The 57,671-nt window shown below is 72.0% G+C and carries 46 protein-coding genes and 1 pseudogene (1 of these 47 running past the window's edge); 19 read left to right on the top strand and 28 right to left on the bottom strand.

The window, feature by feature from the left end:
• Positions 1-104: 104 nt before the first annotated feature.
• Together ACSURM_RS27775 and ACSURM_RS27770 are read right to left on the bottom strand one after the other, a co-directional pair.
• The gene (locus tag ACSURM_RS27775) at positions 105-425 is read right to left on the bottom strand and encodes a hypothetical protein (protein ID WP_436958524.1); all 321 of its coding nucleotides are present in this window, start codon (positions 423-425) and stop codon (positions 105-107) included.
• 69 nt (positions 426-494) lie between these two features.
• The gene (locus ACSURM_RS27770; protein ID WP_436961197.1) at positions 495-1,484 is read right to left on the bottom strand and encodes a heme o synthase; all 990 of its coding nucleotides are present in this window, start codon (positions 1,482-1,484) and stop codon (positions 495-497) included.
• Positions 1,485-1,923: 439 nt separating this feature from the next.
• Here ACSURM_RS27770 and tkt point away from each other — a divergent pair, with 439 nt between their 5' ends.
• From tkt to ACSURM_RS27725, 9 genes are all read left to right on the top strand, one after another.
• The gene (gene tkt / locus ACSURM_RS27765) at positions 1,924-4,011 is read left to right on the top strand and encodes a transketolase (protein ID WP_436958523.1); all 2,088 of its coding nucleotides are present in this window, start codon (positions 1,924-1,926) and stop codon (positions 4,009-4,011) included.
• 33 nt (positions 4,012-4,044) lie between these two features.
• Positions 4,045-5,163, top strand: coding sequence for a transaldolase (tal, locus tag ACSURM_RS27760; protein ID WP_436958522.1), 1,119 nt, complete (start codon positions 4,045-4,047; stop codon positions 5,161-5,163).
• Position 5,164: 1 nt separating this feature from the next.
• A complete protein-coding gene (gene zwf, locus ACSURM_RS27755; RefSeq protein ID WP_189752313.1) occupies positions 5,165-6,703 on the top strand; it encodes a glucose-6-phosphate dehydrogenase in 1,539 nt (512 codons plus the stop codon).
• The gene (gene opcA / locus ACSURM_RS27750; RefSeq protein WP_436958521.1) at positions 6,700-7,815 is read left to right on the top strand and encodes a glucose-6-phosphate dehydrogenase assembly protein OpcA; all 1,116 of its coding nucleotides are present in this window, start codon (positions 6,700-6,702) and stop codon (positions 7,813-7,815) included. The genes zwf and opcA overlap by 4 nt, the downstream gene beginning before the upstream one ends.
• A complete protein-coding gene (gene pgl, locus ACSURM_RS27745) occupies positions 7,812-8,594 on the top strand; it encodes a 6-phosphogluconolactonase (RefSeq protein WP_436958520.1) in 783 nt (260 codons plus the stop codon). Before opcA ends, pgl begins: the two co-directional genes overlap by 4 nt.
• 227 nt (positions 8,595-8,821) lie before the next feature.
• Positions 8,822-9,487, top strand: a complete 666-nt coding sequence (locus ACSURM_RS27740) for an SDR family NAD(P)-dependent oxidoreductase (protein ID WP_436958519.1) — start codon at positions 8,822-8,824, stop codon at positions 9,485-9,487.
• 390 nt (positions 9,488-9,877) lie between these two features.
• On the top strand, positions 9,878-10,870 hold the full coding sequence (locus ACSURM_RS27735; RefSeq protein ID WP_436958517.1) for a helix-turn-helix domain-containing protein: 993 nt from the start codon (positions 9,878-9,880) through the stop codon (positions 10,868-10,870).
• Between the two features lie 270 nt (positions 10,871-11,140).
• On the top strand, positions 11,141-12,676 hold the full coding sequence (locus ACSURM_RS27730) for an FAD/NAD(P)-binding protein (protein ID WP_436958516.1): 1,536 nt from the start codon (positions 11,141-11,143) through the stop codon (positions 12,674-12,676).
• An 86-nt stretch (positions 12,677-12,762) separates the two neighbouring features.
• The gene (locus tag ACSURM_RS27725) at positions 12,763-13,575 is read left to right on the top strand and encodes a class II aldolase/adducin family protein (RefSeq protein WP_436958514.1); all 813 of its coding nucleotides are present in this window, start codon (positions 12,763-12,765) and stop codon (positions 13,573-13,575) included.
• Positions 13,576-13,684: 109 nt separating this feature from the next.
• Here the strand turns inward: ACSURM_RS27725 and ACSURM_RS27720 are convergent, their stop codons facing one another.
• A complete protein-coding gene (locus tag ACSURM_RS27720) occupies positions 13,685-15,214 on the bottom strand; it encodes an MFS transporter (protein ID WP_436958513.1) in 1,530 nt (509 codons plus the stop codon).
• A 204-nt stretch (positions 15,215-15,418) separates the two neighbouring features.
• Between ACSURM_RS27720 and ACSURM_RS27715 the strand changes: the two genes are divergently transcribed.
• Positions 15,419-16,048, top strand: coding sequence for a TetR/AcrR family transcriptional regulator (locus ACSURM_RS27715; RefSeq protein WP_436958512.1), 630 nt, complete (start codon positions 15,419-15,421; stop codon positions 16,046-16,048).
• Between the two features lie 11 nt (positions 16,049-16,059).
• Here the strand turns inward: ACSURM_RS27715 and ACSURM_RS27710 are convergent, their stop codons facing one another.
• From ACSURM_RS27710 to ACSURM_RS27680, 7 genes are all read right to left on the bottom strand, one after another.
• A complete protein-coding gene (locus ACSURM_RS27710; RefSeq protein ID WP_436958511.1) occupies positions 16,060-17,283 on the bottom strand; it encodes a styrene monooxygenase/indole monooxygenase family protein in 1,224 nt (407 codons plus the stop codon).
• A 64-nt stretch (positions 17,284-17,347) separates the two neighbouring features.
• Positions 17,348-18,331, bottom strand: a complete 984-nt coding sequence (locus ACSURM_RS27705; RefSeq protein ID WP_436958510.1) for an LLM class flavin-dependent oxidoreductase — start codon at positions 18,329-18,331, stop codon at positions 17,348-17,350.
• A 48-nt stretch (positions 18,332-18,379) separates the two neighbouring features.
• On the bottom strand, positions 18,380-18,871 hold the full coding sequence (locus ACSURM_RS27700; RefSeq protein WP_359052239.1) for a flavin reductase family protein: 492 nt from the start codon (positions 18,869-18,871) through the stop codon (positions 18,380-18,382).
• 1 nt (position 18,872) lies between these two features.
• Positions 18,873-20,534 carry an AMP-binding protein gene (locus ACSURM_RS27695; RefSeq protein ID WP_436958509.1) on the bottom strand — a complete coding sequence of 554 codons (1,662 nt, stop codon included), beginning with the start codon at positions 20,532-20,534 and terminating at the stop codon, positions 18,873-18,875.
• A complete protein-coding gene (locus ACSURM_RS27690) occupies positions 20,531-21,742 on the bottom strand; it encodes an acyl-CoA dehydrogenase family protein (RefSeq protein WP_436958508.1) in 1,212 nt (403 codons plus the stop codon). Before ACSURM_RS27690 ends, ACSURM_RS27695 begins: the two co-directional genes overlap by 4 nt.
• Positions 21,743-21,786: 44 nt before the next feature.
• Positions 21,787-23,304, bottom strand: coding sequence for an FAD-binding oxidoreductase (locus ACSURM_RS27685; protein WP_436958507.1), 1,518 nt, complete (start codon positions 23,302-23,304; stop codon positions 21,787-21,789).
• A 46-nt stretch (positions 23,305-23,350) separates the two neighbouring features.
• The gene (locus tag ACSURM_RS27680; RefSeq protein ID WP_436958506.1) at positions 23,351-23,851 is read right to left on the bottom strand and encodes a flavin reductase family protein; all 501 of its coding nucleotides are present in this window, start codon (positions 23,849-23,851) and stop codon (positions 23,351-23,353) included.
• A 316-nt stretch (positions 23,852-24,167) separates the two neighbouring features.
• Here ACSURM_RS27680 and ACSURM_RS27675 point away from each other — a divergent pair, with 316 nt between their 5' ends.
• Complete coding sequence (locus tag ACSURM_RS27675) at positions 24,168-25,274, top strand: prephenate dehydrogenase (protein WP_436958505.1); 1,107 nt, start codon at positions 24,168-24,170, stop codon at positions 25,272-25,274.
• Positions 25,275-25,609: 335 nt separating this feature from the next.
• On the opposite strand, the gene ACSURM_RS27670 is transcribed toward ACSURM_RS27675, so the two are convergent.
• The 13 genes and pseudogenes from ACSURM_RS27670 to uvrC form a co-directional block, all read right to left on the bottom strand.
• On the bottom strand, positions 25,610-26,701 hold the full coding sequence (locus ACSURM_RS27670) for an LLM class flavin-dependent oxidoreductase (RefSeq protein WP_436958504.1): 1,092 nt from the start codon (positions 26,699-26,701) through the stop codon (positions 25,610-25,612).
• Positions 26,702-26,976: 275 nt separating this feature from the next.
• Positions 26,977-28,628, bottom strand: a pseudogene (gene pgi / locus ACSURM_RS27665) (glucose-6-phosphate isomerase).
• Positions 28,629-28,678: 50 nt separating this feature from the next.
• Complete coding sequence (locus tag ACSURM_RS27660; RefSeq protein ID WP_436958503.1) at positions 28,679-29,938, bottom strand: MFS transporter; 1,260 nt, start codon at positions 29,936-29,938, stop codon at positions 28,679-28,681.
• A 130-nt stretch (positions 29,939-30,068) separates the two neighbouring features.
• Entirely contained in the window at positions 30,069-30,404 is a 336-nt protein-coding gene (locus tag ACSURM_RS27655) for an RNA polymerase-binding protein RbpA (protein WP_078637775.1), read from the bottom strand.
• A 234-nt stretch (positions 30,405-30,638) separates the two neighbouring features.
• Positions 30,639-30,875: a preprotein translocase subunit SecG gene (secG, locus tag ACSURM_RS27650; protein ID WP_078637776.1), complete on the bottom strand. Its 237-nt coding sequence runs from the start codon at positions 30,873-30,875 to the stop codon at positions 30,639-30,641.
• Between the two features lie 109 nt (positions 30,876-30,984).
• On the bottom strand, positions 30,985-31,761 hold the full coding sequence (gene tpiA / locus ACSURM_RS27645; RefSeq protein ID WP_436958501.1) for a triose-phosphate isomerase: 777 nt from the start codon (positions 31,759-31,761) through the stop codon (positions 30,985-30,987).
• 5 nt (positions 31,762-31,766) lie between these two features.
• Positions 31,767-32,978 (bottom strand): phosphoglycerate kinase, encoded by a 1,212-nt coding sequence (locus tag ACSURM_RS27640; RefSeq protein WP_436958500.1) that lies wholly within the window; start codon positions 32,976-32,978, stop codon positions 31,767-31,769.
• Positions 32,979-33,112: 134 nt separating this feature from the next.
• Positions 33,113-34,120 carry a type I glyceraldehyde-3-phosphate dehydrogenase gene (gene gap, locus ACSURM_RS27635; RefSeq protein WP_359042401.1) on the bottom strand — a complete coding sequence of 336 codons (1,008 nt, stop codon included), beginning with the start codon at positions 34,118-34,120 and terminating at the stop codon, positions 33,113-33,115.
• 298 nt (positions 34,121-34,418) lie between these two features.
• Positions 34,419-37,364 (bottom strand): M14 family zinc carboxypeptidase, encoded by a 2,946-nt coding sequence (locus ACSURM_RS27630; protein WP_436958499.1) that lies wholly within the window; start codon positions 37,362-37,364, stop codon positions 34,419-34,421.
• A gap of 158 nt (positions 37,365-37,522) precedes the next feature.
• Positions 37,523-38,512 carry a DNA-binding protein WhiA gene (gene whiA / locus ACSURM_RS27625; protein WP_030605113.1) on the bottom strand — a complete coding sequence of 330 codons (990 nt, stop codon included), beginning with the start codon at positions 38,510-38,512 and terminating at the stop codon, positions 37,523-37,525.
• Complete coding sequence (locus ACSURM_RS27620; protein ID WP_436958498.1) at positions 38,503-39,570, bottom strand: gluconeogenesis factor YvcK family protein; 1,068 nt, start codon at positions 39,568-39,570, stop codon at positions 38,503-38,505. Before ACSURM_RS27620 ends, whiA begins: the two co-directional genes overlap by 10 nt.
• Positions 39,567-40,610: an RNase adapter RapZ gene (gene rapZ, locus ACSURM_RS27615; RefSeq protein ID WP_436958497.1), complete on the bottom strand. Its 1,044-nt coding sequence runs from the start codon at positions 40,608-40,610 to the stop codon at positions 39,567-39,569. The genes ACSURM_RS27620 and rapZ overlap by 4 nt, the downstream gene beginning before the upstream one ends.
• Positions 40,607-42,739: an excinuclease ABC subunit UvrC gene (gene uvrC, locus ACSURM_RS27610; protein ID WP_436958496.1), complete on the bottom strand. Its 2,133-nt coding sequence runs from the start codon at positions 42,737-42,739 to the stop codon at positions 40,607-40,609. The genes rapZ and uvrC overlap by 4 nt, the downstream gene beginning before the upstream one ends.
• Before the next feature lie 574 nt (positions 42,740-43,313).
• On the opposite strand from uvrC, the gene ACSURM_RS27605 reads away from it, so the two are divergent.
• Positions 43,314-44,261 (top strand): hypothetical protein, encoded by a 948-nt coding sequence (locus ACSURM_RS27605; protein WP_436958495.1) that lies wholly within the window; start codon positions 43,314-43,316, stop codon positions 44,259-44,261.
• 49 nt (positions 44,262-44,310) lie between these two features.
• Here the strand turns inward: ACSURM_RS27605 and ACSURM_RS27600 are convergent, their stop codons facing one another.
• Positions 44,311-44,736: a Rieske (2Fe-2S) protein gene (locus ACSURM_RS27600; protein ID WP_289965486.1), complete on the bottom strand. Its 426-nt coding sequence runs from the start codon at positions 44,734-44,736 to the stop codon at positions 44,311-44,313.
• A 298-nt stretch (positions 44,737-45,034) separates the two neighbouring features.
• Between ACSURM_RS27600 and ACSURM_RS27595 the strand changes: the two genes are divergently transcribed.
• Positions 45,035-45,955 (top strand): carbohydrate kinase family protein, encoded by a 921-nt coding sequence (locus tag ACSURM_RS27595; RefSeq protein ID WP_436958494.1) that lies wholly within the window; start codon positions 45,035-45,037, stop codon positions 45,953-45,955.
• 210 nt (positions 45,956-46,165) lie between these two features.
• Here ACSURM_RS27595 and uvrA read toward each other — a convergent pair whose 3' ends face one another.
• Positions 46,166-49,219 (bottom strand): excinuclease ABC subunit UvrA, encoded by a 3,054-nt coding sequence (uvrA, locus tag ACSURM_RS27590; RefSeq protein WP_436958493.1) that lies wholly within the window; start codon positions 49,217-49,219, stop codon positions 46,166-46,168.
• Positions 49,220-49,443: 224 nt separating this feature from the next.
• Between uvrA and ACSURM_RS27585 the strand changes: the two genes are divergently transcribed.
• On the top strand, positions 49,444-50,130 hold the full coding sequence (locus tag ACSURM_RS27585) for a maleylpyruvate isomerase family mycothiol-dependent enzyme (RefSeq protein ID WP_436958492.1): 687 nt from the start codon (positions 49,444-49,446) through the stop codon (positions 50,128-50,130).
• A gap of 361 nt (positions 50,131-50,491) precedes the next feature.
• Here the strand turns inward: ACSURM_RS27585 and ACSURM_RS27580 are convergent, their stop codons facing one another.
• A complete protein-coding gene (locus tag ACSURM_RS27580; protein WP_436953732.1) occupies positions 50,492-51,727 on the bottom strand; it encodes an IS701 family transposase in 1,236 nt (411 codons plus the stop codon).
• A gap of 137 nt (positions 51,728-51,864) precedes the next feature.
• Between ACSURM_RS27580 and ACSURM_RS27575 the strand changes: the two genes are divergently transcribed.
• The 4 genes from ACSURM_RS27575 to ACSURM_RS27560 all read left to right on the top strand — a co-directional run bounded on the left by ACSURM_RS27575 (position 51,865) and on the right by ACSURM_RS27560 (position 55,600).
• Positions 51,865-52,521, top strand: coding sequence for an MBL fold metallo-hydrolase (locus ACSURM_RS27575; RefSeq protein ID WP_436958491.1), 657 nt, complete (start codon positions 51,865-51,867; stop codon positions 52,519-52,521).
• Between the two features lie 475 nt (positions 52,522-52,996).
• On the top strand, positions 52,997-53,881 hold the full coding sequence (locus tag ACSURM_RS27570; RefSeq protein WP_436958489.1) for an ABC transporter substrate-binding protein: 885 nt from the start codon (positions 52,997-52,999) through the stop codon (positions 53,879-53,881).
• A complete protein-coding gene (locus ACSURM_RS27565) occupies positions 53,878-54,804 on the top strand; it encodes an amino acid ABC transporter permease (protein WP_436958488.1) in 927 nt (308 codons plus the stop codon). Before ACSURM_RS27570 ends, ACSURM_RS27565 begins: the two co-directional genes overlap by 4 nt.
• Positions 54,805-54,871: 67 nt before the next feature.
• On the top strand, positions 54,872-55,600 hold the full coding sequence (locus ACSURM_RS27560) for an amino acid ABC transporter ATP-binding protein (RefSeq protein ID WP_436961196.1): 729 nt from the start codon (positions 54,872-54,874) through the stop codon (positions 55,598-55,600).
• A 14-nt stretch (positions 55,601-55,614) separates the two neighbouring features.
• On the opposite strand, the gene aroQ is transcribed toward ACSURM_RS27560, so the two are convergent.
• A complete protein-coding gene (aroQ, locus tag ACSURM_RS27555; RefSeq protein WP_436958486.1) occupies positions 55,615-56,088 on the bottom strand; it encodes a type II 3-dehydroquinate dehydratase in 474 nt (157 codons plus the stop codon).
• A gap of 184 nt (positions 56,089-56,272) precedes the next feature.
• On the opposite strand from aroQ, the gene ACSURM_RS27550 reads away from it, so the two are divergent.
• The gene (locus ACSURM_RS27550; protein ID WP_436958485.1) at positions 56,273-57,583 is read left to right on the top strand and encodes an MFS transporter; all 1,311 of its coding nucleotides are present in this window, start codon (positions 56,273-56,275) and stop codon (positions 57,581-57,583) included.
• Between the two features lie 28 nt (positions 57,584-57,611).
• On the opposite strand, the gene ACSURM_RS27545 is transcribed toward ACSURM_RS27550, so the two are convergent.
• A protein-coding gene (locus tag ACSURM_RS27545) for a calcium:proton antiporter (RefSeq protein WP_436958483.1) crosses the window boundary here: on the bottom strand, positions 57,612-57,671 show its final stretch. Its footprint extends 1,041 nt past the window's final position; 60 of the gene's 1,101 nt are visible here — the last part of the coding sequence; its start codon lies beyond the right edge, outside the window — the gene reads right to left on this strand; the stop codon is at positions 57,612-57,614.

The raw sequence follows: 57,671 nt of genomic DNA, 5'->3' as shown, positions 1-57,671 counted from the left end.
GGCGCCGAGGACGTGCGGCTCGGGCAGGTCCTGGGCGCCGGTGGCAGAAGAGTCTCTTACCGAAGCGCGCCCCGCGGCGGAGCCGCGGGGCGTCGGGGTGGGGGTCAGCCGCCGATCTGGATGCCGGCCATCCGCTTCCACTCGTACGGCCCCGTGGTCACCTTGGCGGCGAACTCGCCGTCGAAGGACTCGTGGACCGTGATGCCGGACTTGGTCACCGCCTGCTCGGCGAGGGCGTACGTAGGGGCCACCAGGTCGCCCCAGGCGCCGTCCTCGCCGACGAGGACGATGCGGGCGCCGCGTTCGCCGAGGTGCGCCACCTGGCCCTCCGCGCCGCCGTGCGCCTTGGCGAAGGCGCCGATCCGGTGGGCGAGCCGGGACACCGTGCGCTCGGCCCTCGCGTCAACCTGCTGCGTGTCTGCCATGCCCAGGATGCTACTCACCGGTAGATCGACTGGCGAGGGCAGGGCGCTGTGACGTACGCCCGGTGCGGCTCAGCGCAGGAACGGGTCCACCGCGACCGCCACGAACAGCAGCGACACATAGGTGATCGACCAGTGGAAGAGCCGCATCTCCTTCAGCTTCGTACCCGTCGCCTCGGCCTTGGCCCGGTTCTGCAGCGCGTGCGCCTCCCACAGCCACCAGCCGCCCGCGGCGAGGGCGACGGCCGTGTAGAACCAGCCGGTGTAGCCGAGGGGGGTCAGCAGCAGGGAGACGACGACCATCACCCAGCTGTAGATGACGATCTGCTTGGCGACCACCTTGTTGGAGGCGATGACCGGCAGCATCGGCACGCCCACGCGCGCGTAGTCCTCCTTGACCTTCATGGACAGCGGCCAGTAGTGCGGCGGCGTCCAGAAGAACATGACGAGGAAGAGGATGACCGGCGCCCACGACAGCGAGTTCGTCACGGAGGACCAGCCGATGAGCACCGGCATGCAGCCCGCGATGCCGCCCCACACGATGTTCTGCGACGTGCGCCGCTTGAGGATCATCGTGTAGACGACGACGTAGAAGAGGAGCGCCCCGAGTGACAGCCAGGCGCTCAGCCAGTTGACGGTGAACCCGAACAGCAGCGTCGAGACGACCGCCAGGCTGATGCCGAACGCCATGCACTCGCGCGGACTGACCATCCCGGTCACCAGCGGACGCTGGGAGGTGCGGTCCATCAGGGCGTCGATGTCCCGGTCGATGTACATGTTGAGCGCGTTGGCGCCGCCCGCCGACAGATAGCCGCCGAGACAGGTGAGCAGGACCAGCTTCAGGTCGGGCACACCCTGCTGCGCCAGGAACATCACCGGAACGGTGGTGATGAGCAGCAGCTCGATGATCCGTGGCTTGGTCAGCGCCACGAACGCCTTGACACGGGCCCCCAACGGCCGGTGAACCGGGCCCTGGCTCGCACCACCGAGCTCACCCTCCCCCAGGGCCTTGAGGGCCTGGGAGGGACCCACAGGACGGGATTCGACGGCCGTCACGCACACCCCTGACAGAGACATCCCAGCGAGCCTCCCCGCCGGACACACCGGGTGACGGCTCGCGCGTACCACGCCACTTTAGACGTTGCCCATACCCCGGCCTTCGCGGGGGTGGGTTCGTGTTGGCGGGGCCCTCCGTACACACGTGCGCGCCCTCGCTCGGATGCGTCGTAAAAGGGGTGATCCAAAGGGTGATCCTCCGTGCGCGGGAAAGCTCTCCTGAGCGGTCAGATGAGCGGGTCCGTATTCATGTGCCGAATGCCGTTCCGCCCAGTCGGGAGGCGGATCCCGATGACTCCCGGCAGTCTTGAAACACTCGAAAAAACGCACGTCCTCACGGGGGTAGGCTCGACAGCGACCGGCGGGCGACAAGCCCCTCGGCGGCCGGTTCTGGCATATGCCCGACGACCGGCGACCGACATGTGGAGAGGAGCCCTGACCCAGGGTGAGCACCAAGCCGACCACCACAGACCTTGAGTGGACCGAGCTGGACCAGCGGGCCGTGGACACCGCCCGTGTCCTGGCCGCAGACGCCGTACAGAAGGTCGGCAACGGCCATCCCGGTACGGCGATGAGCCTGGCCCCCGCCGCCTACACCCTCTTCCAGAAGGTGATGCGGCACGACCCGGCCGACCCGGAGTGGGTCGGACGCGACCGCTTCGTGCTGTCCGCCGGCCACTCGTCCCTGACCCTCTACACCCAGCTCTACCTGGCCGGCTTCGGCCTGGAGCTGGACGACCTGAAGTCCTTCCGGACGTGGGGTTCCAAGACCCCGGGTCACCCGGAGTACGGGCACACCAAGGGCGTGGAGACCACCACCGGCCCGCTGGGCCAGGGTGTGGCCAACGCGGTGGGCATGGCGATGGCCGCCCGCTACGAGCGCGGCCTGTTCGACCCGGAGGCGCCGGCCGGCGAGTCCCCCTTCGACCACTTCGTCTACTGCATCGCCGGTGACGGCTGCCTCCAGGAGGGCATCGCCGCCGAGGCGTCCTCGATGGCCGGCCACCAGAAGCTGGGCAACCTGGTCCTGCTGTGGGACGACAACCACATCTCGATCGAGGGCGACACCGAGACGGCCGTCTCCGAGGACACCGTCAAGCGGTACGAGGCCTACGGCTGGCACGTGCAGCGGGTCGAGGCCCAGGAGAACGGCGACCTGGACCCGGCGGCGATCCACGCCGCGATCCAGGAGGCCAAGCGGGTCACCGACCGGCCCTCCTTCATCGCGATGCGCTCGATCATCGCCTGGCCGGCCCCGAACGCGCAGAACACCGAGGCCGCGCACGGCTCGGCGCTGGGCGACGAGGAGGTCGCGGCCACCAAGCGCGTCCTCGGCTTCGACCCGGAGCAGTCGTTCGAGGTCGCCGACGAGGTCATCGCCCACACCCGCAAGGCGCTGGAGCGCGGCGCCCAGGCGAAGGCCGAGTGGGAGAAGTCCCTCCAGAAGTGGCGCGAGGCCAACCCGGAGCGGGCCGCCGAGTTCGACCGGATCGCGGCCGGCGAGCTGCCCACCGGCTGGGAGGAGAAGCTCCCGGTCTTCGAGCCCGGCAAGGCCGTGGCCACCCGTGCCGCGTCCGGCAAGGTGCTCCAGGCGCTCGGCGCGGTGATCCCCGAGCTGTGGGGCGGCTCCGCCGACCTGGCCGGCTCGAACAACACCACCATCGACAAGGACAGCTCGTTCCTGCCCGCGGGCAACCCGCTGCCCGAGGCCAACCCGTACGGCCGCACGATCCACTTCGGCATCCGCGAGCACTCCATGGGCGCCGAGATGAACGGCATCGCCCTGCACGGCAACACCCGGATCTACGGCGGCACGTTCCTCGTCTTCTCCGACTACATGCGCAACGCCGTGCGCCTGTCGGCCCTGATGCACCTGCCGGTGACGTACGTGTGGACGCACGACTCCATCGGCCTCGGCGAGGACGGCCCCACCCACCAGCCGGTCGAGCACCTGGCCTCGCTGCGCGCCATCCCGGGCCTGAACATCGTCCGCCCGGCCGACGCCAACGAGACCGCGATCGCCTGGCGGGAGATCCTCAAGCGCTGGACCAAGGAGTTCGGCAAGGGCCAGCCGCACGGCCTCGCGCTCACCCGCCAGGGCGTGCCGACGTACGAGCCCAACGACGACGCGGCCAAGGGCGGCTACGTCCTGTTCGAGGCCGAGGGCGGCGAGGCGCAGGTCATCCTGATCGCCACCGGTTCCGAGGTGCACGTGGCCGTCGAGGCGCGCGAGCGGCTCCAGGCCGAGGGCGTGCCCACCCGCGTGGTGTCGATGCCGTCCGTGGAGTGGTTCGAGCAGCAGGACCAGGGGTACCGGGACTCCGTGCTGCCGCCGTCCGTCAAGGCCCGCGTCGCCGTGGAGGCGGGCATCGGCCTGACCTGGCACAAGTACGTGGGGGACGCCGGCCGCATCGTTTCCCTGGAGCACTTCGGCGCTTCCGCCGACGGCAAGCTGCTCTTCCGCGAATTCGGCTTCACCGCGGAGAACGTGGCCGCCAAGGCGCGGGAATCCCTCGCCGACGCCCAGCGCTGACGCCCATATACGACACGTAGGAGATGTAATTCCATGACAGACGCACTCAAGCGCCTCTCCGAAGAAGGCGTCGCGATCTGGCTGGACGACCTGTCGCGCAAGCGGATCACGTCCGGCAACCTCGCGGAGCTGATCGACCAGCAGCACGTCGTGGGCGTCACCACCAACCCGACGATCTTCCAGAAGGCGATCTCCCAGGGCGACGGCTACGACCAGCAGCTGTCGGACCTGGCCGCCCGCAAGGTCACCGTCGAAGAGGCCATCCGCATGATCACGACGGCGGACGTCCGCGACGCCGCCGACATCCTGCGCCCGGTCTTCGACGCCACCGGCGGCCAGGACGGCCGGGTCTCCATCGAGGTCGACCCGCGCCTGGCCCACCACACCAAGGCGACCGTCGCCGAGGCCAAGCAGCTCGCCTGGCTCGTCGACCGCCCCAACACCCTGATCAAGATCCCGGCCACCCAGGCGGGTCTGCCGGCGATCGCCGAGGTGATCGGCCTCGGCATCAGCGTCAACGTCACGCTGATCTTCTCGCTGGAGCGCTACCGGGCCGTCATGGACGCGTACCTGACCGGTCTGGAGAAGGCCAAGGAGCGGGGCCTGGACCTGTCCGGGATCCACTCCGTGGCGTCCTTCTTCGTCTCCCGTGTGGACACGGAGATCGACAAGCGCCTGTCGGACATCGGCACCGACGAGGCCGCGGCGCTGCGCGGCAAGGCCGCCCTCGCCAACGCCCGTCTCGCCTACCAGGCGTACGAGGAGGTCTTCTCCTCCGACCGCTGGGCGGCCCTCGAGAAGGCGGGCGCCAACAAGCAGCGTCCGCTGTGGGCGTCGACCGGTGTGAAGGACCCGGCGTACCCGGACACCCTGTACGTCACCGAGCTGGTCGCGCCGAACACGGTCAACACCATGCCGGAGGCCACCCTGGAGGCCACCGACGACCACGGCGAGATCACCGGCGACACCATCTCCGGCACCTACGAGCAGGCGCGCGCCGACCTCGACGCGCTGGAGCGGCTCGGCATCTCGTACGACGACGTCGTGCAGGTGCTGGAGGACGAGGGCGTCGACAAGTTCGAGGCGTCCTGGAACGACCTGCTGAAGTCGACCCAGGCGGAGCTCGAGCGCCTTGCCCCCTCGGAGGGCTGAGTTGTCACCCGTTTCCGGTTCCGGAGCGAACCCGCTTCGTGACCCGGCCGACCGACGGCTCCCGCGCATCGCGGGGCCGTCGGGCCTGGTCATCTTCGGCGTCACGGGCGACCTGTCCCGCAAGAAGCTGATGCCCGCGGTGTACGACCTCGCCAACCGGGGTCTGCTGCCGCCGGGCTTCTCCCTGGTGGGCTTCGCCCGCCGCGACTGGGAGCACGAGGACTTCGCGCAGGTCGTCCACGACGCCGTCAAGGAGCACTCGCGCACCCCGTTCCGCGAGGAGGTCTGGCAGCAGCTCCTCCAGGGGATGCGCTTCGTCCAGGGCACCTTCGACGACGACGATGCCTTCGAGCGGCTGCGCGCCACCATCGACGAGCTGGACAAGGCCCAGGGCACGGGCGGCAACTTCGCCTTCTACCTGTCGGTGCCCCCGCGCTCCTTCCCGGTGGTCATCCAGCAGCTGAAGAAGCACGGCCTGGCCGATCAGAGCGGCGGTTCCTGGCGGCGCGCGGTCATCGAGAAGCCGTTCGGCCACGACCTGGCGTCGGCCGAGGAGCTCAACAAGGTCGTGCACGAGGTGTTCGAGCCGGACCAGGTGTTCCGGATCGACCACTACCTCGGCAAGGAGACCGTCCAGAACATCCTGGCGCTGCGCTTCGCCAACCAGATGTTCGAACCGATCTGGAACCGGTCCTTCGTGGACCACGTGCAGATCACCATGGCCGAGGACATCGGCATCGGCGGCCGGGCCGGCTACTACGACGGCATCGGCGCCGCCCGCGACGTCATCCAGAACCACCTGCTCCAGCTGATGGCGCTCACCGCGATGGAGGAGCCTGCCTCCTTCGGCGCGGACGCGCTGGCCGCGGAGAAGGAGAAGGTGCTCGGCGCGGTCCGGCTGCCGAAGGACCTGGGCGCGGACACCGTGCGCGGTCAGTACGCGGCGGGCTGGCAGGGCGGCGAGAAGGTCATCGGCTACCTCGAAGAGGAGGGCATCGACCCGAAGTCGAAGACCGACACCTACGCCGCGATCAAGCTGGAGATAGACAACCGCCGCTGGGCGGGCGTCCCCTTCTACCTGCGCACCGGCAAGCGGCTGGGCCGCCGGGTCACCGAGATCGCGGTGGTCTTCCAGCGGGCCCCGCACTCCCCGTTCGACACCACGGCGACGGAGGAGCTGGGCCAGAACGCGATCGTCATCCGCGTCCAGCCCGACGAGGGCGTCACGGTCCGCTTCGGCTCCAAGGTGCCGGGCACCTCGATGGAGATCCGGGACGTGTCCATGGACTTCGCCTACGGCGAGTCGTTCACGGAGTCCAGCCCGGAGGCGTACGAGCGGCTGATCCTGGACGTGCTGCTCGGCGACGCCAACCTCTTCCCGCGCACGGAGGAGGTCGAGCTGTCCTGGAAGATCCTCGACCCGATCGAGGAGTACTGGGACACGCACGGCAGGCCCGCGCAGTACAAGTCGGGCACCTGGGGTCCGGTGGAAGCGGACGAGATGCTCGCACGAGACGGACGGAGCTGGCGCCGGCCATGAAGATAGATCTGACCGACACCACCGCCGGAGAGATCAACAAGGCGCTCGTGCGGGGCCGCCGCGCCATCGGCACCCCCGCCGTCGGCATGGTCCTGACCCTCGTCATCGTCACCGACGAGGAGAACGCCTACGACGCCCTGAAGGCCGCCAACGACGCCTCGCGCGAGCACCCCTCGCGCACGCTCGTCGTCATCAAGCGGGTATCGCGCGGCCCGCGCGACCGCACCGCCTCGCGGCTGGACGCCGAGGTGCGGGTGGGCGCGGACGCGGGCACCGGCGAGACGGTGGTCCTGCGGCTGTACGGCGAGGTCGTCGAGCACGCCGACTCGGTGGTCCTGCCGCTGCTGCTGCCGGACGCCCCGGTCGTCGTGTGGTGGCCGGTGAACGCGCCGCTCGACCCGGCTAAGGACCCGCTGGGCGCGCTCGCCCAGCGCCGGGTCACCGACAGCTACACCGCCGAGCAGCCGGTGCGCGAGCTGGCCGCCCGCGCCGTGGCCTACACCCCCGGCGACACCGACCTGTCCTGGACCCGGATCACGCCGTGGCGTTCAATGCTGGCGGCGGCCCTGGACCAGGTCGCGTGCGAGGTGCGGGCCGTGGAGGTGGAGGGCGAGGAGTTCAACCCGAGCTGTGAGCTGCTGGCGATGTGGCTCGCGGACCGGCTGGACGTGCCCGTCCGGCGCTCCCCGTCCGCCGGCCCGGGGCTCACCGCCGTCCGGCTGGACACCAGCCGGGGGCCGATCACCCTGGACCGCGCGGACGGCTCGCTGGCCACGCTCGCCATCGAGGGCCAGCCGGCCCGCGCGGTGGCGCTGAAGCGGCGGGACACCGCCGAGCTGATCGCGGAGGAGCTGCGCCGGCTGGACCCGGACGACACCTACGCGTCGGCGCTGCGCTACGGCGTGGAGCGGCTGGACACGGTGCCGAAGCAGTCCGCCGAGGCCCCGGCCGGACCGGCCGCCGAGCCGGTCACCACGGCGGAGGCCGCCGAACCGGCCGCCGAGCCGACCGCCGAGCCGGAGCCGGTGGAGGAGGCGGCCAAGGCCCCCGCGAAGAAGGCGGCGGCCAAGAGCGCCAAGAAGGCACCGGCGAGGAAGGCGGCGGCGAAGTGAACACACCCCAGCTGGTCGTCCACCACGACAAGGAGCTGATGGCGCAGGCCGCCGCGGCCCGCCTGATCACGAAGATCGTGGACGCGCAGGCCTCCCGGGGCACCGCGTCCGTGGTCCTCACCGGCGGCCGCAACGGCAACGGGCTGCTGGCCGCGCTGGCGGCGGCGCCCGCCCGGGACGCCATCGACTGGGGCAGGCTCGACCTGTGGTGGGGTGACGAGCGCTACCTCCCCGAGGGCGACCCCGAGCGCAATGTCACGCAGGCCCGCGAGGCGCTGCTGGACTCCGTCCCGCTGGACCCGGAGCGGGTGCACGCCATGCCCGCCTCCGACGGCCCGTACGGCTCGGACGTCGAGGCGGCGGCCGAGGCGTACGCGGCGGAGCTGGCCAAGGCGGCCGGACCGGAGAACCACGGCCCGGTGCCCGCCTTCGACGTGCTCATGCTGGGCGTCGGCCCGGACACCCATGTGGCCTCGCTCTTCCCGGAGCTGCCGGCCGTACGGGAGACCGAGCGCACGGTGGTCGGCGTGCACGGCGCGCCCAAGCCCCCGCCCACCCGGGTCACCCTCACCCTCCCGGCGATCCGGGCGGCCCGCGAGGTCTGGCTCCTCGCGGCCGGCGAGGACAAGGCGGAGGCCGCGGCCATCGCCCTGTCGGGCGCGGGCGAGATCCAGGCCCCGGCGGCGGGCGCGTACGGCACCCGGCGCACCCTGTGGCTGCTGGACTCCGCCGCGGCCTCGCAGCTGCCGCGGTCGCTGTATCCGCCGGCATCGCCGTGAGGCAGTGACGCGGCGACGGGGCGGCAGGTGTCCACCTGCCGCCCCGTCGCCGTTCCGGCCCCCGCGCGCGCCGCACGCCCTCCGGCCTCCGGACGGGGTCCGGTCCACCGTGACGCTGTGTCACCGGGGTCGGCTCCCGTGGCAGATCCGGGCACGAAGCGGAATGTGCCGCACCGCTCCCGGGACGTACGCTCCGCTCGTAATCGTCCCCACATACAAGGGAGTTGATGGTGTCCACAGCAGTCGTGGTCGGTGCGGGACCCGGAATCGGCAAGGCCGTCGCCGCCCGGTTCGCACGGGAGGGCCTCTCCGTCGCCGTGATCGCGCGGCGGTCGGAGACCGTGGCGCGGGTGGCCGAGGAGATCGGGCGGAGCGGCCGGAAGGTGCTGCCCCTCACCGCCGACAGCACGGACGAGGCCGCGCTGCACGCCGCGCTGGACCGGGCCGCCGAGGAGCTCGGGCCGATCGAGGCGGCCGTGTACAACGCGGCCCTGATCCGCCAGGACTCCCCGGGCGAACTCGACGCGCGGGGGCAGTTGGACGCCTGGGCGGTCAACGTGGTCGGCGCGCTCAGCACCGCCGTCCGCGTGGCTCCGGGCATGGCGGCGCGGGGACGGGGGTCCATCCTGTTCACCGGCGGTATGCCGCGTCCCGACCGCCGGTACGTGAGTTTGGGACTGGGCAAATACGGTATCCGGACCCTGGTCAGCCTGCTCGATGCGGAGTACGGTCCGGCGGGTGTCCACGTGGCCTCGGTGACCGTGCCGGGCGCGGTCTCCCCCGGTGGCGCCTACGACCCCGACGACATCGCCGAGCGGTACTGGCGTCTGCACACCCAGCCCCGTGAGGCATGGGAGCACGAGGTCGTGCACGGCCCGGTGCCGGGCGCGTAGCGGCCGGACCCTACGAACACCCGCGACGTCAAGGGGCCTTTCCGGCCGTCCTGGCACAGCGTGCCACCACCGTCTCGGATCAGCCACCGGGAGGGGTCGGGATTCCGGGCGCCCGCACGGGCCGACCGGTCGTCCCGTTTCTCGTCGCAAACTTTTCGTTAACTACCCTGCGTGCAGGTCGACACCCCCTCTCACCAGGGAGGGACACGGAGCGTCGACAGTCGCGGCGACAGCCAATGGCGTGAACCTTACTGCCAGGCCGGCGGGGCCCTGGCACAGAATGTCACGCGGAACTGACCTCGGCTTTTATCAGGAAAACGGGAAAGGAGTTTTGATGCCCCGCCTACGACGAGGCATAGGCATACCCGGAACGACCTCAGAGCATCGGTCATGAAGACCGAGCAGGTCGACGCGCGGAGACCGGTGCAGGTGCTGCGCACGGAGGAGTCGCGCCTGCGACACAGCTTTCATACCTGGGGGGAAATGGTGGCCGACACGTGCGGCCCATTGCATGTCTACCGGACCGAGCCTGGTGACTTTCGCGGAGCCATTGCCTCCGGCACCTTCGGTACCGTACAGCTCGCCGCGGTCAAGGCCGGGCCGCACTCCGTCGAGCGCACCGAACGACTGGCCGGCAAGGCCGCCTTCGCGCCGCTCTACCTGACCTTCGTCCTCGACGGCGAGGTACAGGTCAGCCAGGGCGAGCGCACGGCGGTCGCCCGGACCGGCAACCTCTTCTCACACGACAGCTCCCGCCCGTTCCGCATGTCGATGCGGCGCCCCATCCACATGGTGAGCGTGAAGTTCGACCACCGTCTGGTCGATCTCAGGGCCGGACTGGAACACCCGCTGGGCGCGGCCACCTGGTGTGGCGCCAAGGGAGCGAGCGCGCTGCTCGCGGGCCTGCTGCGCAGCGCGGCCCCGCGCATGACCGAGTTCGACACGTCGGTCGCGGACCAGTTGGGCAACAGCGTCGCCAGCCTGGTCACGGCCGTGTGCGCGGAGAAGCTGGGCGCGATGGGCAGTGATCCCACCGCGGCCCGCCTGGCACTGCTGCACCGCATCAAGACGTTCGCGCGTGCCCGTCTGAACCGCGCCGAACTGAGCCCCGGCCTGCTGGCCCGCAGCCACAACATCTCGCTGCGGTATCTCCAGTTGCTCTTCCAGGAGGAGAACACCAGCCCCGCCCTGTGGATCCGCAACGAGCGGCTGGGGCGCTGCCGGGACGACCTGGCCGATCCGCGTGCCGCCCATCTGACGGTCGCCAACATCGCCGAGCGCTGGGGACTGGACAGCGCGTCCCACTTCAGCAAGCTCTTCCGGGAGCGCTACGGCCTGACGCCCCGCGAGTGGCGCAGGCAGGCCCTGTCCGCCCGCGGGTAGCTCCCCCGGGCCTTTCCCACCGCTCCGCCCCGGACATCGGGCGCGGCAAGCCGACGTGGCCGCCGCGCCCGTTCGTGCGCGAATCCGTTATCCCGTATGCGCGCATGCACCAGGGGCGGTGTCCGGAAGACAGAAGAATGATTCCGTACTTCCGCGCGGTTTTCATTCCGGTTCTGCACGCAGTGCGGCCATTTCCACCCGGCCGATTCCATCGACTACTGCCGGAAGAAGGGCAGAAGTCGCCCGCATCATGGAACGGGGGTTTCACATATGCCAATTCCCACGAGAATTGGGATAATCGGAGGAGGTGCCTCCGCGGTATGCCTGCTCGACGCACTGAGCCGGCATGACGAGGTCCCGCGGTCGGTGACCGTATTCGATCCCTCTCCACACCTGTGGCGGGGCCGCGCCTACCAGCCCGACGCGACGGTCCTGCGGGTGAACGCCCCGCCCGAGGACATGACCGTGCGCGCCGGCGATCCGGCCCACTTCACCCGCTGGCTCCGGACGCGCACGAAGATGCTCGGGGTGCGGACGGACCACGTGGACGTCAGGTCGGGCATCTCCTTCCCGCCACGCGCCGTCTACGGCGACTATCTCGAGCAGTGCGCCCGCAGCTCGCTCAGCCGGCTCGCCGCGCTGGGCGGCCGGATCCGGCTGGTGCGGGAGGCCGTCACCGACCTGGTCCGGGAGGACGGCGCCCTGGTGGCCCGCACCGCCGGCCGGGACGCCTTCGCGCTGGACCATGTCGTCCTGTGCGTCGGCACCGGGACGCCGGCCGACCCGCACGGCCTGTCCGGTGCGCCGGGCTTCGTCGCGGATCCCTACCCGGTGGTCCGACAGCTGGCCGGTATCGGTGAGCGGGACCGGGTGGTCGTGCTGGGCAGCGGGCTGACCGCCGTGGACGTCGTCCTGTCGCTCACCGCGGCCGGGCACACCGGGGAGGTCGTGCTGGCCTCCCGGCGCGGTGTGCTGCCCGGTGTCCGGCAGCGGCCGGTCGAGCACGAGCCGCGGCACTTCACCGCGGAACGCTTCCGGGCCATGGCCGCCCGGGGCGAGCGGCTGCCCCTGGACGACGCCGTCGCCCTCATGCGGACCGAGCTGTCCGCCGCCGGCTCCCGCTTCGACGCGGTCGTGCGGGAGATCGGCGGAAGCGGCACCGAGGAACCCCTGGCCCGTCTGCGCCGGCAGCTGGACCTGGTGAACGACCCCGATCCGGGGCTGCGCATCCTGCAACGCGCCGTTCCGGACACCGGTCCCGATGTGTGGCCGCTGCTGCCCGAGCAGGACAAGTCCCGGCTGCTGCGCGACCACTACCGGACGATCATGAGCCTGTGCTGCCCCATGCCGCCGGCCAGCGCCGCGACGCTGCTGGAGCAGGCCGACAGCGGCCGGCTCGGTGTGCTGCGCGGGGTGGAGCGGATCAGCCCCGACCCCGCCGGTGGTTTCCGGGTGCACGGCACCGACGGCGTCCGGCACGCCGATGTCGTCGTGAACGCGGTGAGCCCGCCCGCACACCGCGTCCCGCCGGCCGCCGCGGCACTGGTCGACGCGCTCACCGGACGGGGACTGGCGTCCCGGCACCCGCGGGGCGGGGTCTCCGTCGCCCGGGCCACCAGTGGCCTGCTCACCGACGGCGGGACCGACCGCCGGGTGTACGCCCTGGGCGACCTGGCCGCCGGTTCGCTGTTCTTCACCTTCGGGGTTCCCTCCCTGGTGGACCGCGCCGTCGACATCGCCGACGCCATCCGCCGGGACGCGGCCCGCAGCACGGTCGGGTTCGCGGACTCCATGCAACCCGCGTGACCACACGGTCCGGCGGCACAGGGCCGCCGGGCCCGCGGACCGGCCCCTTTGGGCCGGACGATCACCGACGACCGAGGAGTCGACAGATGAGCGACACCGCAACACGCGAACGTCCCAGTTACCTCGCGGACACCCACACCGGGCTCCCGCTGCCCACGGAGCCGGTCTTCGACTCCGTCGAGGACGACCGCAGACACCGCAAGCAGCGCCTGACCGCCGCACTGCGGCTGTTCGGCAAGTACGGCTACGGGGAGGGCATCTCCGGGCACATCTCGGTGCGCGACCCCGAGGACGAGGACCGCTTCTGGGTGAACCCGTTCGGGGTCTCCTTCAGCCGGGTGAAGGTCCGTGACCTGATCCTGGTGGACGCGCAGGGCCGGGTCGTCGAGGGCCGGCACCGGGTGAACCCCAGCGCGTTCGTCATCCACTCCGCCATCCACCGGGCCAACCCGGGCGCCACCGCGGCGGCCCACGGGCACACGCCGTACTCGCGGGCCCTCGGCGCGCTCGGCAGGCTGCTGGAGCCCCTCGACCAGGAGTCCGCCGCCTTCTACCAGGACCAGGTCCTCTACAGCGACTACGAGGGCCCGTCCATCAGCCTGGCCCAGGGCGAGGACATCGCCGACAAGCTGGGCGACCACCGGGCGATCCTGCTGCGCCACCACGGGCTGATCACCGTCGGCGGCTCGGTGGACGAGGCGGTGCACTGGTTCTTCACCTACGAGGCCGCCGCCCAGGTGCAGCTGCTGGCCGCGGCGGCCGGGCAGCCGAAGCCGATGAGCCACGAGCAGGCGACGGCGGCCCGCGACGGCTTCGGGGACCGGCACCTCGGCTGGTTCAGCTTCCAGCTGCTGTGGGACGAGATCGTGCACGAGCAGCCCGACCTGCTGGAGGAGTGACCGGGCGGCTCCTCGCCGGGCCGCACCCACGACAAGAGGCCGGCCCCCCGCGCAGGGGGGCCGGCCTCCTGGTGTGCCGAGCCCCGCCGTCGGGGCTCGGCACCGTCGGTCAGCCCGCGGAGTGCCCGGCCGACTCGGCCGGCCGCTCGTCCACGGCCACGGCGCGCCGCGCGGCCGGGGCGGTGGCGGTGGCGGTCCGGCGGCGGGCGGCCAGCGCGGCGAGCGGCACCGCGAGCGCCGACACGGCGGCGATGGCGATGATCACCCAGGTGCCCTGGTGGTAGCCGTCGAGCAGGGCGGGCCGGTCGGCGGTGTCGTCCTCGTTGCCCATGCGCACGGTCACCACGGCGAGCACGACCGCGGCACCCACCTGGTAGCCGGTCTGCAGGATGCCCGCGGCGAGGCCCTGCTCGGACTCGTCGACGCCGTTGGTGGCCTGCACGTTGGCCGCGGTGAAGGCGAAGGGGAAGCCGATGCCGATGAGCAGCATGCTGGGCAGCACCATCAGCCAGTACGAGGAGCCCTCACCGACCTGGAGGAAGAGCAGGAAGGCGACGGCGTAGGCGAACATGCCGCCGAAGATCGGCCAGCGCAGTCCGGTCCGGCCGAGCCACTTTCCGGCGCGCGGCGCGAAGGTGAGGATCATCAGGCCGATCGGCAGGAAGGCGAACGCCATCTCCAGCGGGGACCAGCCCCGGTAGGTCTGCAGGTAGAGGCTGCCGATGAACTGGTAGCTCATGTAGGTGCCGAGGATGGCCGCGGCGATCAGGCTGGCGCCGACCAGCGACTTGTTGCGCAGCAGGCCGAGGCGGAGCAGCGGCTGCGGGGAGCGCGACTCGATGACCGCGAAGACGGCGAGCAGCAGGACCGCGACCGCGAGGACGCCGAGGGTGGGGGCGGAGAGCCAGCCCTCGGTGGGGGCCTGCACGATGCCGTAGACGAGCAGCAGCATGGCGGCGGTCACGGTGACGGCACCGGCGGCGTCGTAGTGGCGCTTGCCGCCGTCGTGCGCGGGGTCCTTGGGAACGAGGACGAGGGCGCCGACGAGGGCCGCCACGGCGACCGGCACGGAGAGCATGAAGGTCCAGCGCCAGCTCGCCTCGGTGAGGGCGCCGCCGACCACCACGCCGATGGAGTACCCGACGGCGCCGCAGGCGGTGTAGATGCCGACGGCACGGTTGCGCTGGGGGCCCTCGGGGAAGTTGCCGACGATGATGGAGAGGGCGGAGGGAGCGGTCAGCGCCGCGCCGATGCCCATCACCAGGCGGCCGACGACCACCATGACGCCGCTGGTGGCCAGGCCGCCGGCGAGTGAGCCGACCGCGAGGACGGTGAGGCCGGTGAGGAACACCCGCCGCTTGCCGAGCAGGTCCGCCATGCGGCCACCGAGCAGCAGGAAGCCGCCGAAGCCCAGGACGTAGGCGCTCACGACCCATTGCGCGGCGGACGTGCTCATGTCGAACTCGTCCTTGATCTGGGGCGTGGCGATGCCCACCATGATGTTGTCGAGGGCGTCCAGCGAGAAGGCGCCGCACACCACCACGAGCATCAGCCATTCGCGCAGGCCCCAGCGCACGGGGGCCTCTTTGCCCGCATCGGGTGAGGCGCCGTCCGCCGGGACGTCGTCCGCGATAGCCATGAACCGGATCTCCTTCGGGATTGAACGCCGTACCCGGAGGGCCCGCCCGGCGGGTGGGCGAGAGGCGGGTGGACCATAGGGTTCGACGCAGGACGAAGTGGCCGCACGCCCGTCACCACCTGGGGTGCTTTGGGTCGCGCGACTTCTGTACTAACCTCTACACATGAAGCTAACGATCGGCTGATCCGCCGTCAAGGAGGTCAAGTGGCCCGCACCGGACGCCCCCGCGCCTTCGATCGCGACGCGGCACTGCACACGGCCATGCTGGTCTTCTGGGAGCGTGGTTACGCGACCACGTCGACCACCGACCTCAGTGCCGCCATGGGCATCAACCCGCCCAGCCTGTACGCCGCCTTCAAGAACAAGGAACAGTTGTTCCGGGAGGCCATCGGCCTCTACGAACGCACCGAGGCCGAGGCCTCGCGCCGCGAGATGGAAGCCGCGACCACCGCACGGGGAGCCATCGCCGCGCTGCTGCACGCGAGCGTCGACCGGTTCACCGCGGAGGACAAGCCACGCGGCTGCATGATCGTGCTCGCCGCCACCAACTGCACCGAGGACCACGAGTCGGTGCGCGACTTCGCGCTGCGCTGCCGGGCCCGCACCAAGGAGGTGATCAAGGCCCGGCTGGACAGCGCCGGGGCCGCGGGGGAACTGGCCCCGGGCACGGACACGGACCGGCTCGCCGCCTTCTACACCACCTTCCTCAACGGTCTGTCGATCCAGGCGCGCGACGGGGCGGATCGCGCGCTGCTGCACGGCCTGGTGGACATGGCGATGTCCGCGTGGGACGCCCCGGCCGGTCCCCTCGTCGGCGCGCCGCCGGCCGCCTGAGGGAACAGCGGTCAGCCGGCGGCGGTCACGTTCCGCAGCCAGGACTCGGTGGCCTCGGAGGACTTGATGGCCTCCCACATGGCCGCCGGGTGGTTGAAGTTGGTGACGAACGCGTCCGCCACCCGCTGGTCGCCGGTGGCGGTGACGAACACCGCGCCCAGGTGCTCCGGCGGGGGGCCGATGTTGAGGTTGGACCAGGCGACGACCGGCTCCGCGATCCGCCACAGCTCCGCGCTCGCCCGCTCGGCGAAGGCGGCGTCGAACGGCCCGGCGGCCACGATCAGCTCGGCCAGCTCGAACGCGCAGCGGGAGCCGAGGTTGGCGCCCTGCCCGGTCAGCGGGTCGTTGAGCACCCAGGCGTCGCCGAGGGCGACGGCCACCCGGCCCGAGGGCAGCGTGGTCCAGCCGCGGCGCACCGTCGGGGTGAGACCGCCCTGGATCACATCGCCGGGACGGATGACCCCGAACTCGCTGTCGTCGATGCGTTCCCGCAGGTCCGGCGCGAACTCGCCGACCAGGGAGAGCAGGGTCTTCTCGAAGCCGGCCAGGTCCCCGGCGTGGTCGTAGGAGGCGAGCTGCTCCAGCGGACCGCCGGGCAGCGCCTCCACCACCATGCCGTGCACGGGGCCGTCGGCGGTGAGGATCCGGGTGGAGAAGATCTCCCCGGCCTCGGAGACCTGGAAGTGGATGTGGCTCGGCTCCACGGGCGCTATGCCGTGGAAGAGGCCGGCGGTCAGGATCCGCTGCGGCTCGGTGTACGGCGAGCGCTCCGGGTCGCGCGGGAAGAGTCCGGTACGCGCGCTGCGGCCGCTCGCCACGACGACCAGGTCGTGGTCGAGGGAGATCCGGTCGATCTCGGCGGCGTCCGGCGAGAGCACCTCCAGCCGGCCCCCGCGCTCCAGGTAGTCGCTGGTCAGCCGGGGCAGGTAGAGCCGCAGGTCGATGCCGCTCGCGGGCGCGTCGAGGTGGCCGAGGAAGTCGATCCGCGGGTCGCCGGCCGCGACGAGACGCACGCCGAGGGTGTGGTTCTCCGGCTGGTCCCAGTGCGCGACCCCCAGCTCCCGCTCGCGCCGGACGGTGCGGCCGAAGCGGACCGGGAGGCTGAGCGGGCGGCCCTTGGCCACCTCCTCGGGGCTGCGCTCGGCGTAGACCGTGGTGTTCACTCCGGCCTGCTGCAACCGCAGCGCCAGGTGCAGACCGGATACGCCGGCTCCGACGATGGCGATGTCTGGCATGGTGCTCCTCCGTGGTGGGACGTCGTACGGGAAAGGTCGGGGCCGCGGCGCGGGAGCCGCCGGCTCAGCGGAACTGCGGGATCACGTGCTCGGCGAAGAGCCGCAGCGAGCGGCGGGCCCGGTCGGCGGGCAGGCCGGGCGCCCGGCCGAAGAAGATGACCCGCTCCACGTCGCCCAGCGGCTTGACGCGGTCGCGCAGGCCCTCGGCGATCACGTCGGGCGGGCCCACGAGGAACAGGTCGCGGGGCAGGTCGTCGACGGACGGCAGACCGGGGTTGCCGAACCACTCCTGGAACTTGTTGAGCAGGTACCAGTAGTGCTCCCGTATCTCCTGCCAGCCCTCCTCGGCGTCCTCGCAGACGTAGACGCCGGGGGTGACGATGGCGGTGACACCGAACCGCGCGGGGTCGTGGCCGTTCTCGGCGAGGGTCCGCCGGTACAGGTCGAGGATCTCCGGCGAGGTGCCGAGGTCGGGCAGGAACCGCAGACCGTGGCGGCCGGCCCGGAGCGCGGCGGCCTTGCCGCCGCCGCCGACCCACACCGGCGGATGCCGGTCGGGCACGGGGGTGACCACGACGTCGTCCACGGTGAAGTGCCGGCCCGCGTAGGAGAACGGCTCGCCGTCCCAGGCCCGGCGCAGGATCTCCACCGTCTCCTCGGTGCGCGCCCCGCGCTGGGCCCGCCGCACGCCGAGGGCCTCGAACTCCTTCTCGCGGTAGCCGGGCGCCAGGCCGAGTTCCAGCCGGCCGCCGGAGAGCAGGTCGGCGACGGCCGCGTCCTCGGCGAGCCGCAGCGGGTGGGTGAGGCTCGCCAGCAGCATGGCGGTGCCCAGCCGGACCCGGCTGGTGCGGGCGGCGATGGCCGTCAGCGCCGGGAAGAGGGAAGGCAGGTAGCCGTCGTCGGTCAGGTGGTGCTCGGAGAGCCAGACCGACTCGAATCCCAGCTCCTCGGCGTCCGTCGCCAGCGTGAGGTTCTCCTCGTACACCTCGGCCCAGGGCTGCCGCCAGCGCTCGGGGTTGCGGAAGTCGAGCCAGATGCCGAATTTCACTGTGCCTCCTACGAGTTCGTACAGCGGTCGATCAGGTCGGACGGGGGGTCACGCCTCGGACAGCACGCGCAGGGTGCCGTTGACGGCCACCAGCGGGGGACGCCGGTACCGGCCGCCGGTGGCCAGCACCTCGCCGATGAGCACGGTGTGGTCCCCGGTGTCGTGCCGGTCGTGCAGGCCGCACTCCAGCCAGCCCGGGGCGTCCAGCACCAGGGCGCCGGTCCGGGGGCCCGGCGAGGTCGCGCAGGTGAGCAGGGCCCGGGCCCGCTCCTCCTGGTCGCCCTCCAGGGCCCGGGCGAGGTCGACGCCGGCCACGTCGAGGATCGACACCGCCCACACCCGGGTGTCGAGGAGCGTGGCGAGGACATCGGAGTCGCGCCGCACGGCCAGGGAGACCAGCGGCGGGTCGAGGGACACGGAGGTGAAGGAACGCACCACCACCGCGTCGTGCCGTCGCCCGCCCTCCGTCTCCTCGAAGGTCGTCACGACGGTGAGCCCGGTGGCGAACGTACGCATCGTCGCGCTCAGGTCCAAAGACACGTCAGGCCTTTCGTTCGGGGTGCCCACGCCGGGCACCGGGCAGCCGGGAGGCCAGTACCGACCGGCGGAGCTTGCCGGTGGCCGTCCGGGGAAGTTCGTGCTCCGCCAGCGCCTCCACATGGGCCGGGCCGGCGCCGAACCGGCTCCGCACCCGCTCCCGCACCCGCTCCTCCGCCTCGGTCGGCGCGATGCCGGGCCGGGGCCGGAAGAACACCGCCAGGCCACCGGCCGCGGCACCGTCGGCGGGAAACGCGCGGGCGACCGCGGACGCGGGCAGGACACAGGACAGTTCCTCGACCGCGTCCTCGATCTCGTGGCCGTACCAGGAGGCGCCGTTCAGCTCCACGAGTCCGTCGGCCCGGCCCGTCACCACCAGTTCGCCGTCCGCCACGAAGGCGAGGTCGTCGGTGACCAGCCAGCCGTCGGCGGACAGCGGGGCCGGCCGCGGTGTGCCGCCCTCCAGGTAGGCGCGGACCACCGGAACCCCGGTGACCTGGAGCCGGCCCGTGGCACCGGCCGGCAGCACCCGGCCCCGCTCGTCCACCACGCGCACGGACACCCCGGGGTGCGGCACGCCGACCGGTACGAAGCGCCGCGGCGCGCCGGCGGGCCGGAAGACGCTGTCGACGACCCCGGAGGCGGTCTCCGGCATCCCCCAGCCGGGGTGCACGGCGTCCGGAGGCAGCCCGTAGGGGGCCAGCGCCTCGAGGAACCGGCGGGCGACCCGGTCCTTGACCGGCGCGCCGCCGTTCATGACGTAGCGCAGCCGGCTCAGGTCCCAGGACCGGGGCGGGCCCTCCGCCAGCCGGTCGACGACCTGCGCGAAGGCGGGACTGGGCGCCCAGGTGGTGTCGATCCGCCCGGAGTCGGCCAGGTCCAGCCAGCGCAGCGGATCGGCCCGGACCCAGGCGGTGTCGGCGTGCACCTGGTGGCAGCCGAGGAAGACGTCCCGCACGTGGAACATGACGATCCCGCTGATGTGGTCCAACGGCATCCAGTTCAGGCTGCGGGTGTGCTCGCCCAGTCCCCGCGCCACCGCCGTGGCGTGGGCCCGGCCGATCACGTGCCGGTGGGTCAGCGGCACCGCCTTGGGCCGCCCCCCGCTGCCCGAGGTGAGCGTGAGCACCGCCAGGTCGTCCGGGCGGGCGGCCGCCGGCGGGACGGTGCCGGGGCGCGCAGCGCGCAGCGCGCCCACCGGCCCGAGCGGGCGCAGCAGCGGGGGCAGCCCGGCGGGAACGTCCTCGCCGATCAGCCACGCCTCCCCCACCGCCGCGACGGCCTCGGCGAGTCCGCCCGCCGGGGTGCCGGGCGGTACGGGCAGCGGGACCAGGCCGGCGAGCACACACGCCCAGAAGGCGGTGAGCAGATCGGCGGTGTCCGCGGTCCGCAGGATCACCCGCGCCCCGGGCCGGGCCCCGGCCGCGGCCAGTCCGGCGCACACCCGTGCCGCGTCCTCGTGCAGAGCGCGGTAGGACCGGTGTGTCGCGGTGCCCTCCCGGTCGACCAGGACCACCCCGTGCGGGGTGCGGGCGGCACGCGGCAACGCCTCGCCCAGCGTGCCGACCGGCGGCTCGGGCAGCTCGCCGCCGTGCAGCAGCGCCTGACCGGCGGGTGCCGTCGACGGGGCGGGGCCGGCGGCTCCGGTGCGCGGGTGCCCGGTCATGCCACGATGCCCAGGCTGAACGGGTTGTGCGGAGTGCCGCCGAGCAGGTGCGCGCCGGCCGACTGGAGCACCTGGTCCTGGGCGATGACGTGCTGGCGCATCGTCGTCAGGTCACGCAGCCAGCGGTCCAGCGGCGACGGGCGGTAGATGGCGGTGGTCGCCACCAGGTCGTACAGCCGGCTGACGATGGTGCGGGCCACCCGGAACGCGTTGACCCTGGCGAGGACGGTGTCCACCCGCTCGTCCGGGCCGAGTTCGCCGCCCGCGTCGATGATCTCCGACTGCCGGCGCAGGCTGCCGTAGACGGCGTGCCGGGCCGCGCCCAGCTCCATCTCGGACTCGGCGACGGCCAGCTGCACCCGGTAGGTGTCGGCCCAGGGCGTGGCGGTGGCGCGGTCCGTGCGGTCGGCGGCCAGTTCGCGCACGTAGTCGAGGGCGGCCCGGGCCACGCCGAGCGGCACCCCGGGCATGTTGCGCAGGATGGCCTCGGGGGTCGCGTGCGGTCCGGGGGTGCGCGGGTGGCCCAGGCTGAAGGAGTGTTCCTCCGGTACGAACAGGTCGTCGGCCCGGTAGTCGCAGCTGCCGCTGCCGGCCAGCCCGGTGGTGTGCCAGGTGTCGAGGACCTCGAACTCCTCGCGGCGGGCCAGCATGATGCGCCAGTGGCCGGGGGCCCCGTCCGGACCGGGCTCGGGCCGGCCGTCCCGGTGCACGAAGCAGCCGGCCACCACCCAGTCGGCGTGGGTGATGCCGCTGCCGAACCCCCAGCGCCCGGTGACCCGGTAGCCGCCGGGCACCCGCTCCGCGCGGCCCAGGGGCAGGATGAGGCCGGCGGTGATGATGTCCGGGTCGCCGAGCTCTTCGCGGGCGACGGACTCGGGCAGGAACTGGGCGTACAGCGGGGTGTCCATGCCGATCATGGCGCACCACGCGGCGGAGGCGTCGCCGCGGGCGAGGGTCTCCACGACCTCCGTCTGCTGGACGGAGTCGAGGCCCGGGCCGCCTTGTTCGACGGGCACGCCCATCCGGAAGACCCCGGCGTCGCGGAGCTGTTCGACCACCTCGGCGGGCAGTCTGCGGGCCCGTTCGATGTCCTCGGAGGCGGCGCGCAGCACCGGGACGAGGTCCTCGGCCCTGCGGAGCAGTTCCTCCGCCGTGACGGGCCGGAAGGTGGCGGGGCGCCTGGTGGCAGCCGCCTGTGATGTAACCATCTGCGAAGTCCCCTGTCTCACTGGTGTCCGGCGGTCTCCCGCGGTCAGCGGTAACGTCCCGGAGCGATGGCGTTGTTGGGGTCGAGCACCGCCTTGAGCCGGCGGGTGAGGGCGACGGCCGCGGCGTCCACGGAGAGCGCGTCCCGCTGCCCGGCGTGGTCGATGTCGAGCCGGTACGGGGTGAAGCCGGCCTCGGCGAACGACGCGTACAGCAGGTCCAGCGCCCGGTGGGCCCGCTCGGCCGCCTCCTCCTCGTGGGGGAACTTCATCGCCACCACGCAGTCGATGAGGTCGGGGCCGAGCAGGTGCAGGGTCGCCGAGAGCCGTACGCCGGTCTCGGCCGCCGCTTCGCGCAGCAGCCGGTCCGCGTGGGCCACCGCCTCGCCGGTGAACGGCAGCAGCGGCAGGAAGAACAGGAACCCGGCCGCCGTGTCGATCCGGTCGGCGCCGACACCCATCTTGACCCGGAACAGGGTGTCGGTGATGTCCGGGTCGCCGGCGTACCCGCGTTCCACCAGGCGGGTCACCTCGTGGTTGGGGTGGGCCGGATCGCTGCCGTCGGTGGCGGAGATGTCGGTGAACAGGCCGGTACGGCGGGCCTCCGCGGTCAGGATGCCGGTGAGCGCCTCGACCGCCTCGGCGGTGCCGTCGACCGGCAGGTGCACCAGGTACTCGCCCTCGGCACCGCCGTACGCCTGCCCGGCCGCCGGGTCGTAGATCCGCGGGACGCCGCGGGTCAGCCCCTGGGCGACCCAGCGGCGCACGGCGTCGGTCACCTCGGCGAGCGCGGGGGCCGGGAAGCTCAGACGGGTCACTCGCACCGTCTCGGGGCGCGGGGCCAGCCGGATCACGGCGGCGGTCACCACGCCCAGGTTGGACTGGACGAACAGCGGCAGCGCGGACGGGCCCAGGCCGTGCGGGTAGACCGGCGCGGTGCGGCCCGCGGTGGGCCACCAGCCCACGCGGACGGTCTCCCCGCCCGGCAGGACCACTTCCAGGCCGACGAGGTCCTCGGTGCGCTGGCCGCGCATGCCCACGCCGCGGTCGAGGGCGTTGCCGACGATGCTGGTCTCGGCGGCGGAGACGGTGACGTTGACCAGCCGGGGGGTGTGGGACAGCAGCCGGGACAGCTGTCCCTGGGTGACACCCGGTTCGACGACGGCCCAGCCGGCGTCCAGGTCCAGCGTGCGCACCCGGTCCAGGCCGCCGAGGTCCAGCACCACGACGTCGTCCTGGGCGGGTTCGCGGGAACCCAGGCCCCAGTTGCGTCCCGTGCTGATGGCGTGCAGGCTCCCGGAATCCGGCTCCCGGGAGAAGAGTTCGACGATCTCCCGCACCTGCTCGGCGGTGGTGGGCCGCAGTACGGCGGCGACCCTGCGGGAGCGGAACAGGCTCGTGTTGGGCCCGAGCAGCCGGCTCCGCTCGGCGTCGTCCGCCGCGCGCGCCACCCGGTCCTCGCCCAGTACGCGGGCGGCCGCGTCCAGGGCCGCGCGCAGCGCGGCGGACCCGGGGCCGGTCGGGGCGGTGTCGGGGCTGTCGACGGCCGTGGTCAGTTCGGACATGCTGATCTCCCTGGACGGTGTGGTCCTGGTCGTGCGGTGGTCGGTGTCAGGCGGCGGTGGCGGGGGTGAGCGCACCGTGCAGGAACACGAGCGGGTTCTGCGGGGCACGCACCCCGGTGGCCAGCACGCTGCCGATCACCATGAGGTGGTCGCCGACGGTGAAGGAGTCGGCCAGCGCGCACTCCATCCATCCGGGGCCGTCCAGCAGCAGGGCGCCGGTGTGCGGGCCCGGTGAGGCGGGCAGGGTGCGCAGGGCCTCGGCCCGGTGCTCCCGCGGCCGCGCCAGCGTGCGGGCGGTGTCCGCCCCGTCCGCGGCGAGGATCGACACGCCCCAGAACCCGGCCGTCAGCAGGTCCGCCAGGAAGGCCGACCCGTGGCGCAGGGAGAGCGCGACGAGCGGGGGGTCGTAGGACACCGGGATCAGCGAGTTCACCGTGACCGCGTCGTGGCGCCGTCCGCCGGGCTCGCCCGGGTCCTCGGTCCAGCTGCTCACCACACCGACGCCCGTGGCGAAGTGCCGCATCACCGTACGCAGATCGAGTTCCACCGTTCTTCCTCTCCGTCGTGTGCCGGCCTTCCCCGCGGCTCCCGGGGCGCCCGGCGGCCGTCCGGCGGCCCCCGGCGAGACGAAGGTACGAACGGTCGGGGGGCGCACTGTGCCGTGCCCGCGCATGTGCTCTGTCGCGTTAGCGAACGCGGGGACATGCGCGGATTCGACACTCGCCGTGCGCGGCCGCGCGAGTACGGGGCCGGGCCCCCGCACACACTCGGGCGGCGCGGAGGTACGGCGGTGACCGCCGTGCCCGCGTGTGCGGGGGCGGACGGCTCCCGCGCAGGGGTGTCGCCGGGGAGAAGGGGAACCAATGATCCGCACCGCGGCCGTGGTGGGAACCGGGCTCATCGGCACGTCCGCCGGCCTCGCGCTGAGCCGCCGTGGCGTGCACGTCCACCTGATCGACGCGGACGAGTCGGCGGCGCGGGTCGCCGCGGCCCGCGGGGCCGGTACGGCCGGTCCGCCCGACGGCACGGTGGACCTCGCCGTGATCGCCGTACCGCCCGGCCTGGTCGCCCAGGTGCTGGAACAGCAGCAGCGCCGCGGGCTGGCCCGGGCCTACACCGATGTGGCGAGTGTCAAGTCCCCCGCGGCGCTGGGCATCGGGTGCGGTCTGCCGCGTCCGAACGACTTCGTCGGCGGCCATCCCATGGCCGGCAGCGAGCGCTCCGGCCCGCTGGCCGCCCGCGCCGACCTCTTCGAGGGCCGTCCGTGGATCCTGACGCCCGGTCCGGAGACCTCACCGGCCGCGCTCAACGGCGTGCTGGCCGCCGTGGCGCTGTGCGGTGCCGTTCCCCGGGTGATGGACCCGCACGCGCACGACCGTGCCGTCGCCCTGGTCTCGCACACGCCCCACCTGCTGGCCTCGCTGATGGCGGCGCGGCTGGCGGACGCGTCCGGGGACGCGCTGCGGCTCGCGGGCCGCGGGGTGCGGGACGTGATCCGGGTGGCGGGCGGCGACCCCGGACTGTGGACGGACATCGTCCGGTCGAACGCGCCGGCGATCGCGGAGATCCTGGAAGCGCTGACGAAGGACCTGGCGGAGCTCACCCGGGCCCTGCACGCGCTGGAGGTGGCCGGTTCCGGCGAGGACGCCGCCGAGGACGCCGTGGCCGTGCTCCGGGAGCTGCTGGTCCGGGGCCAGGACGGCTGGGCGGCCGTGCACGAGCCGGGCGGCGCCGCTTCCGCCGGGGCGGTGACGCTGACGGTCCCACTGGCCGGCCGACCCGGCGAGGTGGACCGGCTGCTGCACGCCGCGCGGGAATCCGGCATCGGCGAGCAGGACATCCGGCTGTCGTGGTCCCGTGCGGCGACGGGGCTGTCGGCGAGTCTGGCCGCGTCACGGCTCTCCGCCGAGTCCGTCCGCCGCCGGCTCGCCGACGACGGCTGGCGGGTGTCGGTGGCCGCCGTTTCCTGAGGCAGGCCCGTCCCGCCGGACCGCCGGGCGGCGCCGGAGGAACGGGCCGAAGCGCCGACCGGCGGCAGGAGGCGGCACCCGCGATCCACCAGCGGGTGCCGCCTTCAGCGCTGTCCGGCTACCCGCGCGAGGCACAGACCGTCCGCGGACCGGGCGCGCCTGGCCCCCGAAGACCTGGCCGCCGTCGCCATCGCGCCGAACGGCCGCCCGTGCGGGACGCCCGGCTGGGAAACCCCAGCCGGGCGTCTCGCCGGGCTCCTGGCCGCAGCCGGCTGATCACCGTGCTGCCATGACCCCCGGAATGCGATGCGGGGGCCAGGGCCTCCGGCGTGCCGTCAGCCGGTGGCCGGGAGGCCGTTCGGCAGCCCGTAGGCGTCGGATATCAGTTCGTAGGAGCGCACCCGGAAGTCCAGACTGTGCGAGTTCATGGCCAGCATCAGCTCGTCCGCGCCGGTCCTCTTCTGCAGCTCGTCCAGGCCCACGGCGACCTCGTCCGCCGTCCCGTACAGCGCGTTGTCGAGCCAGCCGCCGAGGGCGGCCGTCTCCCGCTCGGTGAAGACGTGGGCCTCGGCCTCCTCCGGGGTCGGGATGAGTCCGGGCCGTCCGCTGCGCAGCCGTACGGTGGCCAGGGCACCGGTGAGTGCCTGCCGCCGCGCCTCCCGGGCGTCGTCTCCCGCGAACGCGAAGACACCGAGGACGACGTACGGCTCGGCGAGGGCCGCGGAGGGGCGGAAGCTGCTGCGGTACAGCTCCAGCGCGGGCAGGGTGTTGTGCGCGGAGAAGTGGTGGGCGAAGGCGAAGGGCAGCCCCAGCTGCCCGGCGAGGCGGGCGGAGAAGCCGGAGGAGCCGAGCAGCCACACCTGCGGATGCCCCGTGTGTCCCTGCACCGGGCCGGGGACGGCGTGCACGCCGCGGTAGGGGTGCCGGTCGGGGAAGTCGCCCCGCAGGAAGCCGATGAGTTCCGTCACCTCCGCGGGGAAGTCGTCCCCGGCGCCCGGCATCCCGCCGGTGCGGCGCAGCGCCGCCGCCGTGGCACCGTCGGTGCCGGGCGCGCGGCCGAGACCGAGGTCGATACGCCCCGGGGCCAGGGCCTCCAGGGTGCCGAACTGCTCGGCGATGACCAGCGGGGCATGGTTGGGCAGCATCACGCCACCCGAACCGAGCCGGAGCCGCCGGGTGTGGGCCGCCAGATGGGAGAGGATGACCGCGGGGCTGCTGCTGGAGATGCCGGGCATGGAGTGGTGCTCGGCCACCCAGTACCGCAGGAATCCGCGGGACTCGACCAGGCGGGCCAGCCGCTGTGACGCCTGGAGCGCCTGGTGGGCGGTGTTCCCCTCGCCGAGGGCGACCAGGTCCAGGACGGACAACGGGACAGGGGCGGTTCCGTATGCACTACCCCGGACGGGGTCGCTGGTTGACTCAGTCATGTTGCGAAGCAACCGGGTGCGGATCGCGCCCTATTCCCGCCCGTCTCCGCCAACTGGCTTGTTTTGTACGGTCGTTATCCGGTCAGACGTTGATCATTCCGCCGAACCGGGGGCCCCGCACCGGCGCGCGGAATGGCCGAAGATCGTCCCCGTCGGCCCGCCGGCCCGGCCATCCCCCTTGGGCGAGGTGCCGCCCGGACACGGCGGACACCGCGCCCGGCACGCCGCCGCCGGGTGGTACGGCGGGCGGCGGGCCGGGCCGGCGGGCTTCCGGTTCAGCTCCGGCCGCGCAGCTCCCGGTACGTGGCGACCAGCGCCTTCGTGGACGCGTCCAGGCCGGGGACGTCGGCGCCCTCGGTGAGCGCGGGTTCGACCTTCTTGGCGAGGACCTTGCCGAGCTCCACGCCCCACTGGTCGAAGGAGTCGATGTTCCACACCGCGCCCTGGACGAACACCTTGTGCTCGTAGAGGGCGATCAGCTGGCCGAGCACGGACGGGGTCAGCGCGCGGGCGAGGATCGTCGTGGTGGGCCGGTCGCCCGGGAAGGTCTTGTGCGGGACCAGGTCCTCCGACACGCCCTCCGCGCGGACCTCCTCGGCGGTCTTGCCAAGGCCAGCGCCTGGGTCTGGGCGAAGAAATTGGCCATCAACAGGTCGTGCTGGGCCTTGAGTTCCCCGCTCAGCTCGCCGACCGGCTCGGCGAAGCCGATGAAGTCCGCCGGGATCAGCTTGGTGCCCTGGTGGATCAACTGGTAGTAGGCGTGCTGCCCGTTGGTGCCGGGCGTGCCCCACACCACCGACCCGGTCTGCCAGTCCACCGGCCTGCCGTCGCGGGCGACGTACTTGCCGTTGGACTCCATGTCCAGCTGCTGGAGGTAGGCGGTGAACTTGGACAGGTAGTGCGAGTACGGCAGCACCGCGTGCGACTGGGCGTCGTGGAAGTTGCCGTACCAGATGCCCAGCAGGCCCAGCAGCAGCGGGGCGTTGGCCTCGGCGGGCGCGGTGCGGAAGTGCTCGTCCATGAGGTGGAAGCCGTCGAGCATCTCCCGGAACCGGTCCGGGCCGATCGCGATCATCAGGGACAGGCCGATCGCGGAGTCGTAGGAGTACCGCCCGCCGACCCAGTCCCAGAACTCGAACATGTTGTCCGTGTCGATGCCGAACCCGGCGACCTTCCCGGCGTTCGTCGACAGCGCCACGAAGTGCTTCGCCACCGCGGCCTCGTCGCCCAGCGCGGCCAGCAGCCACTGGCGCGCGGAGGTGGCGTTGGTGATGGTCTCGATGGTGGTGAAGGTCTTGGAGGCGATGATGAACAGCGTCTCCGCCGGGTCCAGGTCCCGGGTGGCCTCGTGCAGGTCGGCGCCGTCCACGTTGGAGACGAAGCGGACCGTGAGGTCGCGGTCGGTGAAGGCGCGCAGCACCTCGTAGGCCATCGCGGGGCCGAGGTCGGAGCCGCCGATGCCGACGTTGATCACATTGCGGATGCGCTTGCCGGTGTACCCGGTCCACTCGCCGGAGCGGACCCGGTCGGCGAAATCGGCCATCCTGTCCAGCACCGCGTGCACCTTGGGCACGACGTTCTCGCCGTCGACCTCGATCACGGCGTCCCGCGGGGCGCGCAGCGCGGTGTGCAGCACCGCCCGGTCCTCCGTGACGTTGATCCGCTCGCCGCGGAACATGGCGTCCCGCAGTCCGAAGACGTCCGTCGCCGCGGCCAGCTCGCGCAGCAGCCGCAGGGTGTCGTCGGTGACCAGGTGCTTGCTGTAGTCGATGTACAGGTCGCCGACCTTGAGCGTGTACCCGGTGCCGCGCCCGGGGTCGGCGGCGAACAGTTCCCTCAGCCGGGTGTCCGCCAGCTCCTCCCGGTGCTTGGCGAGGGCGGTCCACTCGGGCGTCTGGTGGAGCCTGGTACGGCCGTCTGCGTTCATGTCCGTCTTCAGCCTTCTTTCCTGCAACCTGTACCGCTGCCGGCTCCAACCTAATTGATCAGCGCCCGGGGTGAGCCGTCGTCCGCCACGGGCACAGGGATGTCCTGCTTGCGCAGCGGTATCAGCGCGGTGACGGACAGCACGAAGAACGCGGCTGTCAGCAGTGCCGGCGTGTTGAGACCCCAGGCGGTGGCCGCGGCACCGCCGAGGAGCGCTCCCAGCGGGGCTCCCGCGACGGCCAGGGTGCGGAAGGCCGATCCGACCCGGCCGAGCAGGTCGGCGGGGGTACGTTGCTGCATCAGAGTGGTGGTGTTGACGTTCCACAGCATGCCCATGAACCCGAAGACCGCGAGGGCGGCCATCAGGGCGGCCAGGCTGCGCACGGTGCCCATGACGACGAGGGCGCCGGTCTGCACGGCTCCGGCGAGCAGTACCGCGCGCGACGGGCCGAGTCCGGCCGTGATCCGCCGGTTCGCCACGCCTCCGGCCAGGCCCCCGAGCGTGTACGCGGTGGCCGCCGCCGCGTAGCCGCCGCTGCCCGCGCCCAGCCACCCGGTGACCAGGACGACCAAGGTGGCGATCAAGGCCCCCATACCGACGTTGCACAGCGCCGTCGCGGCACACAGCCCGCGCAGCGCCCGATCGCGCCACAGGACGCGCAACCCCTCGGCGATCTCCCGGCGCAGGACGCCACCCGCCGGCCTCGGGCGGCGCTCGGGCACGGCCGTGCGCAGGGAGGCGACCAAGGCGGCGGCCACGAGGAACGTGGCCGCGTCAACCGCGAAGGGAAGCGACGTCCCCCCGGCCATCAGCATCGGCACGGCGGGCGCCCCCAGCAGACCACCGGCGATCTTCTGACCGGTCATCAGCCGGGCGTTGGCACTGCCGAGGGCGTCCGGTCCCACCAGCGCCGGCAGCAGGGCCGTGGCGGCGTTGTCGAACAGCGTCTGAAGAGTCGTCAGTGTGAAGGCGAGCGCGATCAGCAAGGCGATCGAGGCGTGCCCCAGGGCGACGACCACCGCGAAGGAGGCCATGAGCAGCCCGCGCACCGCGTCCACCGTCCACATCACACGCCGCTGGTCCACGCGGTCGGCGACGGCCCCGCCGAGCAGGCCGAAGACGATCCAGGGCAGATAGCCGCAGGCGACCACCGTGGCGACGAGCAGGGGCCGGTCGGTCAGCGAGGCGGCGAGCAACGGCAGCGCGGCCGTACGCAGCGCGTCACCGAAGCCGGAGAGCACCGCCGCGCTCCACAGCCGTCCGAAGCCCCCGCGCCACGCCGGAGCCCGCTCGCTGCCCGTCCCGGCCATCGCCGTACCTCCCCCGTCGGTTCACGCTGTAACGAGAACCGTAGAGGGCGCCACTGACAATCGACCGGCGCCGAGTGGCCGTCAGACGGCTCCGGCCGGGCGCCCTCGGGCACCCGGCCGGTGTGAAGTGCTAGATCTCGCCCCGCAGTTTGGCGAGCGCCTCGGCGAGGATCGCCTCGCCGTCCGCGTCGCTGCGCCGCTCGCGCACGTACGCGAGGTGCGTCTTGTAGGGCTCGGTGCGCGGCGGGGCCGGCGGATTGTCCCGGTCCTGGCCGGCCGGAAAGCCGCAGCGGGGGCAGTCCCAGGTCTCGGGAACCTGCGCGTCGCTGGCGAAGCTGGGCTGCGTCTCGTGCCCGTTGGAGCACCAGAAGGAGATGCGCAGACGCGGCGCGGACTCGCCGCGCTCGGCCTCGCCCATCGGCCCCGCCCCGACCCGGCTTCCTCGGATCGCGTTGCCACTTGCCACGGTCGTAACTCCCTGCGTGATGGTGCCGCGAAGCGAGTCGGCGTTTCGCTTCGCCGCGAGCGCCTCAGTCTACGTAAGGCCCAACGCGCGTCCAGTGATTGGAGTTACCGGCCCCCACACCAAGACGCAAGCCCCATGATAGGCCGCGCTCACAGGCGCGTACCCAACATGGGGCTTCGCGTGGGAAATCCGCGGCGCGGTCCGGAAGTACGGCCGGTTCGCGCCGGTCCGGCGTCAGCTGTTCGACTTCATCACGAGGCCGAGGACGATGATGCAGGCGAACCACAGCAGGCCGATCACGATGGTGATCCGGTCGAGGTTGCGCTCGGCGACCGAGGAACCGCCGACGGAGGACTGCATGCCGCCGCCGAACATGTCGGACAGGCCGCCGCCCTTCCCCTTGTGCATCAGCACCAGCAGCATCAGCAGCAGGCTGAAGACGATCAGGGCGATCGAGAACCCCAAAACCACGGCTGGACCAACTTCCTCGGATTCGGATGGACGACGGGGGCACAGCGCTCGGCTGTGCCCCCGCAAGAGTACGACGTATCGCCGCTACCGCCTACTCACGGTCGGGGCGTCACTGATCGCGGAAGCGCACGATCTTGACGAACTCGTCGGCGTCCAGCGAGGCACCGCCGACCAGGGCGCCGTCGATGTCGGGCTGGGCCATGATCTCGGCGCAGTTGCCCGACTTCACGGAGCCGCCGTACTGGATGCGGACCTTGTCGGCCACGTCCTGGGAATACAGCTCGGCGATCTTGGCGCGGATGGCGGCGCAGACCTCCTGGGCGTCCTCGGCGCCGCAGACCTTGCCGGTGCCGATGGCCCACACGGGCTCGTAGGCGATCACGACGGTCTCGGCCTGCTCGGCCGGGAGGTCCTTCAGACCGCCCTCGACCTGGGCGAGGGTGTGGGTGACGTGGTTGCCCGCCTCGCGGACGTCCAGTTCCTCGCCGACGCACAGGATCGGGGTGAGGCCGTGCTTGTAGGCGGCCTTGACCTTGGCGTTGACCACTTCGTCGGTCTCGTTGTGGTACTGGCGGCGCTCGGAGTGGCCGATCGCCACGTAGGTGCACTTCAGCTTGGCCAGCATGGAGCCGGAGATCTCGCCGGTGTAGGCGCCGGAGTCGTGCCGGGAGATGTCCTGGGCACCGTACTTGATCTTGAGCTTGTCGCCGTCGACCAGGGTCTGCACGGAGCGCAGGTCGGTGAAGGGCGGCAGGACGGCGACCTCCACGGCCTCGTAGTCCTTGTCGGCCAGGGCGAAGGCGAGCTTCTGGACGTGCGCGATGGCCTCGAGGTGGTTGAGGTTCATCTTCCAGTTGCCCGCCATCAGCGGCGTGCGCGTGCTCATCGAGGTCAGTCCTCCAGTGCGGCGAGGCCGGGGAGCGTCTTGCCCTCGAGGTATTCGAGGGAGGCGCCGCCACCGGTCGAGATGTGGCCGAATGCCTTCTCGTCGAAGCCGAGCGTGCGCACGGCCGCGGCGGAGTCACCGCCGCCGACGACGGTGAAGCCGTCGGAGTCGACGAGGGCCTGGGCGACCGCCTTGGTGCCCTCGGCGTAGTCGGGGTGCTCGAAGACGCCCATGGGACCGTTCCAGAAGACGGTCGCGGCGTCGGCGAGCTTCGAAGCGTACAGCGTACGGGTCTGCGGGCCGATGTCCAGGCCCTCCTGGTCGGCCGGGATGGCGGTCGCGGCGACCGTGGTGGGGTTGGCCGGGGCCTTGGTCTTCAGGTCCGGGAAGTCGGGCGAGACGAGGACGTCGACGGGGAGGACGAACTCCACCCCGCGCTCCTCGGCGCGCTTCATGTACTCCTTGACCGCCGGGATCTGGTCCTCCTGGAGCAGGGAGATGCCGACCTCGTGGCCCTGGGCCTTGAGGAAGGTGTAGGCCATGCCGCCGCCGATGAGGATGCGGTCGGCCTTCTCCAGCAGGTGGTCGATGACGCCCAGCTTGTCGGACACCTTGGCGCCGCCGAGCACGACCGCGTACGGCCGCTTGACGTCGTCGGTGAGCTGCTTCAGCACGCCGACCTCGGTGGCGATCAGGTAGCCGGCGTAGTGCGGCAGCCGGGCCGGGAGGTCGAAGACCGAGGCGTGCTTGCGGTGGACGGCGCCGAAGCCGTCGCCCACGTAGACATCCGCGAGGGCGGCGAGCCGGTCGGCGAACTCCCCTCGCTCGGTGTCGTCCTTGGACGTCTCGCCGGGGTTGAAGCGCAGGTTCTCGATGACCGCGACCTGGCCCGGCTGGAGGCCGTCGACGGCCTCGTGGGCGGCGGGGCCGACGGTGTCCTCGGCGAAGGCGACGGGGGCGCCGAGCAGTTGACCGAGGCGCTCGGCCGCGGGCAGCAGCGAGAAGGCGGGGTCCGGGGCGCCCTTGGGGCGGCCCAGGTGCGAGGCGACGACCACCTTGGCGCCCGCGTCCGCGAGGGCCTTGACGGTGGGCAGGACGGCGCGGATGCGGCCGTCGTCGGTGATCGTGCCGTCGGCGAGCGGCACGTTGAGGTCGGCGCGGACGAAGACCCGCTTGCCGCTCACGCCGTCGGCGAGAAGTTCGTCGATCGTCTTCATGGGGTGGACTCCTGAGGAGGGCTCGTGTGCACCTGATCGTAAAAGGGCGTGGTCGCTACGTGGGACAGGGCCCGGTCAGCGCGACGGTGCGCTGCCCGAGCCCTGCTCTCACTTCGTGGTCCCGCTGTTTACGATCAGAGCTGGTTGCCGACGAAGACCGTGAGGTCCACGAGGCGGTTGGAGTAGCCCCACTCGTTGTCGTACCAGCCGATGACCTTCACGTTCTTGCCCTCCTGGACCATGGTCAGGGAGGAGTCGAAGGTGCAGGACGCCGGGGCGTTGACGATGTCGGAGGAGACGATCGGGTCCTCGGTGTAGTCGAGGAGGCCCTTCAGCTCGCCCTCGGCGGCCTTCTGGAAGGCGGCGTTGACCTCTTCCTTGGTGACCTCGCGGCTCAGCTCCACGACCAGGTCGGTGACCGAACCGGTCGGGACCGGGACGCGCATGGCCATACCGTCCAGCTTGCCCTTGAGGTGCGGCAGGACCAGGGCGGTGGCCTTGGCGGCACCGGTGGTGGTCGGGATGATGTTCTCGGCGGCGGCCCGGGCGCGGCGCAGGTCCTTGTGCGGGAAGTCCAGGATGCGCTGGTCGTTGGTGTACGCGTGCACCGTCGTCATCAGGCCCTTGACGATGCCGAAGTTCTCGTCGAGGACCTTGGCCATCGGCGCCACACAGTTGGTGGTGCAGGAGGCGTTGGAGATGACGTGGTGGCTCGCCGGGTCGTACTTGTCCTGGTTGACGCCCATGACGATGGTGATGTCCTCGTCCTTGGCCGGAGCCGAGATGAGGACCTTCTTGGCGCCGCCGGCGATGTGCTTCTCGGCGTCTTCCTTCTTGGTGAAGATGCCGGTGGACTCGATGACGATGTCGACACCCAGCTCGCCCCACGGGATGTCGGCCGGGTTGCGCTCGGAGAGCACCTTGATGGTGTGGCCGTCGACGGTGATCGTGTCGGCGGTGTGGGTGACCTCCTGCTTGAGGCGGCCCAGGATCGTGTCGTACTTGAGCAGGTGGGCGGTGGTCGCGGTGTCACCCAGGTCGTTGACAGCCACAACCTCGATGTCCGCCCCCTGCTCCAGCAGGGCGCGGAAGTAGTTACGACCGATGCGGCCGAAGCCGTTGATGCCTACGCGGATCGTCACGAACCGATCTCCTCGTTGGTACGCCGGCTATGCGGTGCCGGCGAGCTCTGTTTGGGATGTCCCCGACCACCCCCGACCCTACCTCTCTGAGGCCCCCTGGGTGACATCGAGATGACCCATACACGGGCAGGCGGTCCGTACCCGCCAGTAGAGGTACGGACCGCCCCGGATCGACAGTGGATTCACCCGTATTTGTTACGGAATGCCGGGCACCTCGGGCGCCATTTTCACTCGTTCGTGAGCGGGTCGGCTCACTTGATGAACCAGCCGTCCGCGCACCGTTGAGAGGGGTCCGCGCTCACCTGTCGAGCGCGGCGAACGCCTTCCTCAGCAGGGCCGTCCGGTCGGCCGCCGAGACCACCTGTTCCAGGCCGAATCCGAGCAGCACGGTGTCGTCCGTGGTGACCGCCGCGTAGGTCCGGAACAGGGCCCCGGTGCGGGCCCAGTCCTTGCGGACCGGGGCGCTGCCCGCGGGCGGCCCGGACGCCCGCCAGGCACCCAGGGACGACTCGAAGCCCTCCGGCTCGCGCGCCGCGCCGCCGACGACCAGGGAGGTCTCGTCGGCCAGGACGCCGTACCCGCCGGTGCCGGTGTCGGTGATGTACCCGATCGAGACCTCGACGGACTTCCCGGCGTACGCGCTCAGGTCGAAGCTCACCCGCTGCCAGCCGGCGGAGGTGCCATTGAGGCTGTTCCAGGCGCCGGTGGTCCCGGTCGCGGCGCAGGCGTTGGCGGCCGGCGTCAGGTAGTGCCTGAGCCACGGGTGCTCGCCGGTCAGCGAGCCGCACTCGTCCGGCACGGCCGTCCGCGTGGCCCCCGAGACCTCCGGCAGCGTGGTCCAGTCGTCGGCGCCCACGGTGTGCGCCTCGACCACCACGTGGTCGTAGCCGGGTTCGGTGTCCCACAGCAGCCGGGCGCTCAGGGCCGGCTTGTCGGCGGCGGTGACACCGGTGAGGTCGACGGTGCGGGTGAGGCGCTTGTAGGCGTCGTCGGTGTGCGCGGCGGCGGCCATGAAGGCGCCCGCGTACGGCCCGTACGGGTTGACGGTCCCGCTGAACGCCCCCGCGCCCGCGCTCCGGAACTGCGGGAACGCGGCGACCGGCAGTTCCTCGGAGGTGACGCCGTAGGTACCCGCCGCGTCGAGCGGGTTGCCGGGCGCGTCGCCGAGGGCGCCGGAGAAGCCGGCGAGCGCGCCGGAGCCGGTGAAACCTCTGGCTCCCTCGGCCGGCATCCGGTTGTAGGCGCCCAGGTAGTACTGGCTGAAGTCGTCCGAGAGGGTGCCGCCGCCGAGGTCGACGCTGCCGCCGGCCCGCTCGCCGGCCTCGATCAGCCTGCCGCCCTCGTTGAGGTAGGCGCGCAGGCGCAGCTGGGTGGCGTTGCCGGGGCCGCTCGCGCCGGAGTAGTGCACGACCGTCCGGAAGTGCTTCAGCACGCCGAGCGCGTCCGGGGCGCCCTGGGTCGCCACGTCCCACACGAGGGCCCGGTGCCCGGCGGCCCGGAGCGCGTCCGTGTAGGCCCGTGCCTGGGTGGCGGGGGTGCCCTCCTCGGCGACCACGAGGGTGTCGGCGGCCGGGCGCCGCGCGACGGTGTAGGTGAAGTGGGGGCTGGAGACCTTCTTGCCGCTCCTGGTCTCGCCGGTGAACCACACCTCCACCCGGTCGCCCGGCTCGCCGTCCCGCACCTCGGCGCGGTACTCGTCGAAGTAGAGGTTGTCCTCGCCGCCGTAGGTCTCGCCGCCCTTCCAGGGCCTGAGCGCCTGGTCGAGGGTGCGGCCGCCGTTGACGCGGTACTTCAGCTCCTTGTCCCGGACCGACTTGCGGGCGACGACCGCGACCTCCTGGTCCGCGCCCCGGGAGTACGACGTGGTGAACGCGGCCGGGGTGAAGTCGGCGGCGTCCAGGCCGACGGCGGAGGCCGGCCGGTCGGGGTGCGCCGCGGTCTCCGCGACGGAGAGCGCGAACGGGACGTTCTTGGCGAACTCCCGCTGGATCAGCTTCTCGTCGTCGGGGAAGGTGAAGCCCGACCGGCAGTCCCGGCTGTCCCAGGCGTCGTCCGGGTCGCTGTCCGACACGGTCCGGCAGGTCGACATCTCCGGGGTGAACATGGCCATCCCGTTGACGTTCGACGCGTGGCCGTCCGCCTCGCCGTTGGTGGTGTACAGCTCGGAGGAGACCTGCGGACGGTAGCCGGGGACGGCCGAGTTGTCCGGTGTGCCGGCCAGGGCCCGGTAGAGGACGTCGTCGGGGGTCGGCGTGGCCACCTGCCAGCCCACGCCGTAGAGCAGGAGTTCGGCAGCGGAGTGGTAGTTGATGCCGTAGCGGAAGCCGATCCGCTTCTCCAGGGCGTCCAGGGCCCTGGTCTCCGGCTCGGACCCGGGGCTCGCGCCGCGGTAGGTCTGGCTGGTGGGGTTGGGGGACGAACCCTCGTTGTCGTAGCCCCACTTGTAGGGGAAGTTGCGGTTGAGGTCGACGCCGTCGCCGCCGCCGATGACCCCGTCGCCGTCGACGTCCCGCAGGTTCTTGCGCCACAGGCGGGTGTCGGGGGCCTTGAAGGTGTAGTCGTAGCCGTCCGGGTTGGCCGAGAGGACGAACCACAGCTCGGTGGAGTCGACGATCTTCTTGATGCGCCGGTCGGTCTTGTAGTGGTCCAGGTAGTGGTGCATCAGCCGGCGGGTCATCTCCGGCGTGATCCACTCGCGCGCGTGCTGATTGGACATGTAGAGCACGGCCGGCTTGGCGCCGTCCTCGGACGTCCTCGCGTTCCTGGTCAGTTTGAGCGCGAGGATGTCCTGGCCCCTGACGGTCTTGCCGATGGACTCGACCTTGGTGAGGCCGGGGTGGGCCGCGGCGGTGCGGAGGATCTCCTCCTTCAGCCCGCCGCTTCCGCCGTACGGGCGGAACACGCCCTGGGCCGCGTCCTCGACCCGGGCCTCGGCCTTGGCCGAGAGGGTGTGCTCGGTGAGGGCGACGCCCTGCTCGCGCAGTCGCGCGGCCTGCGTGCCGGTGAGGTAGACCTCGACCCGGGTCCTGCCTCCCGCGGCCGTCCGCTCACCGAGTTCGTGACCGTCCTGACCGGCCTTGAGCAGCAGGGGTACCTGTTGCTCCGTGACCTCCGCGTGGAAGACCCTGACCTCTTCCGGCGCGGGTGCCGGGTCTCCGCTCCGCGCCTGGGCCGTGGGTGCCAGGCTCGCTCCGCCGATCATCAGCGCGCCGACAGCGAGGATCGATCTCGCTCCGTGTCTCATGAACCCCCCTACAGGTGGTCCGCACCAGCGGCGAACAAGGCTGCCAGGCTCATGGCACTCGATGATCGAGTCAAGAGCGCCTCATGGACACGCGAACGCCGGTGCCGGCCACCCGAAAGGGGGGCATTGGCACCGGCGAGTTGACGCTCCGTCCGGTTTCAGCCGGCCAGGTTCTCGGCCAGTTCCTCGGTGAGGTTGGCCTCCGTGCCCGGGATGCCCAGATCGGCCGCCCGCTTGTCGGCCATCGCCAGCAGCCGGCGGATACGGCCCGCTACCGCGTCCTTGGTCAGCGGCGGGTCGGCGAGCGCTCCCAGCTCCTCCAGGGATGCCTGCTTGTGCTCCATGCGCAGCCGCCCGGCGGCGGCGAGGTGCTCGGGAACCTCGTCGCCGAGGATCTCCAGGGCCCGCTGGACACGGGCGCCGGCGGCCACGGCGGCCCGGGCCGAGCGGCGCAGGTTGGCGTCGTCGAAGTTGGCGAGCCGGTTGGCCGTGGCCCGCACCTCGCGGCGCATCCGGCGCTCCTCCCAGGCCAGCACCGACTCGTGCGCGCCCAGCCGGGTGAGCAGGGCGCCGATCGCGTCGCCGTCCCGGACGACCACCCGGTCCACCCCGCGCACCTCGCGGGCCTTCGCGGCGATGGACAGCCTGCGGGCCGCGCCGACCAGGGCGAGCGCCGCCTCCGGGCCCGGGCAGGTCACCTCCAGGGAGGAGGAGCGGCCGGGTTCGGTCAGCGAGCCGTGCGCCAGGAAGGCCCCGCGCCAGGCCGCCTCGGCGTCACAGGTGGCCCCGGAGACCACCTGCGGGGGCAGCCCGCGGATCGGCCGGCCCCGCCCGTCGACCAGGCCGGTCTGCCGGGCCAGCTGGTCACCGCCCGCGACGACCCGGACGACGTAGCGCGAGCCGCGGCGCAGCCCGCCGGGGGCCATCACGATCAGCTCGGAGCTGTGGCCGAAGATCTCCAGGATGTCCCGCTTGAGCCGGCGCGCCGCCATCGCGGTGTCCAGCTCGGCCTCGATCACGATGCGCCCGCTCACCAGGTGGAGGCCGCCGGCGAACCGCAGGATGGCGGAGACCTCCGCCTTCCTGCAGCAGGTCCGGGTGACGGGGAGCCGGGAGATCTCGTCCTTCACCGCTGCCGTCATCGCCATGGGCCGATCCTTCCATGCATCCGAAAAATACGGTCGTACGCGGCGGCCAACAGCTCCGGGTCGTGCCGGGGCGATCCGTCGGTCCGGGCCACCGGCGCCAGCTCGACCGCGGCTCCCAGCCGCTTGGCGGCCTCGGTGAGCGAATCGCGGTCGGGCACGGCGGCCTCGTCGGCCAGCACCACGTCCAGGGCGAGTTTAGGGGCGTGTCGCCCCAAAACCTCCAAATGACGCTGCGGTGAGAAGCCCTCGGTTTCTCCCGGCTGCGGCGCCAGGTTCAGCGAGAGCACACGGCGCGCCTTGGTCTCGGTGAGGGCGTCCAGCAGCTCGGGCACCAGCAGGTGCGGGATGACCGAGGAGAACCAGGAGCCGGGGCCCAGCACCACCCAGTCCGCGTCCAGGACCGCCGCCACGGCCTCGGGGACCGCGGGCGGGTCGTTGGGCACCAGGTGCACCGACTGCACCTCGCCGGGGGTCAGGGCGACCGTCGCCTGTCCGCGCACCGTGTCCACGTCGTCCGGGCGCTCCGGGTCGTGGCCCTTGACCAGGGCCTGCAACTCCAGCGGCACGGCGGACATGGGCAGCACCCGGCCGTGCGCGCCGAGCAGCTTGCCGACCAGGTCCAGGGCCTGCACATGGTCGCCGAGCTGCTCCCACAGGGCGACGATCAGCAGATTGCCCACCGCGTGCTCGTGCAGATCGCCCTGGGACTGGAAGCGGTGCTGGATGACCCGGGCCCAGGTCTGACCCCACTCGTCGTCCCCGCACAGCGCGGCCAGCGCCTTGCGCAGATCGCCGGGCGGCAGCACACCCAGCTCGTCTCTGAGCCGGCCGCTGGAGCCGCCGTCGTCGGCCACGGTGACGACGGCGGTGAGGTCACCGGTGATCCGGCGCAGCGCGGCGAGCGACGCGGACAAGCCCATGCCGCCGCCGAGCGCGACCACTTTGGGCTGGGCGCCGCGCCGACGGGGCCGGCCGCCGCGGGCCTCGGCCGGGCGGCCGCCGCGCGCCTCGGGCACTATCCGGCGCAGCCTGCCCAGCCGCGGTGTACGTTGCGTCATTCCCGTCCCATGTCCCGGTGCACGACCACCGTCTCCACGCCCTCGGCCGCCAGGCGCGCGGCGAGCTTCTCCGACATCGCGACCGAGCGGTGCTTGCCGCCGGTACAGCCGATGGCGATGGTCACATACCGCTTGCCCTCGCGCCGGTAGCCGGCGGCGATGAGCCGCAGGAGTTCGGCGTACCGGTCCAGGAACTCCTTCGCACCGGGCTGGTTGAAGACGTAGGCCGCGACCTCCTCGTTGACGCCGGTGTAGGGACGCAGCTCCGGGACCCAGTGCGGGTTGGGCAGGAACCGCATGTCCGCGACCAGGTCGGCGTCGACCGGGAGGCCGTACTTGAAGCCGAAGGACATCACCGTGGCCCGCAGCTCGGGCTCTTCCTCCCCGGCGAACTGGGCGTCCATCTTGGCGCGCAGCTCATGCACGTTGAGGCTGGAGGTGTCGATCACCAGGTCGGCGTCGCCGCGCAGCTCGCGCAGCAGCTCGCGCTCGGCGACGATGCCGTCCACGATGCGTCCGTCGCCCTGGAGCGGGTGCGGCCGGCGCACCGATTCGAAGCGGCGGACCAGGGCCTCGTCGGAGGACTCCAGGAAGACGATGCGCCGGGTGACGCCCCGGGTGTCCAGGTCGGCGAGGGACTCGCGCAGGTTGTCGAAGAAGCGCCGGCCGCGCACGTCCACGACGACCGCGATCCGCGCCACGTTGCCCTGCGAGCGGGCGCCCAGCTCCACCATGGTGGGGATGAGGGCGGGCGGCAGGTTGTCCACGACGAACCAGCCGAGGTCCTCCAGACACTTGGCGGCCGTGGACCGGCCGGCTCCGGACATCCCGGAAATGATCACCAGCTCGGGGATGGCCGCCTCGGGGACCCCGGCTGTCTCGCTGCCCGTACTCACCTGTGCTCCGTTGTCCTGGCCCGTCTCCCGGCCGGCGTCGGGCCGGGCCGGGCCCTGGCCGGTGTCCTGCCGGACGGCCTCGCCGCCCGTGGCGCCGTGCGTCCGATCCCGCTGTGCCCTGGGCTGTGCGTCGTGCTCCGTCATGTCTCCTGCCCCCGTCGTTCGTCCGGGACGCCCGCGGTCACGGGCTCCCCCGAGGAACCCCCCGTCGTGTCGGGTTCCTCGTCCTCAATGATCTCTCCGGTCGCCGTGTTCACGGCGGGTGCTGCCGGGGCCGCCTGGGCGAGGGCCACGGCGATGGTCTCCGCCGTCTTCCGGCCTATCCCGGGCACTTCCTGGATCTGCTCGATTGTGGCGGACCGCAGCTTCTTCACCGAGCCGAAATGCTTGATGAGGGCCTGTTTGCGGGTCTCCCCGAGGCCGGGGACGTCGTCCAGCGGGCCGGCGCGGAAGCGCTTGGCGCGCTTGGTGCGCTGGTAGGTGATCGCGAAGCGGTGCGCCTCGTCGCGCACCCGCTGGAGGAGGTAGAGGCCCTCGCTGGTGCGGGGCAGCACCACCGGGTCGTCCTCGCCGGGCACCCAGACCTCCTCCAGGCGCTTGGCGAGACCGCAGACGGCGATGTCGTCGATGCCCAGTTCGTCCAGGGCGCGCTGGGCCGCGGCGACCTGCGGCTGTCCGCCGTCGACGACCACGAGCTGGGGCGGGTAGGCGAACTTCCGGGGCCGGCCGTCGTCGTCCTTGAGGGAGTCCGTGATCACCTCCGGGCCGGCGAGCGTGCCGTCGGTGCCGGGGCCGTCGTCACCGAGGGGGTCGGTGCCGGTGGCGTCGCCGAGGGGGCCGGTGCCGGTGCCGTCGGCCCACTCCCCCGTCCGCTCCTTCTCGGCGAGGTAACGCCGGAAGCGGCGGCTGATCACCTCGTGCATGGAGCGCACGTCGTCCTGGCCGGCGAAGCCCTTGATCTGGAAGCGGCGGTACTCGCCCTTGCGCTGGAGCCCGTCCTCGAAGACGACCATGGAGGCCACCACGTCGTCGCCCTGGAGATGGGAGATGTCGTAGCACTCGATCCGCAGCGGGGCGCTGTCCAGGCCGAGGGCCTCGGCGATCTCCTCCAGCGCGCGCGAGCGGGTGGTCAGGTCGGAGGCGCGCTTGGTCTTGTGCAGCGCGAGGGACTGCTGGGCGTTGCGCCGCACGGTCTCCATGAGCGCCTTCTTGTCGCCGCGCTGCGGGATGCGCAGCGACACGTTCGCCCCGCGGCGGCCGGTCAGCCACTCCTGGATCGGCTCGACCGGCTCGGGCAGGGCCGGGACCAGCACCTCCTTGGGAACGGCGTCCCCGCTCTCCTCGCCGTACAGCTGCTGCAGGGCGTGCTCGACCAGGGCGCCGGTGGTGACGTCCTCGACCTTGTCGGTGACCCAGCCGCGCTGACCGCGGACCCGGCCGCCGCGTACGTGGAAGATCTGCACGGCCGCCTCCAGCTCGTCCTCGGCGACGGCGATGAGGTCGGCGTCGGTCGCGTCGGCGAGGACGACCGCGTTCTTCTCCATGGCCTTCTTCAACGCCCCGATGTCGTCGCGCAGACGGGCCGCCCGCTCGTACTCCATCTCCTCGGCCGCCTCCATCATCTGCTTCTCCAGACGGCGGAGGTAGGTGCCGGTCCGGCCGGCCATGAAGTCGCAGAACTCCTCGGCCAGCTCCCGGTGGTCCTCGGGGGTGATCCGGCCGACGCAGGGCGCGGAGCACTTGTCGATGTAGCCGAGCAGACAGGGGCGGCCGGTGCGGGCGGCGTTCTTGAAGACACCGGCCGAGCAGGTGCGCACCGGGAACACCCGCAGCAGCAGGTCGACGGTGTCCCGGATGGCCCACGCGTGCGCGTACGGCCCGAAATACCGCACGCCCTTCTTCTTGTGACCGCGCATCACCTGGACGCGGGGGAACTGTTCGTTCATCGTCACCGCGAGGTACGGGTAGCTCTTGTCGTCGCGGTACTTGACGTTGAACCGGGGGTCGTACTCCTTGATCCAGGAGTACTCCAGCTGCAGTGCCTCGACCTCCGTGGACACCACGGTCCACTCCACGGACGCGGCGGTGGTCACCATCGTCCGGGTGCGCGGGTGCAGGTTCGCCAGGTCCTGGAAGTAGTTCGCCAGGCGCTGGCGCAGGCTCTTCGCCTTTCCGACGTAGATCACCCGGCGGTGCTCGTCGCGGAACCTGTACACCCCCGGGGAGTCCGGGACGTCACCCGGCCTGGGGCGGTAGCTGGAGGGATCGGCCATGTCTCACACCCTACTGGCGAGCACCGACACCGCGTCGGGTCCTGTGCCGGGCCTGTGGATAACCCTCGCACCCGTACGGCGGCCCGCCCGGACCGACGGTGTGCCGTGGGCGGCCGGGGGTGCGTGTGGGCCGAGAGGTGCGCCGTGGGTCGGTGTGCCTTGGGCAGCCGGGGTGTGCCGTGGGCCGGGGTGTCCGCTGCCAGGGCGCGGGCGCGGGGTCCCGGCATGTCCGACGGCCGGGATCCGGCCATGCCGGGCGTCGGGGACGCGCCGGGCGCGGCCCGCCCGCCGCTTGCCGGCGGGGCCCGGGACGAGGGCCCACCGCGACACGTTCCGGTCCGCTCCGCCGTCCGCGCGACGGCGAGGTCCGGCCAGTCGTCCGGAACGACCGGGCCGAGGTGTTGTCGGGTCCTGGTCAACACGCTTCAATGCGGGGGAATCGGCGCCGCGCACCCAGGTGTGCGGGCTCGGCCTGCCCGGCCCCGGGTGTGCGCCGCGCCCACGGAGGCGGTCCCGCACACCGGCGCAGGCGGTGTGACCGGGCGTAGTGACACTCACAGAAAGGCCCCTCGGCATGCGGCATGCCACAGAGCACGCGGACGTCCCCGCCGCGGAACTGGACACGGCCCTGCGGGGCGGCCCCTTCCACGTGGCGCTGCGCGCCGCTATCGCCGCACGCGGACTGCCGCTCCAGCGGGTGCAGCACCATCTGTCGCGTCACGGGGTCAAGGTGGGCGTCACCAGCCTGAGTTACTGGCAGCAGGGCGCGCGCCGCCCGCAGCGCCCGGAGTCGCTGCGGGCCGTACGGGCGCTGGAGGAGATCCTCCGGCTGCCCGACGAGTCGCTGATCCGGCTGCTCGCCGAGTCCGGCGGGCAGGCGTCCGCAGACCACCCGGCGGGCCACTCCTACCGCTCCCTGGTCGAGGCGTCGGACGTTCTCGACCGGCTCACGGCCGGCCTCGGCTGGTCACTGGACGGCGGACTGCGCACCCTGAGCCACCACGAATGCGTCCGGATCGGCGCCCGGCGGGAGCTGGCGAGCCGTGAGGCCCACCACATCGTGCGCGCCCACCACGACGGCGTCGACCGCTTCGTCGCCGTCCATCACGGAGACCCCGGCTGCGACCCCCGCCGCGTCACCGTGCACGCCCTGGAGAACTGCCGCACCGGGCGCCTGCGCTGGGACCGGGACACCGGCGTCCTGGTGGCCGAGCTGCTCTTCGGCACGCGGTTACGCTCGGGCGACACCTTTCTCTTCCGGTACGCCGTCGAGGACGGCACGGCCGGGGCGTCCCGTGAGTACCGTCACCGGTGCGGCGTCCCCGGCGGCCAGTACGCCCTCCAGGTGCGCTTCGACGCGGCGGCCCTGCCGGTGCGCTGTCATCGCTTCGCCCAGCACTCGGTGGCGGCCCCGCGCACCGGCCGGCAGGAGCTGCCCGTGACCGGTCCGCATCACACCGCCCATCTGGTCGAGCCACGGCTGCGGCCGGGCATCCTGGGGATCGCCTGGGACTGGGAGTGACCGGCCCTCGCCCCCGCGCCGCCCGGCCCTGGCCCCGGCGGCTCCGCAGTCAGTTCGCCGGACCGGCGACGATCCGGCCGTCGGTGGCCTTCACCGCCAGCTCGATCAGCGGCTCGGTGGCCGGCGCGGCGACCACCTTTCCGGTGACGGCGTCGAACCGGCTGCCGTGGCAGGGGCAGACCAGCGTCGTCCCCTCCAGCTTGTTGATGGGGCACCCCGCGTGCGTGCAGATCGTGCTGTACGCCTTGAGGCCGCCGTCCTGGTCACGGCTGACCACCACGTTGTGATCCCGGTAGAGCTTCGCCCCGCCCTTCGCGACCTCGCTCTCCTTGCCGAGGTCGACGGACTCGGTGGCGGCGGATGACGAGCCGCCTTCGTCCGGGGAGGAACACGCGGCCAGGGCGAGCCCGGCGACCGGGGCCGCGGCGGCCCCTCGAAGGACGGTACGACGGCTCGCGGAGGAGCGGGCGGGCATCTGGACTCCACTGGTCAAGGGGTGTGCGGAGCGCACGATACCGGGACAGAGGGGCCGCTCCTCGAGCGGGGGGCGACGCGTGTGGTCGCTCACGTGAGCGTTTACGCCGAGCCGGGTCATGGGATAGCGTCCCGGCCGGAAGACGACCGAGGGCCGGGTGGTCGGATCGGTGAGGAACGGTGGACCCGCGCGGTGAAGGTTCGTCCACCGCGCGTCCTGCGGCCGCCCCGGTGCCGGGCCGCGCCGAAGCCGCCGGACGCACCGCACCGTCCGCGCTGTCCGAGAAGGGAACCGCCTCGTGATCGTCGTCGCCGGTGAGGCACTGATCGACCTGGTACCGCAGGGCCCCGGTGCCCTCGCGGACCTGAAGCCGGCGCCGGGCGGCGGGCCGTACAACACCGCCGTGGCCCTCGGCAGGCTCGGCTCCCCCACCGCCTTCTGCTCGCGCGTGTCGTCCGATGCCTTCGGTGAGACCCTGCTGGACGGGCTGCGGCGGACCGGGGTCGACGTGTCCCTCGTACAGCGGGGGCCGGAGCCGACGACCCTCGCCGTGGCCACGCTCGACGCCGGCGGCTCGGCCGCCTACTCCTTCTACGTCGACGGCACCGCCGACCGTCTGTTCACCGCCCCCGCCGCGCTCCCCGCCGGGACGCGCGCGGTCTCCTTCGGCACCTGCTCGCTCGTCCTGGAACCGGGGGCGAGCGCCTACGAGGAGCTGCTGCGGACCGCTGCCGGGCAGGGTCTGTTCACCGCGCTCGATCCCAATGTCCGGGCGGGACTGATCCCGGACGCGGACGCCTACCGGGAGCGTTTCCGGAGCTGGCTGCCCTCGGTGACGCTGCTGAAGCTGTCCGCGGAGGACGCGGCGTGGCTCGGCGGCACGCCGCGCGCATGGCTGGCCGCGGGACCGGCGGCCGTGGTGATCACGCGGGGCGGCGACGGTCTGACCGTGTTCACCCGGGACGGCGGGGAGCTTTCCGTGCCGGGTGAGAAGGTCGATGTCGTGGACACCATCGGGGCCGGCGACACGGTGAACGCGGCCCTGCTGCACGGGCTGGCCGCCCGTGAGGCGCTGTCCGCCGAAGCGCTCGCCGCCCTCGGGACGGAGGGCTGGACACGGCTGTTGCGCTTCGCGGCCCGGGCGGCGGCGATCACCTGTTCGCGGGCGGGGGCCGAGCCGCCGTACGCGGCGGAGCTGGGTGATCCGGCCGCGCCGTGAGCGGCTGTTCTTCCCTGTGAGCGGCTGTTCTTCCCTGTGCTGTTGACAAGGTACGACCGGGCCGGTGGTGGTGCGGGGACCTGCCGGGCCGCCGGACCGGGCCTGCTGATGGTGGAACGAGCGGCGCCCCACGGGAAGTTCCCGTGGGGCGCCGATTTCTTGATGAGACGTCAGACCGGCTGGACGAAGCCGTCCGCCAGGCCTGTCGTCTCAGGAACTGCGGGTCCGCGTGGTCTTCTTCGCGGACGTCGCCTTCTTCGTGGCCGTGGCGGCCTTCTTGGCCGCGGTGCTGTTGGCCTTGGACTTGGCGGCGGTGCTGTTGGCCTTGGCCGTCACCGTCTTCTTCGCCGGTGCCTTGGCCGCGGCCGTCTTCCGGGTCGTGCCGCCGCGCTCTGACTTGACCTGCTGGGCGTCGCTGACGCGGTCGGCGCCGAGGATCTCCCGCAGGAACTTGCCCGTGTGGCTGGCCGGGACCCCGGCGACCTCCTCCGGCGTGCCCTCGGCGACGACCAGGCCGCCTCCGGCGCCGCCCTCGGGGCCCATGTCCACGATCCAGTCGGCGGTCTTGATCACGTCGAGGTTGTGCTCGATGACGATGACCGTGTTGCCCTTGTCGACCAGTCCGCCGAGGACCTTGAGCAGCTTGCTGATGTCCTCGAAGTGCAGACCGGTGGTCGGCTCGTCCAGGACGTAGACCGTGCGTCCGGTGGATCGCTTCTGCAGTTCGCTGGCGAGCTTGACGCGCTGCGCCTCACCACCGGAGAGGGTGGTGGCGGACTGGCCGAGGCGGACGTAGCCGAGACCGACGTCGTTCAGCGTCTTCAGGTGGCGGGAGATCGCCGGGACCGCCTCGAAGAAGTGCATGGCCTCCTCGATCGGCATGTTCAGGACCTCGGCGATGGACTTGCCCTTGTAGTGGACCTCCAGGGTCTCCCGGTTGTACCGGGCGCCGTGGCAGACCTCGCACGGGACGTAGACGTCCGGGAGGAAGTTCATCTCGATCTTGATCGTGCCGTCGCCCGCGCAGTTCTCGCAGCGGCCGCCCTTGACGTTGAAGGAGAAGCGGCCGGGCAGGTAGCCACGGACCTTCGCCTCGGTGGTCTCGGCGAACAGCTTGCGGATGTGGTCGAAGACACCGGTGTACGTCGCCGGGTTGGACCGCGGGGTCCGGCCGATCGGCGACTGGTCGACGTGCACCACCTTGTCCACCAGGTCGTCGCCGTCGACGCGGGTGTGCCGTCCGGGGACGGTCCGGGCGCCGTTCAGCTCGCGGGCCAGGTGGGTGTACAGGATGTCGTTGACCAGGGTCGACTTGCCGGAGCCGGAGACACCGGTGACGGCCGTGAACACGCCCAGCGGGAAGGACACGTCGATGTCCCGGAGGTTGTTCTCGCGGGCGCCGTGCACGGTGAGCTGCCGGGACGGGTCGAGCGGGCGGCGTACGTCCGGGAGCGGGATCGCCTTGCGGCCCGAGAGGTACGCGCCGGTCTGCGACTCGGTGTTGTCCAGCAGTTCCTTCACGGAGCCGCTGTGCACGACCTTGCCGCCGTGCTCGCCGGCGCCGGGGCCGATGTCCACGATCCAGTCGGCGACCTTGATCGTGTCCTCGTCGTGCTCCACGACGATGAGCGTGTTGCCCATGTCGCGCAGCCGGACCAGGGTCTCGATCAGCCGGTGGTTGTCCCGCTGGTGCAGGCCGATGGACGGCTCGTCCAGGACGTACAGGACGCCGACGAGACCGGAGCCGATCTGGGTGGCCAGGCGGATGCGCTGGGCCTCGCCACCGGAGAGGGTGCCGGCCGCGCGGTTGAGCGAGAGGTAGTCCAGGCCGACGTCGACCAGGAAGCGCAGCCGCTCGTTGACCTCCTTCAGGACCCGCTCGGCGATCTTCTTGTCACGGGCGCTCAGCTTCAGCTCGCCCAGGAAGTCCGCGCAGTCGCTGATCGACATCGCGGAGACCTCGGCGATCGACTTCCCCATGATCGTGACCGCGAGGACGATGGGCTTCAGGCGCGTGCCCTCGCAGGAGGGGCAGGGCACCTCGCGCATGTACCCCTCGAAGCGCTCGCGGCTGGCGTCGCTCTCGGCCTCGCTGTGCCGGCGCTTGACGAAGGGCACCGCCCCCTCGAAGGGGGTGGTGTAGACCCGCTCGCGGCCGTACCGGTTGCGGTAGCGCACCTCGATCTGGGTCTTGTGGCCGTGGAGCAGGGCCTTCTTGGCGCGCTGCGGCAGGCCCGCGAAGGGGATGTCCGTGCGGAAACCGAGGGCGTCCGCGAGGGCGCCGATCAGACGGCCGAAGTAGTCCTTGGTGTGTCCGTGCGACCAGGGGTGGATGGCGCCCTCGTCCAGGGACTTGTCCTCGTCCGGGACGATCAGCTCCGGGTCGACCTCCATGCGCGTGCCGATGCCGGTGCACTCGGGGCAGGCGCCGAAGGGCGAGTTGAAGGAGAAGGAGCGGGGCTCCAGCTCTTCGAAGGACAGGTCGTCGTACGGGCAGTAGAGGTGCTCCGAGAACATGCGCTCGCGCTCGGGGTCGTCCTCGGGGAGATCCACGAAGTCGAGCACGACCATGCCGCCGGACAGGCCGAGGGCCGTCTCCACGGAGTCGGTCAGGCGCCGCTTGGCGGAGTCCTTCACCGTGAGGCGGTCCACGACCACCTCGATGGTGTGCTTCTCCTGCTTCTTCAGGGCCGGCGGGTCGGACAACTGGATGGTCTGGCCGTCCACGCGCGCGCGGGAGTAGCCCTTGGTCTGGAGGTCGGCGAAGAGGTCGACGAACTCGCCCTTGCGCTCGCGCACCAACGGGGAGAGCACCTGGAAGCGGCTCCCCTCGGGCAGCTCCAGGACCCTGTCCACGATGGCCTGCGGCGACTGGCGCGAGATCGGGCGGTCGCACTCGGGGCAGTGCGGCTTGCCGATGCGCGCGAAGAGCAGACGCAGGTAGTCGTAGACCTCGGTGATCGTGCCGACCGTCGAGCGGGGGTTGCGCGAGGTCGACTTCTGGTCGATGGAGACCGCGGGGGAAAGCCCCTCGATGAAGTCGACGTCGGGCTTGTCCATCTGGCCGAGGAACTGCCGCGCGTACGAGGAGAGCGACTCCACGTAACGGCGCTGGCCCTCCGCGAAGATCGTGTCGAAGGCCAGGGAGGACTTGCCCGACCCGGACAGGCCCGTGAAGACGATGAGCGAGTCACGAGGCAGGTCGAGCGAGACATTCTTCAGATTGTGCTCGCGCGCGCCACGGACGATGAGACGGTCGGCCACGCCGGTCCGCACCTTTCTTGGGAGAAGTGACAGGGGCGGGGCCCCCGTGCTTCTTCACACTAGGGGGAGCCACTGACAACGTCGGGCGGATTGCCCGGTTGCATAACAATCCCCGGCCCTCCAGCATGCCCGATGCCGCCCTCGACGATATAGCACGTGCATTCGATTTGCGGGCGGGGTTCGTCACCTTCACCCGAAGGAGTGGCCGGGCTAGGGTCGGCGCCATGATGGATCACGCTCATGACCTGGCCTGTGTACGCGAGGCGACCGACCGGCTACTCACCGCGGTCGCCGCACTGGACAACGCCGCGGTCGCCGGGCCGTCACGGCTCCCGGGCTGGAGCCGCGGGCACGTCCTGACCCACCTCGCCCGGAACGCGGACGCGCTCGTGAACGTCCTCGAGGGCCGTCCCATGTACGCGAGCACCGAGGCGCGGGACGCCGACATCGAGAAGGGCGCGCCGCGTCCTGTGGAGGTTCAGGTCGCCGACGTCCGGGACAGCGCGGCCCGCTTCCAGGCGGCCGGGGACGCGCCCGCGGACTGGACGCGCACGGTGGAGCTGCGCAACGGGGTCACCGACTCCGCGTCGCGGGTCCCGTTCCGCCGGTGGGGGGAGGTGGCGCTGCACCACGTGGACCTCGGGATCGGGTACGAGCTGGAGGACCTGCCGGCCGAGTTCGTGGAGCGGGAGACCGGCTTCCTCGCGGAGCGGTTCTCCGGGCACTCCGGTGTCCCGGCGACCCGCCTCACGGACGGCACGCGCGCGTGGAGCACCGGGCGCGTGGCCGACGTACCCGGGATCACGGTCACCGGCCGGCCGGCGGACCTGCTGGGCTGGCTCGCCGGGCGCCGCGACGGCACGGCGCTGGAGGTGACCGGCGGGGAACTGCCGAAGCTGCCCCCGCTCTAGGTCCTGTCGTCAAACTCCCGCCGTCCGCCCGAAGGGCGGGCCGCGCGGCGTCAGGTGCGTGCTCTGGGGGTCCCCCCGGCCGGAGGCTGGGGGAGTGCCGGGCCCTGACCCTCGTACTGGGCGTACTTGGGTCTGGGCCCGGTGCGGCGAGTGGGGGCACCCCCTGCTCGAAGAGCTTGGGGGAGCGTGCATGGCGTCGCGAGGCAGGCGGGAGTTTGACGACAGGGCCTAGTAGTGCTTCGTTAGGTTCTGGGCTGTCTGCGGCTTCTCCGAGGGCTGGGCAGGGGTCGTCCGCAGGTGGCGCAGGTACCGGTCCAGCACCTCAGCAGGTCCTGAAGAGCGTCGAGGACCTGGTAGAGGGTCAGGCCGGTATGCGGGCTTTTGGGTCGTGCCGCCTGAGGGTGAGGAAGGCTTGTGCGGCGGTGACGAGGGTGACGTGATGGTGCCAGCCGCGCCAGGTGCGGCCCTCGAAATGGTCCAGTCCGAGGCCGTGCTTGAGCTCGCGGTAATCGTGCTCGATCCGCCAGCGCATCTTGGCCCACCGCACCAGGTCAGCGACTGGTGTGGTGGCGGGCAGGTTCGATATCCAGTAGTCCGTCGGGGTGTCCTGGCCGTCCGGCCATTCGATGAGGAGTGTCTGGACGGGCAGGACGCCGTCCCACTGGTTGCGGCCGCCGCCGGCCTCCTGAGCTGCGGCCAGGGACTGCTTGCCCGCGGGCCGCACGGTCAGCACCGCGAACCGTGAGGTCATCGCGCCTTTGCTGCCCTGCCTCCAGGTCACCTCGGTGAACTGCTTGGCACCCGCCTGCGCGGCGAGGACGCAGACGGCTCGCGGTGGGGTGCGGTAGCGGGGAAGGGTGGGTGGTCCGAGCCCGCCATAAGCAGGCTGGTGCGGCTCGGCATCCTCCAAGTGAGCGACTTCCTTCCCGTTCAGGGCCAGGACATAGGACAGCCCTCGCGCCTGGAGGCCGAGCCGGAACGGGGTACTGACGCCGTAGCCGGCGTCGGCGACCACGACCGGCGCCTTCAACTGCCACTGGGCGAGCGTGTCCAAAAGGCCGAGCGCCAGACGCCACTTCTCCCGGTGCACCACGTCGTCGGGGACTCCTGCCCTGCGGCACCGGTCCGGCTCGTCCGTCCACTCACGCGGCAGATACAACTGCCACTGCAGCGGGCATGAGGCGGTGTCGGTGGCGGCATGGACACTGACCGCGACCTGGCAGTTCGCCCGTTTGCCGACCGCTCCGCAGTACTGGCGGGCCACACCCACCGACGCGGTGCCGCACTTGGGGAACGACACGTCGTCGATCACCCACACCTCAGGGCGGATGGCCTCGCACAACCGCTCGGCGATCCGCCGCCTCACCGGTAAGGGATCCCACGGCGACTGGTTCACGAACTGCTGCAGGGCCTGCATGTTCCCGTCCGGCAGACGCTCGGCCATCGGCTGGATGGACTTGCGCCGGCCATCGAGCATCAAGCCTCGCAGATAGCACTCGCCCCACCGCCGCTGATCCCGCCGCGGAAACGACCCGAACACATCGGCAACGAACTCCGCCAACTCGCCCCGGAGCCGTTCCACTTCCCCCAACCTCACTCCAGGAAGCTGCCCACCATCAGCCGTGATCACTCAACGTAACGAAGCACTACTAGGGGACCTCGCGCGGATCACGGCCGTCCCCCGACCCGTCCGGGCGGCCGTGCGCCGGGCCCCTCCCGCTATAGGCTGCCGATATGACGTACTCCGGAGAGGTCAAGGTCGGCGGACCGGCGGATGTGCACGAGCTGAAAGACCTGATGATCACCAAGATCGCGGTCGGCCCGATGGACAACAACGCCTACCTGCTGCGCTGCCGGGCCACCGACGAGCAGCTCCTGATCGATGCCGCCAACGAGGCGCGGACGCTCCTCGGCATGATCGGTGACGACGGCATCGCGTCCGTCGTCACCACGCACCGGCACGGTGATCACTGGCAGGCGCTCGCCGAGGTGGTCGCGGCCACGGGCGCGCGTACGTACGCCGGCCGCGAGGACGCCGCCGGCATCCCCGTGCCCACGGACGTCCTGGTCGACGACGGCGACGTGATCAGGGTGGGCCGGGTGGAGCTGACCGCGCGCCATCTGGTCGGTCACACGCCCGGTTCGATCGCGCTGGTCTACGACGACCCGCACGGCCACCCGCACGTCTTCACCGGCGACTGCCTCTTCCCCGGCGGTGTCGGCAACACGAACAAGGACCCGAAGGCCTTCGCCAGCCTGATCCACGACGTGGAGACGAAGATCTTCGACGTGCTGCCGGACGAGACATGGGTCTACCCGGGGCACGGCGACGACACGACGCTGGGCGCGGAGCGGCCGCATCTGCCGGAGTGGCACGCGCGCGGGTGGTGAGCGGGGAACGGGCCCTTCACGGCGGCCCACGCGGCTCCGTCCGCAGACCCGCACGCGCCCGTGCCGGGCTCGCGATGCCGACAACAGCCGCGCTCGGGCGCGTTCGGCCGTCCACGTGGCCGCGCGGGCACGCCGCACGCGCGCCGGGCGCGCACCGCATACGCGCACATGCTCCGGGCGCACACCGCCCGGGCACGCGCCCCGTGTGATTCCTTCGCCCGTACGAAGCCCCCGTGCGCACTCGCGGAGAACGGCGCTCCGCAGTCAACTGGTAGCAGCCCGCACAGGACACCCGTTCCTGAAGCGGTAGGGCCGCCGGTCTCCAACCCACCGCCCTCGGCCGGCGGCCCAGGCTTTCCCCGCGGGCGCGCGGGGCACGCGGCCACGTTCACACAGCCGCAACACCCGTTCCCACTATGCGGACAACTACCGCTGTGACCTGGACAGATGCCGCGTTCGCTGTCACTCTCCCGCCATGCATCCTGCCCCTCGCACCCTGCGCCGCGCGGTCGCCGCCGCCACCGTAGCCCTGCTCGCCACCGCTGTCGGCTGTGCGCCGCAGCCCGAGGAGAAGGCGTCCGCCACCTCGTCCGGGCCGGCCGCGAAGAGCTGCGCCCAGGGCAAGCTCGCCACGAAGACGTCCGGGAAGCTGACGATCGCGACGGACGAACCGGCGTACGAGCCCTGGTTCAAGGACGACAAGCCCGCCAACGGCCAGGGCTTCGAGTCGGCGGTCGCCTATGCCGTGGCGAAGCGGCTCGGCTACGACAAGAGCGCGGTCGTCTGGCAGAGCGTGCCGTTCAACAAGGCGTTCGCGCCGGGGGTGAAGAGCTTCGACTTCGACATCAACCAGGTTTCGATCAGCGACGAGCGCAAAAAGGCCGTCGACTTCTCCTCCGGCTACTACGACGTGCGCCAGGCCGTCATCGCGCTCAAGGGCGGCAAGGCGGCCGGGGCGACGAGCATCGCGGACCTGCGCGAGCTCAAGTTGGGCGCCCAGGTGGGCACCACGAGCCTCGACTACATCAGCGACCTGGTGAAGCCGGCCCGGCAGGCGGCCGTCTTCGGCAAGAACGACCAAGCCAAGTCCGCGCTGAAGAACGGTCAGGTCGACGCCGTCGTCACCGATCTGCCGACCGCCTTCTACATCACCGCTGCCGAGGTGACGGACGCGAAGATCGTCGGCCAGTTCGAGAACCAGGGCGGCGCGCCCGAGCAGTTCGGGCTCGTGCTGGACAAGGGCAGCGCGCTGACCTCGTGCGTGACCGCCGCCGTCGACGCCCTGCGCGAGGACGGCACGCTGGCCGGCATCGAGAAGCAGTGGCTCTCCGACGCCGTCGACGCCCCGGTGCTCAAGTGACGGTCGTCAAGGGCGAGCCGGCCCCGGAAGGGGCGGACGCCACCGGTGACACGCCCCGCGGCGGCCCCGGCGGCGACGGCTACGTGCCCTCCGAACGGCGGCTGGCCCGCGAACGCCACCGTCGCGCGCGTGCCCGTCGCGCCACGGCGATCGCGGCCCTGTCGACCCTCGTCACCGCGGCGCTGCTCTACCTGGTCGTCGTCAACGCCCCCGGCTGGCCGCGCACCAAGGAGACCTTCTTCAGCGCGCACTACGCGCGCGAGGCGTTCCCGAAGGTCCTCGAAGGGCTGTGGCTGAACCTCCGGCTGCTGCTGGCCTGCGGGGCCGCCGTCCTGGTCCTCGGCATGCTGATCGCGATCGCGCGGACCCTGCGCGGCCCGGTCTTCTTCCCGCTGCGGGTGCTGGCGGCGGCGTACACCGACTTCTTCCGCGGCCTGCCGCTGATCATCAACCTGATGATCGTCGTCCTGGGCGTACCGGCGCTGCGGCTGCAAGGGGTGACGGTCGATCCGGTACTCCTCGGCGGCACGGCGCTGACGCTGACCTACTCGGCCTATGTGGCGGAGGTGTTCCGGGCCGGCATCGAGTCCGTCCACCCCTCGCAGCGCGCGGCGGCCCGTTCGCTGGGCCTGACCAGCCGGCAGGCCCTGCGCCACGTCGTGCTGCCGCAGGCGGTGCGCCGTCAGGTGCCACCGCTGCTGAACGACCTGGTGTCGCTGCAGAAGGACACCGGTCTGGTCTCCATCGGCGGTGCGGTGGACGCCGTGCGCGCGGCCGACATCATCGTGGGCCGCAGCCTCAACTACACGCCGTACATCGTCGCGGGGCTGGTCTTCGTGGCGCTGACCATCCCGATGACCCGGTTCACCGACTGGGTGACGGCCCGGACGGACCGTCAGCGGGCGCAGGGAGGGTCCCTGTGAGCACCCGGGGAGGATCACTGTGAGCACGCTGGAGAACGCGCCCGAGGACCACGGGCCCGTTCTGCGCATGGAGTCGGTCCGCAAGACCTTCGGCGGCTCGGTCGTCCTGCGGGACGTGCACCTGGAGGTCGCCCCGCACACGGTGACCGCGCTGATCGGCGCCTCCGGTTCGGGCAAGTCCACGCTGCTGCGCTGCGCCAACCTCCTGGAGGAGATCGACGACGGCGCGATCTGGCTGGACGGCGAGGAGATCACCGATCCGCGGGTGGACCAGGACGCGGTACGGCGCCGGATCGGCGTCGTCTTCCAGGCGTACAACCTGTTCCCGCACATGAGCGTGCTCGACAACATCACGCTCGCGCCGCGCCGGGTGCACGGGGTGGCCCGCGCGGAGGCCGAGGAGCGGGCCAGGGAGCTGCTGGAGCGGCTCGGCCTGGCCGGGAAGGCGGATGCCTACCCCGACCGGCTCAGCGGCGGCCAGCAGCAGCGCGTGGCGATCGTACGGGCCCTCGCGGTGCGGCCCCGGCTGCTGCTGCTGGACGAGATCACGGCCGCGCTCGACCCGGAACTGGTGGGCGAGGTACTGGAGATGGTCCGCGGCCTGAAGGAGGAGGGGATGACCATGGTGCTGGCGACGCACGAGATGGGGTTCGCGCGGGACGTCGCCGACCAGGTGTGCTTCCTGGACGCCGGGGTCGTGCTGGAGCGCGGCAGCGCCGAGCAGGTCTTCGGCGAGCCGCGGCATGAGCGCACCCGGCGCTTCCTGCGCCGGATCGTGGAGGCGGGCCGGCTGTAGTCCCGCGCGCGGGGCTACGCGTCCGCCCGCGCCGCGCCGAGCAGCGCCGCGACCCGCTCCACACCGAACACGTAGCCCTGCACCCCGCAGCCGGCGATCACGCCGTCGGCGCGCTGGGAGACGTACGAGTGGTGCCGGAACGGCTCGCGCTGGTGGATGTTGGAGATGTGCACCTCCAGCACGGGCATGCCGTCGCAGGTGTTGAGCGCGTCCAGGATGGCGACCGACGTGTGCGAGTACGCGCCGGGGTTGATGACGATCCCGCAGTGCCCGAGCCGCGCCTCGTGGATCCAGTCGACGAGCTGCCCCTCGTGGTTGGACTGCCGCAGGTCCACCGTGCCGCCGTGGGCGGCCGCCGCCTTGGCGCACAGCGCCTCCACGTCGGCCAGTGTGTCCTTGCCGTAGATCTCGGGCTGGCGCTGGCCCAGCAGATTCAGGTTGGGCCCGTTGAGGATCATGATCGGTGCGTTGGCCAGGCTGCGGGGCACGGTTCCTCCGGTCCGTCGGTGGGCGGCGCGTCCGCGACCGCCGCTCGTCACGGACCGGTCTATCACGCCGTCCCGGGCGGACAGCCGGCCCTGTACGCCCGTCTTCCACGGCGCGCACCACCGGTCCCGTGATCACCTCCGCACGCCCCCGTAACCCCTGATCACGACGGGTAGTTGACCCATCATGCACGATGTACAGACCGTGAACAGGCCGTCCATGCCGCGGCTCGCCGCCGCCTCGCTCGCCGGGACGGCGATCGAGTTCTACGACTTCTTCGTCTACGGCACCGCGGCGGCCCTGGTGCTCGGACCGCTGTTCTTCCCGACCTTCTCGCCCGTGGCGGGCACGCTGGCGGCGTTCGGGACGTTCGGGGTGGGGTTCATCGCCAGACCGCTGGGCTCGGTGCTGTTCGGGCATCTCGGGGACCGGCGCGGTCGGCGGCCGGTGCTCGTCGCCTCACTGCTGCTCACCGGCGCCGCCACGGTCGCGGTCGGCTGTGTGCCGTCCTATGACTCCATCGGCATCGCCGCGCCGCTCCTGCTGCTCGTCCTGCGCTTCCTGCAGGGTCTCGGGCTCGGCGGGGAGTGGGGCGGCGCGGTGCTGCTGACCGCCGAGCACGCCCCCGCCGGACGGCGCGCCCTGTGGTCGAGCTTTCCGCAGATGGGCCCGGCGCTCGGCTTCGGGCTGGCCAACGGGGTGGTGCTCGCCCTGTCGACGGCGCTGTCCGACGCGGAGTTCGCGCGCTGGGGCTGGCGCGTGCCGTTCTGGGCGGCCGGAGCGCTGGCACTGGCCGGTCTGTGGCTGCGTTCGTCCCTCGCGGAGAGTCCCAGCTTCCTGGAGATCGACGACCACGCGCGCGTGCCGTTCTTCGAGGTCGTACGGCGTCACGGGCGGCTGGTGCTGCTCACGGCCGGGGCACTCGCGGTGGGCTACGCGGTGTTCTACGCGGTGACGACCTGGTCGCTGGCGTATGCGACGGAGCGGCTCGGGGTGAGCCGTACGGTCATGCTGACGTGTGTCATGGGCGCGGTGCTGGTGCAGGGCGCGCTCGTGCCGGTCGTGGCGCTGTTCGCCGACCGGTTCGGGCGCCGGACGATGTGTGTGGCGGGCTGCGTGGCGTGCGCCCTGTGGATGTTCCCGATGGTCGCGCTGCTGGCGACCGGGGAACCGCTGCTGATGTTCCTGAGCATCCTGGGCGCCCTGCTCACCTTCGTCACCGCGTTCGCGGTGGTCGCCGCCTATCTGCCGGAGCTGTACGAACCGCGGCTGCGCTGCACGGGCGCCGCCGTGGGCTACAACCTGGGCGGGGTCCTCGGCGGCGCCCTCACCCCGATCGTGGCCACGGCGCTCGCGGAGCGGGGCGGGCGGGTGCCGTGGGGCGTGGGCGCGTATCTGACGGGGATCGCGCTGATCAGCCTGGTGTGCTTCACGCTGCTGCCGGAGACGCGTCCGGTGCCCGTGGCGGCGGTGGAGCCGAAGCCGGTCACGGGCTGACCGGACGCGCTCGCGCGCGGGCCGTCGGCTAGGGATTGACCGCCAGCTCCAGGTAGGCCGCGAACAGCACCAGATGGACGCCGCCTTG

This window comes from Streptomyces sp. SudanB182_2057 (genome assembly GCF_964272715.1).
GTDB lineage: Bacteria > Actinomycetota > Actinomycetes > Streptomycetales > Streptomycetaceae > Streptomyces > Streptomyces rubradiris.
This window is presented reverse-complemented; position numbering and strand designations above follow the sequence as displayed.

What these genes read in the sequence shown, in the direction of transcription:
- ACSURM_RS27775 (WP_436958524.1), bottom strand. Translation starts at nt 425, where the DNA reads ATGGCAGACACGCAGCAGGTTGACGCGAGGGCCGAGCGCACGGTGTCC.
- tal (WP_436958522.1), top strand. Translation starts at nt 4,045, where the DNA reads ATGACAGACGCACTCAAGCGCCTCTCCGAAGAAGGCGTCGCGATCTGG.
- opcA (WP_436958521.1), top strand. Translation starts at nt 6,700, where the DNA reads ATGAAGATAGATCTGACCGACACCACCGCCGGAGAGATCAACAAGGCG.
- ACSURM_RS27740 (WP_436958519.1), top strand. Translation starts at nt 8,822, where the DNA reads ATGGTGTCCACAGCAGTCGTGGTCGGTGCGGGACCCGGAATCGGCAAG.
- ACSURM_RS27735 (WP_436958517.1), top strand. Translation starts at nt 9,878, where the DNA reads ATGAAGACCGAGCAGGTCGACGCGCGGAGACCGGTGCAGGTGCTGCGC.
- ACSURM_RS27730 (WP_436958516.1), top strand. Translation starts at nt 11,141, where the DNA reads ATGCCAATTCCCACGAGAATTGGGATAATCGGAGGAGGTGCCTCCGCG.
- ACSURM_RS27725 (WP_436958514.1), top strand. Translation starts at nt 12,763, where the DNA reads ATGAGCGACACCGCAACACGCGAACGTCCCAGTTACCTCGCGGACACC.
- ACSURM_RS27720 (WP_436958513.1), bottom strand. Translation starts at nt 15,214, where the DNA reads ATGGCTATCGCGGACGACGTCCCGGCGGACGGCGCCTCACCCGATGCG.
- ACSURM_RS27710 (WP_436958511.1), bottom strand. Translation starts at nt 17,283, where the DNA reads ATGCCAGACATCGCCATCGTCGGAGCCGGCGTATCCGGTCTGCACCTG.
- ACSURM_RS27695 (WP_436958509.1), bottom strand. Translation starts at nt 20,534, where the DNA reads ATGACCGGGCACCCGCGCACCGGAGCCGCCGGCCCCGCCCCGTCGACG.
- ACSURM_RS27690 (WP_436958508.1), bottom strand. Translation starts at nt 21,742, where the DNA reads ATGGTTACATCACAGGCGGCTGCCACCAGGCGCCCCGCCACCTTCCGG.
- ACSURM_RS27685 (WP_436958507.1), bottom strand. Translation starts at nt 23,304, where the DNA reads ATGTCCGAACTGACCACGGCCGTCGACAGCCCCGACACCGCCCCGACC.
- ACSURM_RS27675 (WP_436958505.1), top strand. Translation starts at nt 24,168, where the DNA reads ATGATCCGCACCGCGGCCGTGGTGGGAACCGGGCTCATCGGCACGTCC.
- ACSURM_RS27670 (WP_436958504.1), bottom strand. Translation starts at nt 26,701, where the DNA reads ATGACTGAGTCAACCAGCGACCCCGTCCGGGGTAGTGCATACGGAACC.
- ACSURM_RS27660 (WP_436958503.1), bottom strand. Translation starts at nt 29,938, where the DNA reads ATGGCCGGGACGGGCAGCGAGCGGGCTCCGGCGTGGCGCGGGGGCTTC.
- tpiA (WP_436958501.1), bottom strand. Translation starts at nt 31,761, where the DNA reads ATGAGCACGCGCACGCCGCTGATGGCGGGCAACTGGAAGATGAACCTC.
- ACSURM_RS27640 (WP_436958500.1), bottom strand. Translation starts at nt 32,978, where the DNA reads ATGAAGACGATCGACGAACTTCTCGCCGACGGCGTGAGCGGCAAGCGG.
- ACSURM_RS27630 (WP_436958499.1), bottom strand. Translation starts at nt 37,364, where the DNA reads ATGAGACACGGAGCGAGATCGATCCTCGCTGTCGGCGCGCTGATGATC.
- whiA (WP_030605113.1), bottom strand. Translation starts at nt 38,512, where the DNA reads ATGGCGATGACGGCAGCGGTGAAGGACGAGATCTCCCGGCTCCCCGTC.
- ACSURM_RS27620 (WP_436958498.1), bottom strand. Translation starts at nt 39,570, where the DNA reads ATGACGCAACGTACACCGCGGCTGGGCAGGCTGCGCCGGATAGTGCCC.
- rapZ (WP_436958497.1), bottom strand. Translation starts at nt 40,610, where the DNA reads ATGACGGAGCACGACGCACAGCCCAGGGCACAGCGGGATCGGACGCAC.
- uvrC (WP_436958496.1), bottom strand. Translation starts at nt 42,739, where the DNA reads ATGGCCGATCCCTCCAGCTACCGCCCCAGGCCGGGTGACGTCCCGGAC.
- ACSURM_RS27605 (WP_436958495.1), top strand. Translation starts at nt 43,314, where the DNA reads ATGCGGCATGCCACAGAGCACGCGGACGTCCCCGCCGCGGAACTGGAC.
- ACSURM_RS27600 (WP_289965486.1), bottom strand. Translation starts at nt 44,736, where the DNA reads ATGCCCGCCCGCTCCTCCGCGAGCCGTCGTACCGTCCTTCGAGGGGCC.
- ACSURM_RS27585 (WP_436958492.1), top strand. Translation starts at nt 49,444, where the DNA reads ATGATGGATCACGCTCATGACCTGGCCTGTGTACGCGAGGCGACCGAC.
- ACSURM_RS27575 (WP_436958491.1), top strand. Translation starts at nt 51,865, where the DNA reads ATGACGTACTCCGGAGAGGTCAAGGTCGGCGGACCGGCGGATGTGCAC.
- ACSURM_RS27570 (WP_436958489.1), top strand. Translation starts at nt 52,997, where the DNA reads ATGCATCCTGCCCCTCGCACCCTGCGCCGCGCGGTCGCCGCCGCCACC.
- ACSURM_RS27560 (WP_436961196.1), top strand. Translation starts at nt 54,872, where the DNA reads ATGGAGTCGGTCCGCAAGACCTTCGGCGGCTCGGTCGTCCTGCGGGAC.
- ACSURM_RS27550 (WP_436958485.1), top strand. Translation starts at nt 56,273, where the DNA reads ATGCACGATGTACAGACCGTGAACAGGCCGTCCATGCCGCGGCTCGCC.